Below are 51951 nucleotides of genomic sequence, written 5' to 3' on the forward strand. Positions count from 1 at the left end.
ATGTCCCGGCGCATGTGCTTCATCCGTCCCGGATTCTCAATCTTTCCTGTAGCGAGCTGAAATTTCAGATTGAAATATTCTTCCTCCAGGTCGGCGAGCTTTTCCTCGCGCTCCTTTTCGGACAGCTCCCGGATTTCCTTCATCTTCATGATAGTCGGTTCCCGCCTGTTACTTGTTCACGATGATCCGGGTGGCCACCGGAAGTTTGTGTGACGCCAGACGCAGAGCCTCTTTGGCCACGTCCTCCGCCACGCCGGACATTTCGTAAAGAATCCTTCCGGGCTTGACGACGGCGACCCAGAATTCCGGGTTGCCTTTACCTTTACCCATGCGGGTCTCGGCCGGCTTCTTGGAGATCGGCTTGTCCGGAAAAATCCGGAGCCAGATTTTACCGCCACGCTTGACGTGACGGGTCATGGCAATACGCGCCGCTTCGATCTGGCGGTTGGTGATCCAGCCGCACTCCAGAGTCTGCAGGGCATACTCGCCGAAATTGACCTTGCCGCCGCGGAACGCGGTGCCGCGCATCCGGCCTTTGTGTTTTTTGCGATACTTGACGCGCTTGGGCATCAACATGACTGTAACTCTCCCAGCTTGCTATTCGTGTTCGTCAGGACGCTGCGGCTTCGCCCTCTTCGGCGGTATCCGCCGCTCCTTCAAAAATCTCGCCCTTGTACACCCACACCTTGATACCGATGATGCCGTAAGTGGTGCGGGCCTCGGCGGTGCCGTAATCGATGTCCGCACGGAGTGTGTGCAGGGGCACGCGGCCTTCGCGGTACCATTCACTGCGCGCGATTTCCGCGCCGCCCAGGCGACCCGACACGCGGATCTTGATTCCCTTGCCGCCGAAGCGCAGGGCGCTGACCACCGCTTTCTTCATGGCGCGGCGGAAGGAAATCCGTTTCTCCAGCTGCATGGCCACGTTCTGCGCGATGAGCGAGGAGTCGAGTTCCGCCCGGCGGATTTCCTTGATGTTCAGGTTGACCTGCTTGGCCGTACCGATGATCCTCTGCAACTCTTCCTTCACCCGGTCCACTTCCAGCCCCTTCTTACCGATGATGATGCCGGGGCGGGCGGTGTGGATATTGATGCGGATGCGGCTTGCCGAACGCTCGATTTCCAGATTCGAAATGCCCGCGTGCGACAGGTTTTTCCGTAAATGCTTGCGGATCTTGATGTCTTCCTGCAGAAGATCGGCGTAATCTTTTTTTGCGTACCAGTTCGATTTCCAGGGCTTGTTGATGCCCAGGCGAAACCCGTAGGGATGTACCTTCTGACCCATGTGTCGGTTACTCCTTTTCGTCCAGCACAAGCGTGATGTGGCTGGTGCGTTTGCGAATGAGGGTCGTCATCCCCCGCGCCCGCGGAAGCTGGCGTTTCATGGTTACACCTTCGTCCACCGTGACCTTGCGAACATACAGATCGTCCACGTCCAGCACCTTGTGGTTTTCCTCGGCATTGGCCAACGCCGACTTCAAAAGTTTCTGAAACAGACCCGCCGCCTTCTTCCGCGTGAAGACAAGGACGTTCATTGCGTCGTTCACGTTCTTGCCGCGGATCATGTCGGCGATCAAGCGCGCTTTGCGCGGGGCCGTGCGGGCGTGTTTCAATTGGGCTCTGACACTCATTTCCGTTGCTCTCGATTAAATTACTTGGGCGGCGCCGCTTTTTTGGTTTTGCCGCTGTGGGCCTTGAAGGTGCGGGTCGGGGAAAACTCCCCCAGCTTGTGCCCCACCATGTTTTCCGTGACGAACACGGGAATGAACTTCTTGCCGTTGTGCACCGCCAGGGTGTGCCCGACGAAATCCGGCAGAATGGTGGACCGGCGCGACCAGGTCTTGACGACCTTCTTCTCGTTCTTCCGGTTCATCAGCTCCACCTTGTCCGCCAGATGCTGATCGACAAACGGCCCTTTTTTCAGTGATCGCGCCATAGCGCTCCTGCCTTCTAAAGTTGATTATTTCTTGCGCCGACTCAGTATGTACCGAGAGGACGGTTTCTTTTTCTTGCGCGTTTTGTACCCCTTCGCCGGCATGCCGTAAGGACTGCACGGATGGCGTCCGCCGGAGGAGCGGCCTTCACCGCCGCCCATTGGATGGTCGACCGGGTTCATGGCCACTGCGCGCGGACGCGGGCGGCGCCCCATCCAGCGTGTTCGCCCTGCTTTGCCGAGCGACACGTTTTCGTGCTCTGCGTTGCCGACGGAACCCACTGTGGCGCGGCATTTCACCGAAACCAGCCGCACCTCGCCGGACTTGAGCTTGATGTTGGCATAGTCGCCTTCCTTCGCCATCAACTGCGCGTAGGTTCCGGCACTGCGCGCAATCTGACCCCCTTTGCCCGGCCTGAGTTCGATGTTGTGGATCGTCGTGCCTACGGGAATGTCTTCGAGGTGCAGGCAGTTGCCGACGCGCACCTCGGCGTCCCGGCCGGACATCACCGTGGCACCGTCCTTCAATTCCGAAGGCGCCAGAATGTACCGCTTTTCTCCGTCCGTGTACACGAGAAGCGCGATGTTCGCCGAACGGTTGGGATCGTATTCGATACCGGCCACCTTCGCTTCGATCCCGTCCTTGTTTCGCCGGAAATCGATTTTGCGGTACAGCTTGCGGTGTCCGCCGCCACGCCGACGGGCGGTGACGCGACCGTTGTTGTTGCGGCCGCCCTTGCGGGAAATCGACACCAGCAGGCTTTTCTCCGGTGTGGATTTGGTCACTTCACCGAAATCCGAAATCGTCTGAAATCGAACACCGGCGGAAGTCGGGTTGAGTTTTCTTACTGGCATGGCCGCTTACGCTCCTTCAAAAAAGTCTATCTTGTCGCCGTCCTTCAACGTGACGATGGCTTTTTTGCTCGCCTTGGTAAACCCGACGTTGCGGCCGAACCGTTTCTGCCTGGGTTTCACGTTGAGGGTATTCACATCCAGCACGGTGACGTTGAAGATTTTCTCCACGGCCTGCTTGATCTGAAGCTTGTTGGCATCGCGCTTCACCTGAAACATCACCCGGTTGCCGTCCTCCAGCATCATGGTGCTCTTTTCAGTGATGAGCGGCTTCTCTAAAATTCGATAAAGGTCGGTGGACATCAGCTGAGTCGCTCCTCTAATTTCTTGAGAGAGTCGGGGGTGCACACGATCTTCTGATGCACCAGCAGGTCGAACACATTGACGCCTTCCACCGACAGCACATTGACCTGCGGCAGGTTGCGAACGGCAAGCTCCAGGTTCGGGTTTTTCTCGGCGACCAGGAACAACGTTTTCTCCGGCAAACCGAGCTTGGCGAGCAGGGCCAAAGCCTGCTTGGTTTTGGGCTCTTCCAGGTTCAGTGATTCGACCACTTGAATATTATTGCTTTGCAATCTTTCGGCGAGAACGGAGCGGATGGCGAGCTTGCGGGACTTCTTGGAAAGCTTGTGTGTGTAGGCACGCGGACGGGGACCGAACACCGTCATACCCCCGCGCCAAATAGTGGAGCGGGTGCTGCCATGACGGGCGCGCCCAGTTCCTTTCTGCCGCCAGGGCTTTTTACCGCCGCCGCTGATATCGCCGCGATTTTCGATGGTCGAGGCGGTGCCGCTCCGCTTGGCCGCCAGCTGCATGACAACGTACTGTTGCACCAGATGCTCGCGGACGGGGCCTTCAAACACCTCGGGCGACAGCGTGGCCGTTCCGACCTTCTTGTTTTCTGTGTTGACGATTTCGAGTTCCGCCATGTTTCGCTCTTTCGCTTCTTTCGCTCTAAATTATTTCCTGCCGCCAGCCTTGGCTTCGGTGATGCGCACCAGCCGGCCGTTGGCGCCCGGCACCGAGCCGCGCACCAGGATCAGGTTGTTGCCCGCATCCACGCGGACGACTTTCAAATTCTTCGCATGCACGGTTTTACCGCCCATGCGCCCGGCCATCTTCTGGCCTTTCAGCGTGCGCCCGGGATAGGTGTGCATGCCGATGGAACCGCCGCCGCGAAACGACTCATGAGTGCCGCGGGATGCCGGTTGGCCGCGGAAGTTGTACCGCCGGACCACACCGGAGAACCCTCGCCCCTTGGAGACGCCGACCACATCCACCAGCTCACCCTCGGCGAATGCATCCACCTTGAGTTGCTGGCCCATGGCGTCGTCCGCCAATTCCAGGTTTCGGAATTCCCGAAGGATCCGTGCGGGCTCCGCCTTGATCTTGCCGTAATACCCGGCCAGCGGCTTGTTGGTGTGCTTCGGCTTGCGCTGGCCATAGGCCACCACCACAGCGTCGTACCCGTTTTTATCCTGAGTCCGCTTGTCCACGGGCACACACCGCTCCACCTGGATGACAGTGACGGGAACACAATCGCCGTTTTCCAGATAGACCTGGGTCATTCCCAATTTTTTACCGAGCAAACCTTTCATCGATCCCGACCGTTCTTACAGTTTGATTTCAATATCCACGCCGCCGCTGAGGTCCAGCTTCATGAGCGCGTCGACGGTTTGCGGAGTGGGCTCGAGGATTTCCAGGATGCGCTTATGCGTCCGGATCTCGAACTGCTCCCGCGATTTTTTGTCCACATGCGGCGACCGCAGCACGGTCCACCGGTTCTTCTTGGTCGGTAGCGGGATGGGGCCGACCACCCGGGCGCCGGTGCGCTTGGTGGTCTCCACGATTTCCCCGACCGACCAGTCGAGCAATTTGTGGTCGTAAGCCTTCAGCTTGATTTTTATTTTCTGATCGCTCATTAGTCCATGATCTCGCTGACGATGCCCGCGCCCACAGTCCGGCCACCTTCACGAATGGCGAACCGCAATTCCTTGGCCATCGCCACGGGGGTGATCAATTCCACCTCGAAGGTGACATTGTCGCCCGGCATGACCATCTCCACGCCCTGCGGCAGGGTGACCACGCCGGTCACGTCCGTGGTGCGGAAATAAAACTGCGGCCGGTAGCCGTTGAAGAACGGAGTGTGACGCCCACCCTCTTCCTTGGTCAGGATGTACACCTCTGCCTTGAACTTCGCGTGCGGGGTGATGGAACCGGGTTTCGCCAGAACCTGTCCGCGCTCGATGTCGTCGCGCTTGGTGCCACGGAGCAGACAGCCGACATTGTCGCCCGCCTGACCGTCGTCCAGCAGCTTGCGGAACATCTCGACACCGGTGACGGTGGTCTTGGTGGTCGGGCGGAATCCGACGATCTCGACTTCCTCACCCACCTTGATGACACCCGTCTCGATCCTGCCGGTGGCCACGGTACCGCGACCGGAGATGCTGAAGATGTCCTCGATCGGCATCAGGAACGGCTTGTCGATCGGGCGTTCCGGAACCGGAATGTCCGCATCGCAGGCAGCCATCAGGTCCCAGATGCACTTCGTCTTTTCTTCGTCTTCGGCGTTCTCCAGAGCCTGCAGAGCGCTGCCGCGAATGACGGTGATGTCGTCGCCGGGAAACTCGTACTTGTTGAGCAGTTCGCGTACTTCCAGCTCAACCAGGTCCAGGAGCTCCGGATCGTCAACCATGTCGCATTTGTTCATGAACACAACGATGCGCGGCACGCCGACCTGGCGGGCAAGCAGGATGTGCTCGCGGGTCTGCGGCATGGGGCCGTCGGTGGCGCTCAGCACGAGGATCGCGCCGTCCATCTGCGCCGCACCGGTGATCATGTTTTTGACGTAGTCGGCATGGCCCGGGCAGTCCACGTGAGCGTAGTGACGGTTTTCCGTCTGGTACTCAACGTGCGCGATGGCGATGGTGATGCCGCGTTCTTTCTCTTCAGGGGCCTTGTCGATCTGGTCGAACGCAATGCTTTGCGCCATCCCCTTTTTTGCCAAAACTTCGGTGATGGCCGCTGTGAGCGTGGTTTTACCATGGTCAACATGACCGATGGTTCCGATGTTCACGTGGGGTTTGTCTCTCACAAATTTTTCTTTTGCCATACCGATTCACTCCATTAATGATGAAATCATTGTTCCGGTTTTTTATTCGTTTTATTTATACGGTCACTTCACTTGAGGTTCCGGTGGACTTGGCGATCAATTCCTCGGCAATCGCATTCGGAACCACGTCATATTTCAAAAATTCCATTGAGTAGTTGGCGCGACCCTGGGTGTTCGACCGAAGATCGGTGGAATACCCGAACATGCCCGCCAACGGCACTTCGCACCGCACCACTTTCGCTCCGGCACGGTCACCCAGTTCTTTGACCTTGCCGCGCTTCGAGTTGAGGTGGCCGATGACATCACCCATGAATTCCTCGGGGGTGACCACCTCCACGTCCATGATGGGCTCGAGCAGCACCGGCGTGGCCTTCTTCGCCGCATCCCGAAACGCAATGGACGCACAAATCTTGAATGCCATCTCGGAAGAGTCCACATCATGATACGAACCGTCGTTCAGGGTGACGCGAACGTCCACCATCGGGAACCCGCACAGGACGCCGCGGTCCATGGCCTCCGAAACACCCTTTTGAACTGCGGGAATGTATTCCTTCGGAATGGCGCCGCCGACGATCTTGTTGACGAATTCAAACCCTTCACCCGCCTTGCGCGGTTCGAGAGTGATTTCAACATGACCATACTGACCCCGGCCGCCGGTCTGCTTGACGTACTTGTAACTGTGGTCCGTTTTCCTGGTGATGGTTTCGCGATACGCCACCTGCGGCTTGGACACACTGACGTCGAGGTTGAACTCGCGCTTCATGCGGTCCACGAGGATCTCCAGATGCAACTCGCCCATTCCGGAAATAATGGTCTGGGAAGTTTCCGGATCCACCTTCACTTCGAATGTGGGGTCTTCCTGCTGAAGCTTGATGAGACAGTCGGAAAGTTTTTCCTGTTCCTGCTTGGTTTTCGGCTCAATCGCAACAGAGATGACGGGCTGCGGAAAGGAAATGGACTCGAGGATAACGGGGCTCTCTTCGCGACACAGAGTGTCACCGGTAAAAGTCTTTTTGAAGCCGATCGCCGCGGCAATGTCCCCGGCGCCGACCACATCCACCTCTTCACGCTTGTTGGCGTGCATGCGGAGCAGGCGTCCCACGCGCTCCTTCTGATTCTTGGTCGAGTTGTACACGTACGTACCGCTCTTGATATGACCGGAATAAACGCGGAAGTAGGCCAGCTGGCCGACAAACGGATCGGTCATGATCTTGAATGCCAGCGCGGACAGCGACTTGCTCTCGTCCACCGGACACGTCACTTCCTCCTGCGTGTTCGGGTTGACGCCGACGACCGCCGCCACCTGGTCCGGAGACGGCAGGTAATGAACCACCGCGTCGAGCAACTGCTGCACACCCTTGTTCTTGAACGCGGCCCCGCAGAAAATCGGCGTGAACGCCAGGGCCAGCACACCTTTGCGGAGAGCCGCGCGGATTTCCTCCTCGCTCACATCCTCCCCGCCCAGGTATTTTTCCATCAGCGCCTCATCCACATCGGCCAGGGCTTCCAGCATGTGGTCGCGGTACTCCTTCGCCTGGTCCAGCAGGTCCTCCGGAATCTCCTGAGTGTCGTACGCCTCACCCTTCTTGTACTTGTCGGAATACACGTTGGCTTTCATCGTGACCAGATCAATGAGCCCCACAAAATCGGCTTCCGACCCGATCGGCAACTGCACGGGAACCGGGTTCGCGTTCAGGCGCTCTTTCATCTGCTGCACGCAGCCGAGGAAATCCGCGCCGGCGCGGTCCATCTTGTTGACAAACCCAATGCGCGGAACCTTGTACTTGGTGGCCTGGCGCCACACCGTCTCGGATTGCGGCTCAACGCCGCCAACGGCGCAGAACACACCCACAGCCCCGTCCAGCACACGGAGCGACCGCTCGACTTCGGCGGTGAAATCGACGTGGCCCGGCGTGTCGATGATATTGATCTGGTGATCCAGCCAGAAACACGTGGTGGCGGCGGAGGTGATGGTGATGCCGCGCTCCTGTTCCTGCTGCATCCAGTCCATGGTCGCACTGCCCTCATGAACCTCACCGATCTTGTGACTCTTGCCGGTGTAATAAAGGATTCGCTCGGTCGTCGTGGTCTTGCCCGCGTCGATGTGGGCGATGATGCCGATATTCCGGATTTGACTGATTTTGGGCTTCTTACTCATAACACCTTATATGCTGCTTGAGAACCGCATTACCAGCGGTAGTGGGCGAACGCCTTATTGGCTTCTGCCATACGATGAACATCTTCCTTCTTGCGAACCGCACCGCCGGTGCTGTTGTAGGCATCGACCAGCTCGTCGGTCAGCCTGTCAGACATGGAACGGCCCGCACGGCTGCGCGCATTGCTGATGATCCAGCGGATGCTGAGCGCGGTGCGCCGGTTGGCGTTGACTTCCACCGGCACCTGATAGGTGGCGCCACCGACACGCCGGGACCGGACTTCGAGAAGCGGCGCAGCGTTGTCCACCGCCTTCTTGAACACCCTGATGGGCTCTTCGTCCTTCACCCGCTCACCGATGTTGTCCAGAGCGGAATAGAACATACGTTCCGCCACGCTCTTCTTGCCCCGCTTGAGGAGGCTGTTGACAAACCGGGCAACCAGAATGTCGTTGTATTTGGGGTCCGGCAGGATCTCCCGTTTTTCCGCTTCGCGTCTTCTTGCCATGGTTGCGTATAATTCTTATTAGGTTTTCTTCGGTTTCTTGGCACCGTACTTGGAACGGCTCTGCATGCGGTTGGCCACGCCCAGTGTATCCAGACTGCCCCGCACAACATGGTAACGAACACCCGGCAGATCCTTAACGCGGCCGCCGCGAATCAAAACGATCGAGTGTTCCTGGAGATTGTGCCCGACACCCGGAATGTAGCTCGTTACCTCCATTCCGTTGGTCAGCCGGACGCGCGCCACTTTTCGTAATGCCGAATTGGGCTTCTTCGGAGTGGAGGTGTACACACGCACACACACGCCCCGTTTCTGCGGGCACGACTTCAGCGCCGGCGATGCCGTTTTCTCTACCGGCTTACGCCGGCCTCTTTTGACCAATTGATTAATGGTCGGCACAATAAAGTTCTCCTGATAGAGGGACCAACACCTTAACAAAACCCAGTTGACCCATCCTCAACTAATTGAATTTGTTGGAATGTTCAGAGTATGTCTGTAGTAGGCCGAAAAGCTTGGATTTTATCACTCCCATGCGGGGAGTCAAGGGAATTTTCCGGTATTTTTTCCTACTCTACCGCAGCCGGGGTTTCTTCCTCTTCTACCGGCTTCACTTCCTCGGTTTCCTCGAATTCCGGCTCCTCGATGCGGATGCCGCTGTAGGCGCGGCAGCCGGTTCCGGCCGGAATCAGCCTACCCATGATCACATTTTCTTTCAGTCCAAACAGGCGGTCTTCCTTGCCGCTGACCGCCACTTCCGTCAGCACCCGCGTGGTCTCCTGGAAGGAGGCCGCGGAGATGAAACTCTCGGTGCTGAGCGACGATTTCGTGATTCCCAGAAGAACCGGCTGGCCCTGCGCGGGCTTGCCTTTTTCCTTTATGGTCTCCTGGTTTTTCTCGTTGAATACCTTGCGGGTCACCTGTTCGCCAATCAGCAGGTCGGTGTCCCCGGGCTCTTCCACCTGAAGGTGGCGGAGCATCTGGCGGACGATGACTTCGATATGCTTGTCGTTGATGGCGACACCCTGCAGGCGGTACACCTCCTGCACCTCGTTGACGAGGTATTTCTGCAACTCGTTTTCACCGAGGATGCGCAGGATGTCATGCGGGTTGGCGGCGCCATCCATGAGCGGCTCGCCGGCCTGCACTTCGTCGCCTTCGTGCACGTTGATGTGCTTGCCGCGCGGAATGAGGTACTCGCGCTCTTCACCACTGTCGTTGACGATGACCACCTTCCGCATGCCTTTCACGAACCCGCCGAACTTAACGGTACCGCTGATTTCCGAGATGGTCGCCTGCTCGTGCGGCTTGCGCGCCTCGAACAGTTCCGCAACACGCGGCAGACCGCCGGTGATGTCCTTCGTCTTCGCCGTCTCGCGAGGAATCTTGACGATGACATCACCCGCATTCACGCGGTCGCCCTCGTTGACATTGATGTGCGCACCCGCGGGCAGAATGTAGCGGCGGATGGTTTCACCCTTGTCGTCCTTGATCGAAATGCGCGGCTGCCGCTTCTCGTCGCGGTGGCTGATGATGACCTTGGTGGAAAGACCCGTGATTTCGTCGAAGTCCTCTTTCATGGTGATGCCTTCCACCACGTCGCCGAAGGCGATGGTGCCCTCGACCTCAGTGAGGATCGAGTTGGTGTACGGGTCCCACTCGACCAGCGTCTGGTTCTCGTGGACTTCCTGCCCGTCGTGCACCTTGAGTTTCGCCGCATAGACGACGGAGTATTTTTCCTTTTCCCGGCCGTTTTCGTCCTGCACCACCAGGCTGCCGTTGCGGTTCATGACGATGATCTCGCCGCGCTGGTTCTTGATCGTGCGCAGGCCCTGGTACTTGATGATGCCGCCCTTCTTCGTGCTGAGCGTCGTCTGCTCGACCACGCGGCTCGCGGTGCCGCCGATGTGGAACGTCCGCATGGTGAGCTGGGTACCCGGTTCACCGATGGACTGCGCGGCGATGACGCCGACCGGCTCGCCGATCTCCACCCAGCCGTTAGTGGCCAGGTTGCGCCCGTAGCACTTCACGCACAGTCCCTGCTTCGATTCGCAGGTCAGGTTCGAGCGGATTCGGATGCCTTCAATCCCGGCGTTCTCAATGGCCTCGACGACTTTCTCATCGACCATCTCATTCGCCTTGACCAGCACGTCGCCGGTGAACGGATCGAGCACGTCTTCCAGGCACGTACGGCCGAGGATGCGCTCACCCAAAGGCTGGATGATCTCACCCGCCTCAACCAGCGACGACAACTTAATGCCGCGCAGGGTGCCGCAGTCTTCTTCCATGATGATGATGTCCTGGGCCACATCGACAAGGCGCCGGGTCAGGTAACCGGAGTTTGCCGTCTTGAGCGCGGTGTCGGCCAGACCCTTGCGCGCACCGTGGGTGGAGATGAAGTACTGGATCACCGACAGCCCTTCGCGGAAGTTCGCGGTGATGGGCGTCTCGATGATCTCACCCGAGGGCTTGGCCATCAGGCCGCGCATGCCGGCCAGCTGCCGCAACTGCTGCGAGCTGCCGCGCGCTCCGGAGTCGGCCATGATGAAGATCGAGTTGAAGTCCTTGGCCTCCACGCCCTTGACGATGTTTTCGTCTTCGACTTCCAGTTCGCGGAACATCTCTTCCGAGACGCGCTCGGTGACGTGCGCCCAGATGTCAATGACCTTGTTATAGCGTTCGCCGTTGGTGATGAGGCCGTCGCGGTACTGGTTGTAAACGCGGAGCACTTCATCGCCGGCCTTGTTGACCAGCGTTTCCTTCGCTTTCGGAATCCGCATGTATTCTGTCGAAATAGACAGGCCCGCCTCGGTCGCGTAATGAAACCCGAGGGTCTTGACCGCATCCAGCAGAGCAACGGTTTTTTCCCGGCCCACGATCTGGAACGACGTGGAAATCAGGTTGGACAGGGTTTTCTTGTTCATCTCCTGGTTGACCAGCTTGAACGGCAGCTCTTCCGGCAATACCTCATACAGGAGAACGCGGCCGGTGGTGGTGACTTCCAGGTTGCCGTCCACCTCGACCATCATCTTCGCCTGCAGGTGCAGTTCTCCGTGATCGTACGCCGCGCGCACTTCGCGCAGGTTGGAGAACACGCGTCCCTCGCCGGGCACGCTCCCGCGGATCTTGGTCATGTAGTAGCAGCCGAGAACGATATCCTGACTGGGCACGGCGATGGGCTTGCCGTTGGCCGGAGACAAGACGTTGTTGGGCGCCATCATGAGGAGTTTCGCCTCGACCTGCGCTTCCATCGAAAGCGGAACGTGCACCGCCATCTGGTCGCCGTCGAAGTCGGCGTTGAACGCGGTGCACACCAGCGGATGGATGCGGATCGCCTTGCCCTCGATCAACACCGGCTCGAATGCCTGGATGCCGAGACGATGCAAAGTCGGCGCGCGGTTCAGGAGAACCGGATGTTTCTGGATGACTTCTTCCAATACTTCCCACACCTCGGCGCGCTCCTGCTCGACCATCTTCTTCGCGGTCTTGATGGTGGCGGCATAACCTTTCTGCTCGAGCCGGTTGAAGATGAACGGCTTGAACAACTCGAGCGCCATCTTCTTCGGCAGCCCGCACTGGTGCAGCTTGAGTTCGGGACCGACCACGATGACCGAACGACCGGAGTAATCGACGCGCTTGCCAAGCAGGTTCTGGCGGAAGCGGCCCTGTTTGCCTTTCAGCATGTCGCTCAGCGATTTGAGCGGACGCTTGTTGGTGCCGCGAAGCGTCCGGCCACGGCGGCCGTTGTCGAACAGCGCCGACACCGCTTCCTGCAGCATGCGTTTTTCGTTGCGGATGATGATCTGCGGCGCCTTGAGTTCCATCAACCGCTTGAGGCGGTTGTTGCGGTTGATGACGCGGCGGTACAGGTCATTGAGATCGGACGTGGCGAAGCGGCCACCGTCGAGCGGCACCAGCGGGCGCAGCTCCGGCGGGATGACCGGCACCACGCTCAGGATCATCCACTCCGGGCGGTTACCGGATTTGCGGAAAGCCTCGATGATCTTGAGGCGCTTGGCGATCTTGCGTTTGTTGAGCACCGAGGTGGTCTTCGCCAGGTTTTCCTTCAACTGCTCGGCGGTGGCGTCGAGGTCGATGTTCTTCAGCATCTCGTACACCGCCTCGGATCCGACCATCACCTTCAGTCCGTGCGGGTACTCGATTTCCGCCTCGCGGTATTCTTTTTCATCCAGAAGCTGGCCGGGCTTGAAATCCGATTCGCCGGGATCGACCACCACATAGTTTTCAAAATAAATAATGCGCTCGAGTTCCTTGAGCGTGAGATCCAGCACGTGGCCGATGCGGCTCGGCAGTCCCTTGAAGAACCAGATGTGGGCGACGGGGCTGGCCAGTTCGATGTGCCCCAGGCGCTCGCGGCGGACCTTGGACAGGATGACTTCCACCCCACACTTTTCGCACACCACCCCTTTGTGCTTCATGCGCTTGTACTTGCCGCAGTTGCACTCCCAATCCTTCACCGGGCCGAAGATCTTGGCGCAGAACAGGCCGTCCCGCTCCGGCTTGAAGGTCCGGTAATTGATGGTTTCCGGCTTTTTGACTTCCCCGTACGACCAGGACCGGATTTTTTCCGGAGAGGCCAGCCGCACCCGGATGGCGTCAAACATGATCGGATTCTTGGGTTTTTCAAAAATGTTCAGGGTATCCACAAGCGTGGTCTCCTAAATGAAAGTTTATTTAAAAATTCTTTTCCGGACAGGAAGCCGTTCCTGTCGCCCCGGCGGCCGCTACTTGCTGGCGGTTTCCATCAGTTCCACATCAATGGCCAGGCTCTGCAGTTCCTTGACCAGGACGTTGAACGATTCCGGAAGGCTGGGCGTGAGATTCGTGTCGCCCTTGACGATGGCTTCGTACATCCGCTTGCGGCCCTCGACGTCGTCGGATTTGACCGTGAGCATCTCCTGCAGGGTGTAGGCGCCGCCGTAAGCTTCGAGCGCCCAGACCTCCATCTCACCCAGCCGCTGACCGCCGAACTGCGCCTTTCCGCCCAGCGGCTGCTGGGTGACGAGCGAGTAGGGTCCGGTGGACCGGGCGTGGATCTTGTCGTCTACAAGGTGATGCAGTTTGAGCATGTAGATGTACCCCACCATGACCTTCTGGTGAAACGGCTGGCCGGTGCGCCCGTCGAACAGGCTGACTTCGCCGGTGGGCGAACAGCCGGAATCGACGAGCATTCTGCGCACATCGTCTTCCTTTGCGCCGTCGAAGACGGGCGTCGCGACGTGCTTGCCGCTGGCCTTGGCCGCCATGCCGAGGTTGGTTTCGAAAATCTGGCCGACGTTCATACGAGATGGCACGCCGAGCGGATTGAGTATGAGCTCGATCGGAGTTCCATCATCCATATAAGGCATGTCCTCTTCCGGAACGATCTTGGAGACGACACCTTTGTTGCCGTGACGGCCGGCCATTTTGTCGCCCACCTGAAGCTTGCGTTTCATGGCAACGAACACCTTCACCAGCTTGATGACGCCGGGTGCCAGGTCGTCGCCTTTCTTCAGTTTGGCGATCTTGTCATTCATCATGGTCTTGAGGATGTGGATCTGGTCCTTGCTGGCATCCTCGATCTGCTGCAACTCGTTCGGGTCCACGTCCTTGACCGGAATCTTCACCATATCCCGCGTGGGCATTTTGGCGAGGTCTTCCTCGGTCAGGTCCTGACCCTTCTTAAAAACCTTCTTGCCAATGGTGGTGGCCTTGGTCACCTGCTTGCCCACCAGCATGGACAGGAGTTTCTTTTCGCTTTCGTTCTTGACGATCTCGATCTCGTCGCTGAAGTCCTTTTCGATCCGGGAGACCTCCTCTTCCTCGATCGACAGCGTGCGGGAATCCTTGTCGACTCCCTTGCGCGAGAACACCTTGACGTCGATGACGATACCCTGGATGCCCGGCGGCACGCGCAGGGACGTGTCACGCACGTCGCCCGCCTTTTCGCCGAAGATCGCTTTGAGCAGTTTTTCTTCGGGGCTCAGCTGCGTCTCGCCTTTGGGGGTGATCTTGCCCACGAGGATGTCGTTGGGCGCCACCGAGGCACCGATGCGGATGATGCCGCTGTCGTCCAGGTTCCGAAGCGCTTCCTCGCCGACGTTCGAGATGTCGCGTGTGATGTCTTCCTTGCCCTGCTTGGTGTCGCGGGCCTCCACCTCGAACTCCTCGATGTGGACGGACGTGAAGACGTCCTCCTTCACCACCTTCTCGCTGATGACGATGGCGTCCTCGAAGTTGTAACCTTCCCACGGCATGAACGCGACCAGCACGTTGCGGCCGAGCGCCAGCTCTCCGCGGTCCGTCGACGGTCCATCGGCGATGACCTGACCCTTCCTCACCTTTTCGCCGGTACCGACAAGCGGGCGCTGATTGATGCAGGTGTTCTGGTTGGAGCGCTGGTACTTGGACAGGGTGTAGATGTCCACACTGGAATCCAGCATGCCTTTCCTTTTCTGACGGCCGGAAGTCCGCACCACAATGCGCGACGCATCGGCACTGATGACCTCACCGTCGTTCTCCGCCACCACCACGGCGCCGGAATCGCGGGCCACCACCTCTTCCATACCGGTGCCCACGAGAGGCGCCTCGGTCTCCAGAAGCGGCACGGCCTGGCGCTGCATGTTGGAACCCATGAGGGCGCGGTTGGCGTCGTCGTTTTCCAGAAACGGAATCAACGACGCGGCGACGCTGATCAACTGCTTGGGCGAAACGTCCATCAGGTTGATTTTTTCGCGCGGCGACAGAATGAAGTCGCCACCCTGACGCGCATCGACGATTTCATTGACGAAGCGGTTCTTGTCGTCGAGCTGGGCGTTGGCCTGCGCAATGACATACTCGTCTTCAACCATCGCGTTGTGAAACTCGACCGAGTCGCCAACCTTGCCTTCGGTCACGCGCCGGTAAGGCGTTTCGACAAACCCGTAGTCGTTCACCCGCGCGTAGGTGCTGAGCGACGCAATGAGACCGATGTTCGGTCCCTCAGGGGTCTCGATGGGACAGATCCGCCCGTAATGGGTCGGATGCACGTCCCGCACTTCGAATCCCGCGCGCTCGCGCGTCAGACCGCCGGGCCCCAATGCGCTGAGGCGCCGCTTGTGCGTGACCTCGCTGAGGGGATTGGTCTGGTCCATGAACTGGGACAACTGGCTGCTTCCGTAAAATTCCTTGATCGCCGCGGTGACCGGCTTCGAATTGATCAGGTCGTGCGGCATGGAAACATCCAGATCCTGAATGGACATGCGCTCGATGATGGCGCGCTCCATGCGCACCAGGCCGACGCGGAACTGGTTTTCCAGGGACTCACCCACCGCGCGCACGCGGCGGTTGCCCAGATGGTCGATGTCGTCCACCACACCCACACCGTTTCGCAGGTCCACCATGTAGCGGATGACCGCAATGAGGTCCTCGCGGGTGAGCAGGCGGTGCTCCAACGGCACATCCAGACCGAACTTCTGGTTCATCTTGATCCGGCCGACCACGGACAGGTTGTACCGCTTCGGGTTGAAGAACAGGTTGTAGAAAAGCGTTTTTGCGATCTCGGTCGTCGGCGGGTCGCCGGGACGCAGACGTTTGTAGATTTCGCGGATGGCCTCGTCCGAATCCGCGATCTTCGCCTGGGCCAGGGTGTCGCGTATGGTGGTATCCGGGTTTTCCTCGTCGATGGACAGCACCGAAAATTCACTGATGTTGTGCTTGGCCAGTACCGCGAGCGTCTCCGGGGTGATCTCCGTGTTGGACTCGATCAGGACCTCGCCGGTCTCCTTGTCAATGATGTCCTGCGCGAGATATCCACCGGCCAGCGTTTCCTTGTCGATCTCAACGCGCTGGGATTTACTCATGCGGCGCAACTTTTTGATCTGCTGCGGAGCCACCTTCTTGCCGGACTTCACAAGAACATCATCCGTCTTGGAGTCGATGACGTCTTCAAGCACCTTGATGCCGCACATCAGCCCCTTGCTGCCCATGAAGTAGCGGTCGTCCTTGACCAGCCGCGATACCTTTTCGACATTGTAAAAGGAAGCGAGGATCTCTTCCTGGCTCATGCCAAAGGCGCTCAGGAGGACCGTGGCCGGAAGTTTGCGCCGGCGGTCGATCTTGACATGCAGGATGTCCTTGATGTCGAACTCGAAGTCGAGCCAGGAGCCGCGGTCCGGAATGACCCGCGCGCTGTAAAGGATCTTTCCGCTGACGTGACTGCGTCCCTTGTCGTGCGCGAAGAACGCGCCCGGGGAGCGGTGCATCTGACTGACGATGACACGCTCGACGCCGTTGATCATGAATGTGCCGGTGGGGCCCATGACGGGCATCTCACCGAGAAAAATCTTCTGCTCCTTCACTTCCTTGACGGAATTGATCGTGACTTCGGGAACCTTGAATTTCTGCAGGGCCTCAATGATGGTGGCGTCAATTTCGGTACGGGCGGGAATGAGCGGCTTGTTCGTCTCCGGGTTTTTCACCTCTTCGACGATGTATTTGCCGGGCAGCTCCTTCAGGATGCGTGCGTTGACCTCGATCTTCTCGCGCTGAAACAGGACCATGCGGACCATGATCTTGATCGGGTCGGAGTAGGTGAGGCCCTTCTGGCGGCATTCCGCGAGCTTGAACTTTTCCTTGTAATTGACTTCCTGGCCGCAGGCGTCGCACACCACACCCAGGCCGCCGAGTTCCTTGTACTCGCCGCAGGCACACTCCCACACGCCGACTTCATAGCCCACATAATCGATACGGGCGTTGATGTTCAGGTCGGAGATGGGGAACACATCCTGAAACACTTCCTCCAGACCCTGGACCTTGCGTTCCGACGGGGCGGTTTCCGTCTGCAGGAAGTACTCAAAGGACTTCTTTTGAATTCCAATCAGGTTGGGAATCTCGATGACCGCAGGGATCCGGGAGAAGTCCAACCTTTCACGAACAGTGCTTTGGGTTCGATCGGTGGTTTTGATAGACATAGATTTAATCCAGTCCCCTGTTAAAGATTAATGGCCATACTCCCCCTCTCATCAAAAGAAGGCAAAAGGCATTACTTAATCTCAACAGTTCCACCGGCTTCTTCGATCTTCTTTTTGATCTCCTCAGCTTCTTCTTTCTTCACAGCTTCCTTAATGGCCTTGGGAGCCGCTTCCACCAGGTCCTTCGCATCCTTCAGACCCAGACCCGTGATGCCGCGAACTTCCTTGATCACCTGAATCTTCTTGTCACCCGCCGCTGTGAGAACGACGTCAAACTCCGTTTTCTCTTCCGCCGCGGCACCGGCATCGCCGCCCGCACCAGCCGGCATCGCCATCATGGCCGGGGCTGCCGCCGTGACACCGTACTTTTCTTCCAATTCCTTGACGAATTCCGACATCTCCAAAACCGTCATGTTGTCGATGAAGGAAACGACGTCCTCTTTCGTGACTGCCATTGCAATCTCCTTTCTGGGATGAAACGCTTATTCAAATAATTTTCGAAAAAATTTCGTTCGTCTTTTTTGTTCCGCTTGCAAGTCAGCCCTGCTGGGCCTTCTTCTCGCGGATGGCATCCAGGGTTCCCACCAGGCTGCGCTGCAGACTGGCGAATACGCCGACAAAGTTGCGCGTCGGGCCCTGCATGACCGAAAGCATTTGCGAAATCAACACTTCCTTGGACGGCAGGTCTGCCAAAGCCTTCACCTGTTCCGGCGTCACCGCCTGCCCGTCCACCACCCCGCAGACCACCTGCGGATTTTTTTCTGCGCCCGACTTGGCAAAGTCGGAAAGCGCCTTGGCCGGAGCCACCACGTCATCGAAGCTGACAATGATGGACATCGGCCCTTCCCACGAGGTATCCAGCACCTCGAAGGGCGTGTTCTTCGCCGCAATGCGGGCGAGGGTGTTCTTGATGACCTTGAATTCCAGCGACCGCTCACGCATGTGCGACCGAAGCTGGGTCATCTGCTCTGCCGACAGGCCCTGGTAATTTGCCAGCACCGCTGACTTGGCCTTGGCGAACACTCCGTTCAACCGTTCTATTTCTTTTGCTTTCACTGGTGTCGGCACGACGCGCTCCCTTTCCTTTTACTCAAACCGCCCGCTTCAATTCCTCAACTGCAGTTCCGTGATTACGATCCGTCCCCACCCGTTCAGGTACCGGTGTAAGCAACCTTCACTCCCGGCCCCATGGTGGTGGACAACGACACGCCGCGGATGTACACGCCCTTTGCCGTAGAGGGCTTCATCTTGACCAGCGTGCCCATGAACTCCTTGAAATTCTCCGCAAGGTCTTCCACCGAAAAACTGGCCTTGCCCACCGATGCGTGCACGATGCCCGCCTTGTCCACGCGGAAATCCACCTTGCCCGCCTGAATCTGCCGGATGGCGTCCGCCACGTCGAAGGTGACGGTGCCGGTCTTCGGGTTGGGCATGAGGCCCCTCGGGCCCAGCACCTTGCCGAGCTTGCCCACGGTGCCCATCATGTCCGGCGTGGCCACGACGCGGTCAAACTCAAACCAACCGTCCTGAATCTTCTTCACCAGGTCGTCCCCGCCGACGAACTCCGCGCCCGCTTCCCTGGCTTCGGTTTCCTTCTCTCCCTTGGCGAACACCAGCACGCGGAACTTCTTGCCCGTGCCCTTGGGAAGCACCACACTGCCGCGGATGTTCTGGTCCGCCTTCCGGGGATCGACGCCCAGCCTCACCGCCACGTCCAGCGACTGGTCGAATTTGGCCTCCACGCCGCCCCTGGCAAGCTGCAACGCCTCTTCCAGCGCGTAACGCTGATTGCGGTCGATCTTCTCCGCCGCCGCCCGGTATTTCTTTCCATGCCTGGCCATGCTGAATCCTTTCTCCGCTCCTAATCCGTAACCTTGATGCCCATACTTTTTGCAGACCCCTCGATGATCTTCATCGCCGCATCGGTATCGTATGCGTTGAGGTCCGCCTTTTTGATTTCGGCGATTTCCTTCACCTGCGCCCGCGTCACCGTGCCCACGTTTTCCTTGCTGGGATGCGTCGAGCCCTTGGCGATGCCCGCCGCCTGCTTGAGCAGAACCGAGGCGGGCGGCGACTTGGTGATGAAACTGAAACTGCGGTCCTCATACACCGAGATGACGACCGGAATGATCATGCCCTCCTGGCCCTGCGTGGCGGCATTGAACGCCTTACAGAAATCCATGATGTTGACGCCGTTCTGACCGAGCGCCGGTCCCACGGGCGGCGAAGGCGTTGCCTGCCCGGCGGCTATCTGCAGCTTGATCTGCGCCGCGACTTTCTTTTTCTTAGTGGCCATGTTGTTTCAACCTTTCGAATTCGTACTGCTCAGACTTTCTCGATCTGCGGAAATTCCAGCTCCACCGGCGTCGCCCGCCCGAATATGGAAACCATGACCTTCACCTTGCCCTTGTCGTGGTTCACTTCCTCTACCGTGCCGTTGAAGTTCATGAACGGGCCGTCGATAACACGCACGCCCTCGCCCTTCTCGAACTGGAATTTCGGCTTCGGTCGCTGGGACTCGCCCTTGACCTGGTCCATGATTTCCTTGACTTCCGCCTCGGACAAAGGCGTCGGCTCCGTGCCGCCCAGAAACCCGGTGACCTTCGGCGTGTTCTTGATCAGGTACCAGACGTCCTGGTCCATATCCACCGAGATCAAAACGTACCCGGGCAGGAACTTGCGCGAACTGATTTTCTTTTTGCCCTGACGCACCTCCACGACCTCTTCCGTAGGGATGACGATCTCCCCCAGCTTGTCGCGGACTCCCTGGTGCGCGAAGCGCTCTTCCAGACTCAACTTGACTTTGTTCTCGTAGCCGGAATAGGTATGGATGACATACCAGTCTTTCCCCTTGGCCACCGCGTTTTCCATGTCCACATTTTCTTCACTCATCCGGAAAGCATGCCCTCCACGATTTTGGACAGGATCGTATCCACGATCCAAAGAAACAGGCCGATGAACGCCACCACGACGAGCACGACCATGGTGCCGCCTACGGACTCCTTGCGGGAAGGCCAAGTGACCTTTTTGACTTCCGCCTTGACTCCGGACAGGAATTCTTTACTTTTTGCGAGCATGAACCACCCGATGCGTAAGCACGCAGGCCAGGAGGGATTCGAACCCCCAACCCCTAGATTTGGAGTCTAGTGCTCTAACCAATTAGAGCTACTGGCCTATCTCATTTTTCATGAAGGCCACCGAAGGAGACGCCTGCACATGACAGACTCCCGCCGGTTTCCCGGCGCAACCCCACCTGACTGCTGATGAGTTGTTATTTAGTTTCTTTGTGAGGAGTGTGCTTCCTGCAGAACCTGCAATACTTGCTGAATTCCAAACGGCCCGTGGTTTTCTTTTTGTTCTTGGTGGTGGAATAATTCCGTCGCTTACACTCACCGCACGCCAAAAGTACAATATCCCTCATCGTTCAACTATTTCCATCAGAAAGAAGAACCGGATCCGGCACCGGTTCTCATAAAGTGTCAGGTTGCTCCGGCAACGTATTTTTCACTTCTCTATATCAAAAACGGCAAGCCCACGATCGGGATTGAACCGATGACCTCTTCCTTACCAAGGAAGTGCTCCACCACTGAGCTACGTGGGCCTGATAAATCATGCCTCTGTTTTGGAGCGGGAAACGGGACTCGAACCCGCGACCCTCAGCTTGGAAGGCTGACGCTCTAGCCAACTGAGCTATTCCCGCTGGAACCGTAGTTTGAAAATGGTGGGGAGAGGAGGATTCGAACCTCCGAAGGCTGAGCCGCCAGATTTACAGTCTGGTCCCTTTGACCGCTCGGGAATCTCCCCAGCTCCTGAGGTTGAAACAACCCCGCTAAAAATAAAAAAGGGCTCTTAACTTACCGAACCCAAAAGTCTTTTATAAACAATACGTTACGCAGGTGACACGGACGCCCTTCGGCCTCCCCCGCAAACCTTCCGTCTGCGGTGTCAACAACCGGGCCATGCCAACCCACGTTATGTGCGCGAAAATATGGATTCTACTTGTTTGTTTCGATTAGTGTCAATAAAAAAGAATTAAATTCGGGCCAAATTTGAGGCTAGGAGATTTTCCGCCAAAATCCCGATTCAATTTATCATGGATTTCACAGGGGAAACAAATTTTTTTGAAGCTTTCTGGATTTTTTTTCCGTTTTTCTGACCGCTTTGCAGAATCATCAAAAACTTTCACACTTTCAATAAGTTATGATCCTTCCACCGGACCCGGGGGAGGGGCCACCGGATTTCCCTGGATCATCACCCAGTCCACCTGCCGGCCCTCATTTTCAAATGGTATATCGAACCAGTTTTCCGCCTCAGAGCCCATACGGAAGGCAATGAGGTCGGCGAAGCGGCCCGGTTCCACCGTTCCCGCCTCGCTGTGAAGCGCTTCGGCACCCCAGCGGGTGGCCATGGTCAAAATTTCGGCACGGCTCACCTCCGGCAACATTTCTTCGGCCAGCTTCAATTCACGCAGGAAATTCAACGATTCGTTGCTGGCCAGGGAATCCGTGCCCAGCCCCACCGGCACCCCGCGGTCCAGCAGCTGGCGCACCGGCATGTAACGCTCACGGCCAAACCAGCGGGTGCTTCCGGGGCAGAACACGGCCGTGACATTCCGCCGGGCCAATAAGTCCAGATCCCCTCCCACGTCGTTCAGGTGGACGCCCACCAGTCCCTCCAGCACTCCCAGTTGATCCAGGTAGGCCGCCGGCCCCAGTTCGGGAGGGCGCCACCGGGGGTTGAAAACGCCCCGCGTTTCCAGGAGATGCCGCATGGGTCCCTCACCGGTTTGCAGGAATTCACGCTCTTCCGGCACCTCCGCCACGTGACAGGAAATCGGGCAACGGTGGTTCTGCGCTATGGCTTTCAACCGGCGGAGCAATTTCGCCGAAACCGAATACGGAGCGTGCGGGGCGATCCCGAGGCGGATGCGCCCCTCCTGCGACTCGTGCTCCTCGATCAAATCCTCCACCCGGGCCGCACGGGCGACCGCGTCTTCTTCGGGAAAACCCAGGGTTTCCAGAAACAGCACCTGGCGAAACGGGAGGCGGGCCAGTTCCACCAGCAGTTCCGGGTTGGCCAGGTAATCCCCCAGCAGGGTGACGCCTGTAGACAACATGGTCAGGCTGTGCCGGTGCAGGGCTTCTACCCGGTCGCTCCAGCTGAGCGCGGTGTTGGCGGCGACCACATCCAAAATCCAGTCGGCGAACGGTGTCCGCGGCACCAGCTTGCCTTCCAGGGCGCACAGGCCTATGTGGCTGTGGGCGTTGACAAAGCCCGGCAGAAGCAGGTGACCGGTGAGATCGATGGTCGGAACGGAATCACCGGGGGAAACCGCATCGCGGATCGAATCCACCCGCCCGTCTTGAATCCACAACTCGCCCCGTTCGTAGTCGCGGCCGGTCATGGTGACCAGTTTTTCAAAGAGGATGCGGGTGCGAACGGATGCGGTCATGACCGGTTCCTTCAGTGCAGGTCGGCGGAAAGGCCCCAGCCTTCGTTTTTGGAGATGGCGTCGTTGCCGCGGCCGAGGGAATAGCGGTCCCTGCCGCCGCCGGTATCGAACAGGAACCCGAACCCGCCCTGCCCGGCCACCGGATCAAACAGACCGAATCCCTGCCCCAGGTCGCGGCAGGCGTACTCGTCATCCCCATCGGTATCCACCAGCAGGCCGATGCCATCGCCGTTGCCCGCCCCCTGCGATAACAGACTGCTGGTGAAGCGGTCATCCCCGGCACGATCGATCAACATACCCACACCGGTTTCATGACCGACCCCCTGCGACACCCCGGCATGGGACAGGTAATCGTCGTCGCCGTGACCATCCAGCAGCAACCCGGCTCCCTGACGCATCCCGGTACCCTGGGCGTAGCGTCCGGCGAGATACCGGTCGTCCCCGTTTTCATCGTGCAGGATGCCCAGCCCGTAGGTCTTCCCCGTGCCCTGGGCAAAATAATCGGCCACATAGGTGTCGTTGCCATTCTGGTCGGAGAGGATGCCGATGCCACCGGACAACTGGATCAAGCTGTCCCAGCCGTCATGCCCCAGGCCCACGCCCTGGGCCATGGAGCGGAACGCCAGAATGGGCTCGGAATAATCCGCGAACGAGCCGCCGGAAGTGTAGCGGTCCTGCCCGTCGGCATCGACCAGAAGGCCATAACCGCCGGTCGCTCCCAGGCCCTGTCCGTAAATGGCGTTGGAGAACGCATCGTCACCGCCCCCATCCGCCAGGATGCCAATTCCCAGAAACCCCGCACCCTGGCAGAACACCTGGCATTGGTACCGGTCCTGCCCACCCGTGTCCACCAGCACACCGACACCGAGGAACCCCGCGCCCTGCGAAAAGTGATCGGTCACATACCGGTCGTTGCCGCCGAGGTCTAGCAGAAACCCCGCGCCCAGAAGGCCGGCGCCCTGCCGGCTCCAACCCCGCGACAGGTACAGGTCGTCGCCATCGAGATCGATCACCACCATGTTGCGTCGCCCCACCTGACTCGCCCCGGCGGTGTTGAGGTAACGGTCGTCGCCGCCAAGATCGATAATCACATCGGCATCCTCGCTGTACACGTTGGACTGGCCGTTGCCAACCACGATGGTGATGCCCGCCGTGCGGATCGCCACCCGGTCGCGTTCCTCACGCACCACCCAGCCTTCGCGGAAGGGCTGGAAGGAAGCGCCGCCCTGCTTCCACGATTTGAGCCACTGAAGGTCCAGCACCTCGGCGATGCGTTTTCCCGCAACCAGGAGTTGGTGACGGTCCACTTTGAGAGCGATCTCGAACCACTTCAGGAACCGGTCTTCCATTTCCCGTTTTTCGACTTCCGTTCGGTCGAGCGCGTCGTCCACCAGATCCTGAAAGAGCCAGTCGCGGACACCCTCTTCAAGCATTTGGATCTCTTCCACGGTCAGTTTCGCAAGCGATTCGCGCCTCAGGATTTCGGCTTCATTCATGGCCCCCGCCAGACGGTCGATAAAATCGCCCAGGTCGGTGGGTGGGACATACGCCTTTTCCATGAGAACGGAATCGTCCGCATCGTTCTCCACACCCAGCGCCCCCAGTCCCCCCTGCACAAGGAGATCCAACCGCTGAGTTTCGGCGGAAAAGGAACGATGGACGGAACGCGTCAGCAGGTGGGCCAGCCACGGCAGGTCCATGGGCCGGTGCAGGACGTAATTCACCTCACCCAACCGGAAGGGATTCGCCTCCCCGCCCGCAAAGGCGGTGGTCAGCACGCGTTCGGAGGTTTGTTTCATGGCGCGCAGGGTTTTTTGAAATTCACCCTTCATGCCTTCGCGCTCCAGAGTCTGCAAAAAAAAGGTTTCCCTCGCCTCGGCGTGAAGCCGGTCCAGTTCCGGATGCACGGGGAGAACGGGGGGGTGCGTCGGGATGGGATCGAGCGTGAGTGCCAGGTCCATCACCCCCTCGCCACGGAGGAGTTTGAGTTCCAGGTTGCCGCCCGCTCCCACCTGGGCCACACGGTTCTTGAAATGGACGACCAGCGAGTTTTCCGTGCCAAGCTCCAACGGCTCGTTGTTGACAGCGACGATCCGGTCGGTGACCAGCAATCCCGCCTTGTCCGCCGTCGAACCGGGATAGACGCGGTGCACCTGAAGCGCCGGGGTGAAATCATCCGCACCGGGAAGGAATACCGGCTTGGTCTCGCGCGGCGCGATGCCCAGCCAGCCCGTTTCTTGGGTTTCCTGAAGCACGGTCAGCACCGGCACCTCTTGCTTGACGGTGGGCAGCCCCAGCAAGGGATACAGGGAAAACAAATCCGATCCGCCGGAAGGAGGAGGGGATTCCACCAGTGCATGCGGCCCCCTGGGTGCGGGCGGCCCCTCCGCCCACGCTGCGGTCGATGCCATTCCATAAAGCAACACCGCGCAGACAGCCCCGCACGCAAAGCCTTTAACCGCCATTCCGCCCTGTTCGTTCATCCAGTCCACGTTCACTCGAAGTTCAAAACCACGTCTGCCGGCGGTAGCGGGTGTAGGCCTCGCCGAATTTTTTCTGCATTGCGCGTTCTTCCTGCCGCGCGCGCACGATGTTGAGCGGCACCACCACAACAAAAAGATAAACCATTCCCTGCACCGATCCCACCGCCAGGAACAATCCAAAAAACGTGAGCACGATGCCCCAGTAGACCGGGTGCCGGACACGGCGGTACACACCGCGACTCACCAGCCGGTCGCCGCCGGGAAGCACCGCCAAAGACGTTCCCAACTGCGCCATCGCCACGATCCAGAACAAAAGACCCGACAGTCCCACCGTCAACCCGGCATACACCAGCGGCCGCACACCGAATCCGAAATGCTTCGGCCCCAGCCACGCAACCAACAATGCGCCAAGATACACAGACGGGATGGCGATGGTGAGCACCAGGCTTTTGACCGGAGACATTGCTTCGTCGGTTGAGCCGTCCGTTTCCCGTTCTGTATCAGGTTCCGGCACCGGCACCCCCCACGCGTTCCCCAGAATGCTCCGGCACGATCAGGCGCAACCAGTCTTCCTCCCCCTCCACCACGTCCAGCGCAACGCGGAGCACGTGCCACGGCAATACAAACGCGTGATCGAAAAACTTAACGGCATCCTTTTCCGTGGTCACAAGCCATTCGGCCCCGTTTTCGCGGGCGCGCGTCTCGATTTCTTTCAAATCCTCGTCGCGGTAGGCGTAATGATCCGGGAAGGCGAATTTTGCCACCACCTCTGCTCCCAGCGCTTCCAGCGACGCCTTGAAATCGGCGGGATTGCCAATGCCGCAGAACAGGCCCACGCGCCGTCCTTTCAATTCGGAAAGCGGCGTCACCTTGCCCGTCGGCGGATGGATGAGATCGGTCGGTCTGAGCTGCGTGGCGATGACGGGAACCTGTTTCGGGTTGTGGTCGATCAGGCCGTGGTTCACGGAAGGACGGTAGCGGGTGAGGCAAATGGCGTCGGCGCGCTCGACCTGGCTGAGCGGCTCCCGCAGTTCGCCCGCCGGGAAAATGCATCCGTTGCCGAACGGATCCTGGTGATCGCATAAAAGGATATTGAGGTCGCGGTGAAGCGGCAGGTGCTGGTAACCGTCGTCGAGGATCAGCACGTCCGCGCCCAGCTGGTCGATGGCGAAGCGTCCGCTGGCATACCGGCTCTTGGCGGTGAGCACGGGCACCCCTTCCAGCCGACGCGCCATCATCACCGGCTCGTCCCCCGCTTCGGCGGGCGACATCAACACGTCCCTGCCGTCGGAGACCACGTTGACCGCCAGCGGCGACTCGCCGCCGTAACCCCGGCTCAACACCGCCGGACGGTAACCGTGGCGTTTCAGGGTCTCGGCGATGCACACCACCGTCGGTGTTTTACCGGTGCCGCCCAGGGTCAGGTTGCCGACGCTGATCACGCGTTTTTCCAGTTTGCGCGTGGGCAGGATCTTCATGCGGTAACAGGCCACCCGAAGTTTCTGCACCAGGCCGTAAAACACCGACACGCTTCTTAAAAGGAGGTAGAGCGGCACGTGGTAGAAGCGGCGGCCGGGCGAGATGACCTGGTAGAACAAGGACTCAATGCTCATTTTTGTTTTCGGAATTCCCCGGCGTGTCCCCAAAACGCCTGTATCTGGTTTATAATCAAAGCCATGATCGTGATCTATCATCTTATCACAGGGCTCATGTTTGTGGCGGTTTCGCCTTTCGTCCTGGTGCGGATGGCGTTCAACGCCGAATTCCGCGATGAAATGCGTGAGCGCTGGACCAACTGGAAATCCCTGCCCGCCTGCAAGGACACACTGTGGGTGCACGCGTCTTCGGTAGGCGAGGTGCGGGTGGCGCGGGTGTTGATTCGCGGCCTTCTGCAACGCTTTCCGCATCACCAGGTGGTGCTCTCCACGTTCACACCCACGGGCTACCGGCAGGCGCTGGAGTTCGATCTCTGCCCGGTGTTCCGCCTGCCGCCGGATCTGTTCTGGCTCACCGCCGGGGTGCTCGACCGCCTGCAACCGGCCCTGCTGGTGCTGATCGAAGCCGAGTTCTGGCCGGGGCTCCTGCACCAGTGCGCGGCGCGCGAGGTACCGGTCCTGCTGGTCAACGGCCGCATGTCGCGCAAGTCCGCAAGGCGTTACCGGCAGATCGCCCCGTTGTTCCGCTGGATGGTCGCAGGCATACAGCGCTTCGCCATGCGCTCCCAGGAAGACACGGAGCGCCTGCTCGGCCTGGGCATCCCCGAGGCGCGGGTGGACACGACCGGCAACATGAAATTCGACGCCCTGCCGGATAGCAAGGCGGATGACACGACAACGGAAGACCGTGCCCTCATCGTGTTCGGCTCGACGCGACCCGGCGACGAGCCGCCCATCCTCGACGTCATCACCCGCATCATGCAGGAAGTGACCGACGCACCGAGGCGGTTTGTCCTCGCGCCGCGGCATCCCCAGCGCTGTGACGAAGTGGAGGCGATGCTCCTCAATCGCGGCCTGGCCTACAAGCGGTTCAGCGAACTGGACGGGCAGCCGGACGACGACACCACCATCGTGCTGGTCGATGAGATCGGCCACCTCAACGACTTTTACCGGCAGAGCCGGCTGGCCTTTGTCGGCGGCGGGTTCACGCCGGAGTTCGGCGGGCAAAATATCCTCGAACCCGCCCTGCACGGCGTGCCGGTGGTGTTCGGTCCGCACATGGACAACTTCAAAGAAGAAGCGCGCCTGCTGGTGGAGTCCGGCGGCGGCATCCAGCTGGAGGGCGAAGTGGAGCTTTACCCCGTACTGCGCAATCTGCTGGAACAACCGGAAGACATCGAACTGCGCGGCCGGCTGGCTCGCGAGACCGTCGAAAAAAACCGCGGCGCGCTGGACGCGAACCTGCGCATCCTCGAACAACTGCTCGCGCCCAAAACCGAGTGACCGGACTCCTTATGCCCCTTCTCTATCACACCCTGTCGACTCTCGCCGCCGTCCTCGTCCTGCCGCTGTTTTTTTTCTACTGCATCATCAACGGCAAAAAAACGCGCGGGCTGGGTCACCACTTCGGTTACGTGCCGAGCGTGAAACGCGAGGAAGGACGGCCGCTCGTCTGGGTGCAGGCGCTGTCATTCGGCGAAGTCAACGCCGCCGCGCCGGTGTTGCGCCGCCTGCACGAGGACCGGCCGGACCTCGACATCGTCGTGTCCGTCACCACCGACTCCGGTTACGACGGCGCGTGCCGCCAGATTCCGTTCGCGCGCACGATCTTTTTTCATCCCCTCGACTGCTGGCCGTTTCTCAATCTGGCGCTGGCACGCATCCGCCCCGACCTCTACGTGCTCACCGACACCGGCTTCTGGCCGGGCATGATCTACCTGCTGAAAGCGCGCGGCATCCCGCAGGTGCTGTTCAACGGACGGTTGTCGGAGAAATCGCTCAAGTGCTACGGCTTCGTCAAACCGTGGGTGCGGGGACTGCTCAACCGCTTCGACCTCATCTGCATGCAGAGCGAAGCGGGGCGGCAGGCGATGGTGAGCCTCGGCGCCAAACCGGAGATTCTGCGCGTGGTGGGCGACACCAAGTACGACGGACTGAAACCCGTCGGCGAACCGGAAGGCTTCCGCCTGCGCGAAGCATTGCGCATCCCGGCCAGCCACCCGGTGTGGGTGGCGGGGAGCACGCATCCGGGCGAAGAGGCCATCGTGCTCGACGCCTACGAACAACTGCGCGTGCGCTTCCCCAAGCTGACGCTGGTGCTCGCGCCGCGCCGACTGGAACGGGTGGGCGAGGTGATGGGACTGATCGAGGCGCGCGGACTCAACGCCGTCCGCAAAAGCGAATTGAAGCCGGACGACTCCCACGGCCGCGACGTCATCGTGCTCGACACCATGGGCGAGCTGGCGAAACTGTACGCCGTGGCCGACGTGACATTCGTCGGACGCAGCCTCATCGCGCCGGGCGGCGGGCACAGCCTCATCGAACCGGCGGCCCAGGGCAAAGTCGTTCTGCACGGACCCCACGTCGAAAACGTTCAGCACTCGGCGGACGAACTGGGGACGCTCGGCATCGCCATCGAAGTCGCCGACGCCGACGTCATGGCCAAACGCATCACCGAACTGTTCGAGGAAGACACCCTGCACGCGCGGTTGACGGAGAAAGCGGTGACGCTGGTGAAAGAAAAAAAAGGCGCCTCCCGCGAGATGGCGGGCCTGATCTTAAGAGCGTTGGATGGGGCGGAATGAAATACGCGTTCTGTTCTACTCTTCGTGCGAAGGAGTGGGGACGCTTACGGCAGTCGATTGCTTTGCCGTGTATTTGCTGACCAGCCAGACAGCCAGCGTCGCCAGGGTGAAGGCGGGGATCATCTCGTACAGCACGTCCTTCATGCCGCTGTGGTACCAGACGACGGTGGTGATAAAGCCCGTCACCATGCCGGCGATCGCGCCCTCGCGTGTCACCCCTTTCCAGTAAAGCGAAAACAAAATCACCGGGCCGAAGCTCGATCCCAGCGCCGACCACGCCAGCAGCACGAACCAGAAAATCACGCGCGTCTCCATCAGCGAAATCAGCATCGCGCCGATGCCCAGTGCCAGCACGGTGTAGCGGCTGATGCGCACGATCTGCTGATGACTGAGGTTGGGGTTGATCATCTTCGAGTACACGTCGTGCGCCACGGATGAAGTGGCGACGATGATGAGCGCCGAAACGGTGGACATGATGGCGGCCATCACCCCGGTCAGCACCACGGCGGTGAGGCCCGTCGGCAACAGGTCGGTGGCGGCGCGCGGGAACAGGTGTTCGGGATCGTCCAGCGTCGGGTACAGCGCGTTGCCGCAGATGCCCAAAAGGATCGCCGAGCCGTAAACGAGGAAGCCCCAGCCCAGGGCAATCCACACGCCGGTCTCGATCACTTTCCTGTTCTTCGCCGCCATGTAACGGTTCAACACCTGCGGCTGGCCGGGGTAGCCGAGGCCGATTCCCAACAGACCGATCATCGAGCCGAAAAACACCGCCGTGGGTTTGCCGCCCATCCATTGCAGGGTTTCCGGCGAGGCGGCGTTCACCTGTTCGGCGACGCCGGAGAATCCGCCAAGGTGCACGAACCCGACGACCGCCAGCACCACCAGGCCCGCCACCATGATGAGTCCCTGCACGAAGTCGGTCCACGCCACGGCGAGAAAGCCGCCCATCATGGTATAGACGATGATGATCGCGCCGCCGACGGGAATGCTCACGTAGTGCGGGATGCCGAAGATGGCGTCGAAGGTTTTGCCGATGCCGGTGAACTGCGCCGCCACGTACGCCATCATGCTGAAGAAGATGATGCCCACCGACAGCATGCGCAGCACGCGGGTCTTGTCGTGAAAGTGGTATTCGAAATAATCGGGGAGGGTGATGGCGCCGGTGTCGAGCGAGTGCTGGCGCAGGCGCTCGGCGAGGAAAAACCAGTTGAGGGCGTACCCGAGCAGACAGCCGGGCAGGAACCACAGCGCGGCGAGGCCGTCCTTGTACGCCAGGCCCACCGTGCCCAGCACCGCCCACGCGCTCTCCGACGAGGCGGTGGAGGACACCGCCGTCACCCACGCTTTCAGTGAGCGGTCACCCAGGAAGTAATGCGACGCGGAGGTCTGGTAGCGCGAGGTCACCCAGCCGATGGCGAGCATCAGCAGGACGTACAGGCAGAAGACGACGATGATGGCCCCGGACAGTTCCGTCATGCCCTCCATTGTAAAGCGTCTCCGGCGGAAATTCCATTTGGCCGTGCTGCGGATTCCGCGCGCACCCTCCACCCCTCCGATGAATACGGATAAAAACGCAGACGGGAGATCGATCGGTCCCCCCTTGCAAAGGAGGTTTGGGGGCTTCTTCTCCTGTAATCCCGAACACAGTGAGGGATCTCGATGCTTTTTCCAGTCTCATCCAAAAGTCACCTTTCGCTTGCGCTCAAGGTGACAAACCGAAACGGTATAAGCCCCCCAGCCCCCTTCGGAGAAGGGGGAGTCCATCCACTTGTGTTCTTATCCGTGTTCATCTGTGTGTATCTGTGGTTAATTATGTTATTCGCTCCTGGCCGGGTCCGGGTGGAAACGGCGGGCGGTTTTGGTTACTATACGGGTTTCTGATTCGATCCACCTTTTTCTCCACGAGGACCCATCCCGACCATGCAGGAATACGATCACAAAGCCATTGAAGCGCGCTGGCAGGAGCACTGGGAAAAGAACCGGTCGTTCTCCGTCACCGAGGACCCGTCGAAAGAAAAGTACTACCTCCTCGAGATGTTCCCCTACCCCTCCGGGCGCATCCACATGGGCCACGTGCGCAACTACACCATCGGCGACGCCCTCGCCCGCTTCAAGATGATGAAGGGCTACAACGTCCTGCACCCCATCGGCTGGGACTCCTTCGGCATGCCCGCGGAAAACGCCGCCATCCAGCACAAGTCGCACCCCGCCAAATGGACGCTCGAGAACATCGACACCATGCGCACGCAGCTGAAACGGCTGGGCCTCAGTTACGACTGGACCCGCGAAGTGGCGACGTGCAAACCGGATTACTACAAATGGAACCAGTGGTGCTTCCTGAAATTCCACGAACGCGGCCTGGTGTACCGCAAGAACTCGACCGTCAACTGGTGCGAGTCCTGCCAGACGGTGCTCGCCAACGAGCAGGTCATCGACGACCGGTGCTGGCGTTGCGACAACGTGGTCATCAAAAAGGAACAGGAAGGCTGGTTCTTCAAAATCACCGAATACGCCGACCGCCTGCTGGAGGGATGCAGGGAGCTGGAAGGCGGCTGGCCGGAACAGGTGCTGGCGATGCAGACCAACTGGATCGGCAAGAGCTACGGCGCGGAGGTGGACTTTGCGGTGAAAGGCACAAAGGAGACCATCCGCATTTTCACCACGCGGCCGGACACGCTGTGGGGCGCGACGTTCATGGTGCTGGCGCCCGAACACCCGCTCACCAAAAAACTGTCGCGCGGCACGGAACAGGAACAGGCAGTCGATGACTTCATCAAGAAGGTGCAGAGCCAGGACACCATCGCCCGCACCGCCGAGGGCGGCGACAAGCTGGGCGTGTTCACCGGCGCGTACGCCATGAACCCGGTGAACGGCGAGTCCATCCCGGTGTGGTCGGCCAACTTCGTGCTCATGGATTACGGCACCGGCGCGATCATGTCCGTCCCGGCGCACGACCAGCGCGACTTCGAGTTCGCCAGAAAATACGACCTCAACATCCGCGTCGTCATCGAACCGCCCGAGGGCACCCGCGACCCGGCGCACCTGAAAGAAGCGTTCACGGAAGAGGGACCGATGATCCAGTCCGGCGGCTTCGACGGCCTCGTCGGCGAAGAAGCGCGGCTCAAGGTATGCGACTACCTGAAGACCAAGAGCATCGGCGAGCGCACCATCAATTACCGACTGCGCGACTGGGGCGTGTCGCGGCAACGCTACTGGGGCACGCCGGTACCGATGGTGTTCTGCGACGCCTGCGGCACGGTGCCGGTGCCGTACGATCAGCTCCCCGTCGAGTTGCCACTCGATGCGCAACTGGGCGAACGCGGCCAGTCGCCGCTCAAAACGCTCGACAGCTTCATCAACACCACGTGCCCGAAGTGCAACGGCCCGGCAAAACGCGAGACCGACACGCTCGACACCTTCATCTGCTCGTCTTGGTACTTCGACCGATACACTTCGCCGCACACCGACGACGCGCCGTTTAAAAAGAAGGCAGTCGATTACTGGATGCCCGTCGATCAATACATCGGCGGCATCGAGCACGCCATCCTGCATCTCCTGTACTCGCGGTTCTTCCATCACGTGTTCCGCGACCTGGGGCTGGTGCAGTCGAACGAACCGTTCTCGCACCTGCTCACGCAGGGCATGGTCATCAAGGACGGCGCGAAGATGTCGAAGTCGAAAGGCAACGTGGTCGATCCCGACCGCATCATCGAGCGTTACGGGGCGGACACGGCCAGGCTGTTCATCCTGTTCGCCGCGCCGCCGGTGAAAGACCTGGAATGGAGCGACCAGGGCGTCGAGGGCTGTTCGCGGTTTTTGAAACGCGTGTGGCGGCTGTTCGCAGAGCTTGCGGATTCCTTGCAGGACGTCGAGCCGGGCAACGGCGGTGATGCGCTTCCCGACGAGTTGAAAGAACTCCGGCGGCAGACGCACGTGACCATCAAGCGCGTGACGGACGACGTTGAAAAACGCATGCAGTTCAACACGGCGATCGCGGCGACGATGGAATTCGTCAATCACCTTTATACATTCAAGGACGGGTGGAACGCGCAAAAGGCCACGGCCGAACACAAAGCCGTCCTCAGGCAGGCGATGGAATCGCTCGTCCTGCTCATCAGCCCGTTCGCGCCGCACGTCGCGGAGGAGATGGCGTCGCGGTTGAAATTTTCCAAGGCGACGCACGAATGCGCCTGGCCGGTGTTCGAGACACAATACATGCAGGCGGACGAGATGACCATCGTCGTGCAGGTGAACGGCAAGGTGCGGCAGAAGTTGTCGGTGCCGTCGGAGATTGCCGACGACGACCTCAAGCAGCAGTGCCTCGGCGACGAACGCGTCCGCGAATGGCTGAACGGCAAGGAACCGAGGAAGGTGATCGTCGTCCCCAAAAAACTGGTGAACATTGTTGTCTAGAGCTCCGATCATGACCTTGCGCACTGCTTTCAGCTTACTCTTTCTTATCCTGCTTCCCGCCTGCGGGTACCAGCTGGCAGGCACGGGTGCGTCGCAACTGCCGCCGCACCTGAAAACCATCGCCATACCCGTGTTCGACAACGTGTCGCAGGAACCGGTCATCAACCGCAACCTCACCGAACGCGTGCGCCAGTCGTTCCTGCGCGACGGCCGCCTGCGACTGGTGAAGAGCGCCGCGAACGCCGACCTTCTTCTGACCGGCAAGCTGACGGCATACTCCATCCGTGCCGTGGCTTTCGATGACCGCGACGTGGTCACCGAGTACTGGGTGTACATCGACATCGACGTGGTGGTGAAGGACCAGGTGAAAAACCGCACGCACCTCAAGCAGACGCTCAAGACGCGCTGGGACTACCGCCCGAGCATCAACGTCATCGACGCCGAGGCCTCCCGCCAGGCGGCGTTCCTGCAGGCGTACCGTCTTCTCGGCAACCGGCTGGTGAGCCTCATCATCGACCAGTTCTAAAGGAGCTCGCGCCGTGACCGCACTGGAACTCATCCGCGCTTTGAACGGCGGCACGCGGTATCCGGTTTACTTTCTTTACGGCGAAGAGGATTTCTTCTCGCGCGAATTGCTGCGCCTGCTCACCGACCAGCTCATCACCCCGGACAACCGCGACTTCAACCTCGAAACCTTCGAAGGCAAGACGAGTCATCCCAACGACTGGATCGAGGCGGCGAAAACGTTTTCCTTCCTGGGCGGCGACAAGCTGATCATCGTGCGCAATTTGGATGAAGCGTCCTTCACCGACGCCGACATCCAGGCGTTGATCGACTACACGAAAAACCCCGCGCCTGACGCGTGCCTCGCGCTGACCGCACGCAAGGCCGACCGCAAACGCAAGCTGTACAAACACCTCGCGGGCTTGCCGGGGGCGGGCGATTGCTCGGCGCCGAAAGAAGGCGAGCTGACGATGTGGATCAAGAACCGCGCCAAGAGCCTGGGCTACGCGCTGGAAACCGACGCGGCGCAGACATTGCTTTCACGCATCGGACCGAAGCCGGGCATCCTGGCACAGGAGCTGGACAAAGTGATCACCTTCGCCGGAGGCAACAAGACGCTTACGCAGTCAGCGGTGGCGGAGGTGGTGGGCGCGATCAAGCTGGAGTCGGTGTTCGACCTGACCGACGCGTTGAAAGAAAAAAACGCCGACCGCGCGTTGCGTCTTCTGCGCAACCAGCTGGCGCACGGCGAGGAACCGGTGAAGGTGCTGGGTATGATCGCGTGGCAGTTCCGCTTGATCTGGGAAGTGAAGCACCACCAGCAACAACGCGTGCCGCGCCAGCAGATCGCGAAGGCGATGGGACAGAAACCGTTTCTGGTCGATCAGGCGCTCCGCTTCACCGGCAACTTCACGGAGCGGCAACTGCGCAATGGGTTTCAAAGCCTGTCGGAGGCGGACATCGAACTCAAGTCCACCGGCAAGGCGCCGGAAGGCATCCTCGAATCACTGGTCCTCAAACTCTGCGCCAAGACGGAGTGATGCACTCGACCGGGCGGACCCGGAGTTATAGACGGGAAGGAAATAATAAAGAGGGTGGCGGGCCGTCAACCGATCCGCCTGGGCGAGCCGGGAGGCTCAACCGGAAGCGGACAGTTTGTTGACCTGCCGGGCAAGGCCGGAGATTTTGCGCGAGGCGGCGCGTTTGTGCAGGACGCCTTTGCTGGCGACGCTGGAAATGGTTTTGGTCGCGCTGTGCAGGGCTTTCTCGGCGGCGTCTTTGTCCTTCTTGGCGACCGCTTCCAGCACTCTCTTGGTTTCATTCTTCACGCGCGTGCGGTTGGCGGTGTTGCTTGCGTTGCGTTTGATGTTCTGACGGTTCCGCTTGAGTGCGGATTTGTGGTTAGCCAACGAAACTCTCCTTGATAAAACAAATACCTGGAACGGGTTTTCGGGAAAATGAAAGAAAGTATCTTACCCCATCCGGCCCGGCTTGAGAAGGGGAAAATCGACCGAAAACGCTCATTCCGCGCCGATGGCCTTCAGCCCCGCCCGGGCGCAGGTTTCGTCGAACTGGTCCCCCGGCGCGCCCCCAACGCCAATGCCGCCAACCAGTTGCCCGTCCAATTTGATGGGCAGGCCGCCGCCTAAAATCAGGATCTTGTCGTTCATGTCCCTTAAAGCCTGGATGCGCGGCACTTTGACCAGCAGTTCGGCCAGTTCCATGGTCGGACGGCCCAGGCTGGCAGAGGTGTAGGCTTTCTTGAAACTGCTGTCGGGGGTGTGCGCCCCGGCCCCGTCATGACGCAGCAGTGCCTTCACGTTGCCGCCGCGGTCCACCACGGCGACGCTCACCCGATAATTGTTTTTGGAACACTCGTCCAGGGTCGCCAGTCCGGCCTTGATGGCCAACTCCAGCGGCAGGGCCTTGATCTCCGGCAGGGCATTCGCCTTGGCGGTTCCCGGCAGGGCGCCATTCAACAGCAACGCCGTCATTCCCATCGCCCAAAAGATTCCAGCCCGTCGTCCCATCCTTCACCGCCTTTCCGCTGTCAGCCAAAAAAAATGAGGATGTCCACAAAAAGGCCCTTCCCGCAGGGACATCCCAAAACCGCGGGAAGAGCGCACGCCTGTTACTCCATAAATTATCGCGACCGGCGCCGCGCAATCAACCGGAATTTGAACGTCAGCCTCGCTTCCTCCCCGCGTCGCGGGGTGGTACAATGCCCGTCCTGACTTCATTTTGAGGAGTCCCCGTGCGCAAATACATTCTACTGACTCTCCTGTTCTGCCTGGTTCCCCTGCGGGCGTGGGCCCTGGAAGTGACCCCCTACCTCAACCTGTTCCCCGTAAACCCCGCTTTCGTGATGGGGTCCAAGCTGAAAAACCCGGGCACCGGAGCCACCATTGCCGAACCGGATTACAACGTCAGCCTGGGTTTCTTCGGTGCGCTGGGCCTGATGTTCAACGAAAGGTTTCTTCTGGAAGTCGAGGTCGGCACCACCACCCTGGAGATCGGTTCCTTGTCCGGCGCGCAGGGAGAAGAGGGCGACCAGTTGAAGATCGACAACCTCCTCATCAACGCCTACTACCGGAGCCGGGGCTGGGAACACGAAACGGGCTTGTTCACCTACCACTATTATTTCGGCGGCGGCGCCGGGCAGGCGAAGCAGGACCTGTTCCTTGCCAACGTCACCCGCGGAAGCGACCAGTCGATGGCCTGGCAGGCGGTGCTGGGGCTGGAGCTCGCTCCCACCCACATGCGGCAGGGGGTCAACGGTTCGCTTTTGTTCCAGTACAAATTCCTGTCCATTGCCGACGGCCAGCTGGGCGCGGTGGAAGCGGGCCACAACGCGCATTTTCTCTCTATCGGCATCCGCTTTTACTGACCCCTCTGCGAGAGGAGGACGAGGATCCGCAGACATGATTCAAGAAACAATCCATTTCCTCAGGTCTGGCCTGGAGAGCCGGCATTTCTCCATGCGGAAAAGGCCTCTGTTTCTATATAATGAATAGATATTATTTCGACGGAGTGCTTCGCCATGCCCGTATCGCCGGAAACCGAAAAAATCCGAATCGGGGTGAGCAGTTGCCTTTTGGGCGACCCCGTCCGCTGGAACGGCGACCACAAACGCGACCGTTACCTGACGGAGATACTGGCCGCTTTTTTTGAATGGGTGCCGACCTGCCCGGAGGTGGACGCGGGCATGGGCACACCGCGCGAAACCGTGCGCCTGCACGGCACCCCGGAGTCGCCGCGCATGGTGGGAACGAAGACGGGCACCGACTGGACCGCCGCCATGCGCCGCCTGTCGAAGATGCGGTCCCACGAACTGGCGAAGATGGACCTGTGCGGTTACATCTTCAAATCGAAATCACCCAGTTGCGGCCTGAGCCGCATCAAGGTATACACCGACACGCCCACCGTCCACCACAACGGACGCGGCCTGTTCGCCGAAGCGTTCGTGAATACCTGTTCGCGCGTTCCTGTGGAAGAGGAAGGTCGCCTGCACGATCCTAAAATCCGCGAAAACTTCATCGTCCGCGTCTTCGCCTACCACCGCCTGCAAAATTTGCTGGGCGAACGCTTCTCCCGCGGCGCCCTGGTGAAATTTCATACCGAGCACAAGTTTCTTTTGCTGGCGCACAGCCGCAAACATTACAACGCATTGGGAAAGCTGGTGGCCGAGGCCAAACAGCATTCGCCTGCGGAGTTGAAATCCCAATACGCCGACACCTTCATGGACGCGCTGGCGGCGAAATCGACGATCAAAAAAAACGTGGATGTCCTGCAACACATGCTGGGGTTTTTCAAAAAGGCGTTGTCGAGTGAAGAAAAACAGGACATTTTGGAAACCATTGAGGATTACCGGCAGGGCCTCGTGCCGCTGGTGGTCCCGGTGACCCTGGTGCGTCATCATGTTCGCACGCACAAGGTAGAGTACCTGCAGAACCAGGTGTACCTGAACCCGCATCCGAAAGAACTGATGATCCGCAACCACATCTAGTGCGTTGGCCGTATGGATACAAACCGTTTTCCGCTTCACCGGAAATTCAATCCTTGAAGGAGTTTTTTTATGGCTGCATTGTTCCGCACCGTTCTGGCTTTTGCCTCAGCATTCGCATTTTTTGTAGCGCCCGCTTTGGCTGAGGAGTCCATCGAGAAGGAAGGCGTCTTCATCCATACGCTGCAGGAATTTCCGGATTGCCGGGCGGATACATTGAAGCTCAAATACCACATCAAAGAAGAAAACGGACAGCCGCACGTTTCCGCCGCCTTTCAGTGGCAGGCCGACAAGGAAAGCGCCCCCGACTGCATGCCGAAAGACGCCAAAATCGCCCTGCAACTGTTCAGCAGGTCGAGTCACGTCAAGAACATCAACTTCCAGCCGGAGATTTTGAAATCGGGTCAAGGTTACGGAAAACCGGATGTCAGCGTACGCAAGTGGGACAAGTTTTTATGTGGATGGGGCCGGGAAGATGTGAACGACTGCTATTCCGAAGAGGAAGCTAAAAAGTTTTTGAATTCGGGCTACAAGATCGTGGGTTTCTATGTCTGGCGGTGACGGGTTTTCGCTCCGCAGTCATTTTGAATTTTAATCGTTGCACCACCACGAAATTGGAATAGGGGGCTGTGGCGCAGTTGGGAGCGCGCTTGAATCGCACTCAAGAGGTCGGGGGTTCGAATCCCCCCAGCTCCACTTTTGTTTAAAGGCCTGCAAGCGGGCCTTGTTCCTTTCCAAAACCAGGGGGCTTGCCGCACCGGCAGGCCGCGTAAAAAAGGGGGATACCATCCATGACCGATCCGGTTCGGCCTGACAGAATCATGCAGATGGGACTTGGCTTCTGGAGCTCGAAAGTTTTACTGAGCGCGGTGGAGCTGGGCGTCTTCACGCTTCTTGGAAAAGATTCTTATTCACTCGAAACCCTGAGCGAAAAAACCGGCCTCCACTCCCGCTCCGCCCACGATTTTTTCGATACGCTGGTGGCGCTGGGCCTGCTCCACAAAGCCGACGGCTGTTATTCCAACACGGCGGAGACGGTGCAGTATCTGGACCGGTCCAGTCCGTATTACATCGGCGGGTTCCTGGAGATGGCCAACAGCCGCCTGTACCGGTTCTGGGGCGACCTGACCTTGGGACTGAAAACCGGCCTGCCGCAGAACGAAATCAAACACGGGGAACCCGGCCTGTTTGAAGCGGTTTACGGCGATCCCGCCAAGCTGAAAGAATTCCTCCGCGCCATGACGGGGCTCAGCATGGGCGCGAATGTCAACGTCGCCGCCAAATTCCCCTTTGAAAAGTACAAGACCTTCATCGATGTGGGCGGTGCGCAGGGTGGCCTGCCGGTGCAGGTGGCGTTGAAACATCCGCACATCACCGGAGGCAATTTCGATCTCCCCGTCGTGCAACCGGTTTTCGACGAGTACGTGGCGTCCTTTCAGTTATCCGACCGCTTGCAATTTTTCCCCGGCAACTTTTTTGAAGACGACCTGCCGATGGCCGACGTCCTTTCCATGGGTCATATCCTGCACGACTGGGATTTGAACGAAAAACACACGCTGATCCGCAAAGCGTACGATGCGTTGCCTGAGGGCGGCGCGTTGATCGTTGTCGAATCGATCATCGATGACGAACGGCGGGAGAATGCGTTCGGCCTGCTGATGAGCCTCAACATGCTGATCGAAACCCCGGGCGGGTTCGATTTCACAGGAGCGGATTGCTGTGGGTGGATGGAACAGGCGGGCTTTCAAAAAACCGAGGTGGTGCACCTCGCCGGGCCCGATTCCATGGTCATCGGGTTCAAATAGTTTAAAAATTCGACATTCCTCGCGCTCCGGTTTGAATCAAACCATTCTGTTTTTGATTCAGGTCGTTTTGTCACCTTTTTCGTTATTAACGTGAGGGATCATGACTGAACCGAAACCTGAAACCGGTTTGGGAGTTTTTGAAAATATCAAGCACGACCTTCCGGCGAGCGTCGTGGTGTTTTTCGTCTCCTTTCCTTTGTGCCTGGGTATTGCGCTGGCATCGGGTGCGTCCCTGTACTCAGGCATCATCGCAGCCATCGTCGGCGGCATGGTGGTGCCGCTGTTCAGCGGATCGGCCCTCGGGGTGAGTGGACCGGCGGCGGGCCTCACTGTCATTGTCTTCACCTCCATCGAAAGAGTCGGGTTCCCGGCGTTCCAGGTTGCGGTCGTTCTGGCCGGCCTGTTTCAGGTTGTGCTGTACCTCGCGCGCACCGGATTCATCGCCTACTTTTTCCCTTCCTCCGTCATCAAGGGAATGCTTTCGGGCATCGGCATTCTCATCCTGGTGAAACAGATTCCCCACGCGGTCGGTTACGAAGTGGATAAAGCGATCGGTATTTTTCAGGACAAAGGTTATGTGACCTATGCCGCCTTTCGAAGCCTGTTCAATCATTTGTCGGCGGGAGTCATCATCATCTGGGCGGTGTCGATGGCTCTGCTATTGCTTTGGGAGCGGCCTTTTTTCAAATCGCGCCCTGTCTTCCACTGGGTGCAGGGTCCGCTGGCGGTGGTGATCCTCGGCGCTGTGGTCGCCCGGTGCTACGAGATGTTCTTTCCTTCACTCGTACTTCCTGCAAAATATTTTGTCAATATTCCGGTTCACACCGAGCTGGCTCAATTTTTCGGCCAGTTTTCCTTTCCCGACTGGAGCCACCTGCACAACCCGGATGTTTACCAGATCGCCTTGACCCTGGGGCTGGTCGCCAGCATCGAGACCCTGCTCTGCCTGGACGCGACGGACAAACTGGATCCGTTCAAGCGGATCAGTCCCGCCAACCAGGAACTGAAAGCGCAGGGCATCGGCAATATGTGCTCGGGATTGATAGGAGGACTGCCCATCACGCAGGTCATCGTGCGCAGTTCCGCCAACATTCAATCCGGCGGCCGCACCCGGCTTTCCGCATTTTTGCACGGGGTTTTCATCCTGCTGGCGGCGATGACCCTGCCCGCCTACCTGAACATGATTCCGTTCGCCAGCCTCTCCGCCATCCTGATGGTGGTGGGATACAAACTGGCCAAGCCGATCCTCTTCAAAGAAATCATCAACCTCGGCTGGTACCAGTCGATCCCCTTCTTCGTCACCCTGCTCACCATTCTCATGAGCAATCTGCTCAACGGGATCATACTGGGGTTGACCGTCTCCATGCTGTTCGTCCTCTGGGAGAATTACAAGTTTTCGCATTACTACCGCCAGGAAAAAGAAGACGGCCGCATCGTATTCAAGTTGTCCGCGAACGTTTCTTTTTTGAACAAGGCCAACATCCTGGAAGCGTTGAACGCCTTGCCGAAGGGCTCCCGCGTCCTCATTGACGCCAGCGAAACGGAGTACATCGATTACGATGTGATGGAGATCATTGAAAACTTCAAAGCCAACTCTCAGGGAAACGGAGTGGAGGTGGAAACCCTCGGCCTGACCCGTGACAAAACGTACTGATTCCGGCTTGCTTTCCATTCCACTGTTCCCGGTCAAACCTTTGCCAGGAGTGTGAAAAAAAAGACCGGGCATTGCTGCCCGATCCTTTTTCAGCATTCATTAAGGACGAACCGTATCCTGGTCCCACTTCCCGCCTGGCTTGAACATCCCTGTCACTTTTTCTGAAACACGGGATAGCCGAAGGTGTAGATCCATTTGTCGGCGTCGGCGGCATGGGCCGGCGCCATATCCCGCGCCGGCAGGTGGCATCCCATGCAATCCTTCTTGTAGTCGGTGGACACGGTTTTCGCCGGGTTGTCGGCCATGAACAGGGACCATGCCCAGCCGTCGCCCCACAGTTTCGAATCCTGGAAGCGGCCTTCCGTATCCCGCACCAGCACGAACCAGCCCTTCAAATCCGTGGCGTGGCTCACCGCCGGTCCGGTGGTCATCTCCATCGTTTGGGTGCCCAGCAACTCCTTCACCAGAACCGCGCCGTCGGGAAACTTCCCATGCTCGCGGTAGTAAGCAAGGGTTTCCGGTTGCGTGTACACAACATGGTATTCCTTCGCGCCGGGCCCGCCTTCGGTATTGGCGTGGGACCAGGTGCCAAGCACCGGCCAGCTGGTGTAACCCTCCGGAACGCGCAGGTCACCGGTTTTCATATCGACATTCGGGGCAAAGGGCTTGCTGCCCGCACCCAGCAACACGCCCACCGCACCGAGGGCCAGCAGGAACAGGAACGCACGAATCACAACTTTCGTTTTCATCATTGAACACTCACTATCAGGGTTTATCGAAACGGGTAAACACGGTGGCCTTCGGCTGCCGGGCCGGTTTCTGCCGTCCAGCCGCACTTGCCGCCACACCTGCGCTTTGTAGGGGCTGAAAGCGGTTCCTTACACGATTTGAAAAATTTTTCGACCCGCTGCCAGATTTTTAAAAAATTCCTGTTGACTAAACCGACTGGTTGGTCTAATATTCATGGCATGGAATTCAGCAAGACCCAGGAAAAGCTGTTGCGCGCCGCGCTGCCCCTCATTCTGTCCCGGGGCTATCCGGCCACCACCGTCGATTCCATCTGTGAAAAGGCAAAGGTGAGCAAGGGCAGCTTCTACCATGCGTTCGGATCCAAGGAGGAAATGGGGCTTTCCCTTTTGAACTGGTACCACCAGGGTGGGGGACACAACATTTTCGAAGGTGCGTTCAACGACCTGGAAGATCCCGAGGACCGCATGTTCGGTTTCCTGGACCATGTGGAAAAACTGTCGAAGGAATTCTGGGGCAACGGCTGTCTGCTGGCCAGCCTCGGGCTGGAACTGGCCGACACCAGCCCGAAGATCCGCGCGGAAGTGGCCCAGATTTTCAAAAAGCTCGGCCAGCGACTGGAAACCATTTTTGAACCGGCCGCCAACGGGTCTCCTAAAAACGGGCATCCCTCGGCGAAACATCTGGCCGAACAGTTTCTGGTGATGCTGGAAGGTTCCATCGTGCTGGCCCGGGCGAACAAGAACTGGAGTGTGGTGAACCGGGGATTCCAGAGTTTCCGCAGTCACCTGGAAAGCCTGACGGGATAAAAAAATTTTGGCAAAAAATAAACCGACTGGTTGGTTTAATGGGAGGAAAGGGTTCAATCCTAAAACAATGAACGTTCTCTTGGGGAGGAGACAAACATGACAACGCAACACGCAACGATAGACGAAAACAAACTTCATGAATTCATGGGAAAGATGGTGGGTGATCTCGGCGCCGCCGCGACCAGCGTGCTGGTGATCCTCGGACAGGAACTGGGACTCTACCGCGCGCTGGCCGGGCACGGTCCTTTGACCGCTTCTGAGCTGGCACGGAAAACCGGCACCGCGACACGGTACGTGCAGGAATGGGCGGCCAACCAGGCGGCATCGGGTTACATCGAGTACGATGCGGACACCGAATGCTTTTACCAGACGCCGGAGCAGGCCGCGGTGTTCTCCGACGACGACAGTCCGTTTTTCATGGGCGGCGGATTCTACTCCATCGCCTCGTTGTTCTCCGACCAGCCGAAGCTGGTCGACATGTTCCGCACCGGCCAGGGGGTTTCGTGGGGTGACCACGACTCCTGCCTGTTCTGCGGCACCGCGAAGTTCTTCAAGCCGACGTACAAGGCCAACCTGCTGTCGTCCTGGATCCCGGCGCTCGACGGAGTGCAGGCCAAACTGGAACGGGGCGCGAAGGTGGCGGACGTCGGCTGCGGCTACGGTCATTCCACCCTGATGATGGCGGAAGCGTTTCCCAATAGTCAGTTTTTCGGGTTCGATTTCCACGCACCTTCGATCGAACACGCCCGGCACCTGGCAAAAGAAAAGGGACTCGGCAACGTGACCTTTGATGTCGCCAGGGCCAAGGACTTTCCAGGAGAAAATTACGACCTGGTCACCTTCTTCGACTGCCTGCACGACATGGGCGACCCGCAGGGTGCGTGCCAGTATGTTCGCGGCAAGCTCGACAGGGACGGCACGTTGATGATTGTCGAGCCCATCGCGCAGGACACGCTGAAAGAAAACCTGAATCCGGTCGGACGCGTGTACTACGCGTTCTCCACCACGGTGTGCACGCCGTCGTCCCTGAGCCAGGAAGTGGGACTGGCCCTCGGCGCGCAGGCTGGGGAAAAACGCCTGCGCGAGGTGGTGACCGGCGGCGGGTTCTCCCGGTGCCGCCGCGCCACCGAAACGCCGTTCAACATGATCCTCGAAGCGCGTCCCTGAAAACCGTTGGTCCCCGCAACAAAAAAGCCCGGCCTCATCGCCGGGCTTTTTCCTTTTATCAATCGAAACACACCAGGTCCTGCGCTCTTCGCGTTCCGTCAGATCATGTATTCCTGCGCGAAGCCCTGTTTCACCAGATCTTCGTTGAGCGACTTGCCATCGACAAAAATCTCGCACAGCCAGCGGCCGTATTTTTCCCGCTTGTCGGAGTACACCTTCACCTCCACCCAGCTGCCCACCGGAATTTGTTTTTTCACAAAATCGGACGCCGCCTTGCCGCGTTTGTACTCCGCGCTGCTGCGCTTGACCCCATACACCTCCGGCGTGTCCACACCGAGCAGGCGGAAGCGTTCGCGGAACGTCACCTTGAAACCGACATCCACATCCAGCTCAATCGTATCCCCATCGACCACGCGCTTCACCCGCGCCCAGTACTGGTACGGCTCCACCACACGGGGCTTGTTCTCCGCCGTCAGTTCCCGCTTCATCTTGTTCATGACCTGTTTCGGTTTGGTAGAAGGCATGTTTTGGCACCGCCATTTTTGTGTTTGAAATGAGAGACGCCCTTTTAAAGAACAGGGAGACGCCGCGCGAAAGTGCATTTCCAGGAGATGAAGAAACCGCCCATGGTGGCAAAAGATATATGCTTAAACCGAAACTTGCAAACAGAAATATTAAGGTGTGCCAATTTACGCTGAAAAAAAACAAAAGGGTTCCGGTTTCGCGGAACCCCTTTGCCAAAGTTGCTTTGTTTTAAAACCCCCCTTATTTGCGGTAACGCGAAAATACGAAATCGTGACCTTCTTCCGCGGTGTGGCAGGCATAACAACCGGTCCCGCCGTCGGTGACGATGCGCTTGGTCTGGCTGTCGCCGGCGAAGGCCTCGAAGCCCCAGCCGCCGGTTTTGCCGAACGCGGCCCCGTCCTTCTGCATCACGCCGATCAGTTTGCGGCCTTCCTCCTGCAGGGTTTTGCCGGCTTCCCTGTAATTGAGGAGGTCGAACACCAGCACCGATCCATCCGGGAAGGCACCGGTTTCAAATCCTTTCACCGCTTTCGGGTTGGCATACACATGGTGTATACCCTGAAAGGGGTTCTCCAGCGGGTGACCGGGCTGGATCACCATCGACTTCACATGCGTCCAGTCGCGGTACCCATCCGGGTAATCCACTTTGTCTCCGCCCGCCTGCATCGGCGAAGCCATAAATAGCATTGCGCCTGCGAGCAGGCCTGCAAACAACCGGTTCATCGTCTCGTCTCCTTAGTCAAAATGGGAATGAAATCATGCATCGCTTTTTAGTATCGACTCAAAACTATATTAAAGATACCCGGAACGAATTATTTTGTCAATTTCTATTCCCTTGGCTACAATGCATTCATGAGCGCGTCTCTACTACACGACTATATAGAACGGATTTCGCACCTCATCCGTTCCGAAACCCGCATCGCTGGAACCGACTTCGACCTGCAACCCATTCAGCTCGACGTTCTCCACTACCTCACGCGATCCAACCGGTATTCAAACACGCCGCAAAGCGTGACCGATTACTTCGGCCTGACCAAGGGCACGGTGTCGCAGACCATCAAGGCGCTGGAGAACAAGGGACTGCTTTTAAAAACGCCGGACAAGAAGGACGGCAGGAAGGTGCACCTCAGCGTCACCCGCACCGGCAGGAAACTGCTGGACAAGGCCATGCCCGCGCGGGTGGTGGCGGGCGCGTGGGGAGAACTTGCGGAGGATGACCGCGACCGGCTTCTCGCCGACCTCAGTCAACTGCTCTCAAAAATGCAGGACGCCAACGGCATGAACGCCTTCGGCGTGTGCCGCACCTGCCGTTTCAACACGCAGATCAGCGACACCAAATTCTTCTGCGAACTCACGCAGGAACCGCTTTCGGCCACCGACGTCACCCTGCTCTGCCGCGAGCACACCGTCCCCGCAGAGGAAGCCGAACCCGTCGAACGGTAAGTCCTTCCATCCCGGGCCGGACGGCGGACGGGAACCCACCAACTGCAAAGAATCATGAATTTGTACAAAGCGTGGAAACCGTTTGAAAACATCCCGGCGCCCCTGTACCTGGAGTCAATGGTGAAAGACGGCGACGGCCTGCGGCTGGTGCTTTACGATGGATCGGTGGAGGGACGGCGGTTGCGCATCCACTTCCAAGAGGTTCTGGCGTTTCGCAATGCGAACGAGAAGTGCCTGCTGAAAACCTGGGAGGAGAACGAAAGCTGGGAGGGTCACTCCAGTCTACTGACCGTCGAGGACTCGGAGTTGGTGGAGTGGTTGCACGAACAGAGCTTCGGCATGTTTGCGGATCGCGCCATCACGCATTACGCCATCTACACCCCCCACGACTGCCTCGATGTTCTTTCCTTCCATACTCCTGATGTGCAATGTAGATATTGAGAGGGCTGATGAACCACTTAATGGTTTATTAAACTCATTTTTTAAGAATCTAAAACTATTTTATAGCCAATAAATTTGTCACTCCTTTTAAATTCAAACCGCTCAAATATTTGCACATGAACTCGCTCTTGTAAGTACTCCCTCTTTTTCTCTTCATCCCCAATTTCATTTAACCATTCTAATGGGCTTGAAATAAACTCTTCCATTTTTTCCTCATTTTCAGAGAAATCCTGAATATCCCAGAAAAACCCTTGTATCTGGGATTCCTTATTATCTCCCTGTGCAAGGGGCGACAATTGAATGATTTTTCCCAACGACTTTTTATTAAGTATCAATAAAAAACTTCCTATACTGCGATGATGGGCTTCAAAAACCGGGATTTTATTATTTGCAATATAATACCACCCTATAAAGCCATTAACTTTGAGTTCCTTAACAGACTCATCCCATTTTGGTTGAAACCCATCTCTTTGATCAAAGAATCGCCAAATAGAAATTTTGGAAGCCAAAATAAAAATCTCATCATAATTACCAGCATCTTTAAGTTTCGCATCAAACTCATCCTCCAAAATTTCTTGGCACCCTTCGATAATTTTTTCTAAAAGAACAAAATTTTCAAATGAAGCTATATCTCTGCCCCAGTTACCTCCAAAATTGCCAAAATGGACATGCCATTCATCAAACAACGCCGCTTTATCCTCAACAATATTAATTCCAATTCTCGCCATGCCATTAACTGGTCGCTCTGGCTGATTATCTATTAATTGGTAATATTGAAAGATAGATCGAATAATGGCTGCCTGGGAAAATGCCGATAAAAAAGCAGCCCTAAATTCATCGACCTTGGTTTTTGAAATCGGCTTACTTCTTTTATTTTCTGCATCTTTCTTTTCCTGCTCTTCTTTCACCCTACAAAGCAATCCTTTAAAGGATTCGACCTTACCTATAGCTTCTTGCGAAAGAATACTATTCCATTTTCCCGGATTTAATCCTATATCATCTAAAATATTTACAAGAGACCGGCTTCCTCCAGCCAAATATGCAAGCTCTCTATTTAGTGGCAATTTGATCCTTTGAATTTCGTCCTGTTTTTTTGTCGAAAGCAAGGAAAGGCCCTTAATTGCATAAAATGTTTCCAGCTTTCTTGGCATTTGCACGGAATACACTTCCCCCTCTGATCCCCTTTCCCACCAACCCCAATTCCAAAAATCTATAGTTTCAAAAGAATGACATTTTGAAAAAATATTAGTCAATTCCACTATGTCATCAGAAACGGCCACTGCCAACAAATCATAATATTCCTTCAAATTATTTTTTCCAGACAAGGTCTCACTTAGAAGCCAACTAGACAATCCAAAAAACATTTGCTTTCTTCTTGAATCAAATTCTTTAAGCAAAAGTCGCCCTTCTAATTTTCCCTTCAGCACTCTTCTTTCTTCAGAAGATTCTTCTAAAGCCTCAATCTTCGATTCAAGGTCCTCAATTTCATAGACATCCTCACTTAAAGAAAAGCGATCAAATAATTTAAGTGCCGCACTTTTAAAATTTTTTATACCTTCAAAATCGTTTCTCTCTATTGCCGTTTTATGTAGATTCTGAAAAACTTTGAGCAAGAAAATCCCATAACCCTTAACCTCTTCCAATCCATTGCTTTTTAAAAACCCTTTTTGAATTTTTGGCTCAACATAAAAGTAGGAAATATCTTGCAAATATCGCCAAGATCTATCTTTTAATAAATTCCTAATACCCTCATTCTTCTCGCTTAAAGCGGATGCATAAAGCATTTCTGAAAAGACTACAAATTCTTGAAATAAATAATGATCATCTTTTTTATTTGATCTGATCGCAATTGCCATAGGCAAATAGACAATTTTTTGTATGATCTCCCTGTCCTCACTCTTGATTGATTTTTCAATAAGGTCTCTTACGTCATTCCTGAGCCACTGCACTTGCTCCCATCCACCAAGCAAGGAACTTCTTTCTATTAAAGCTTGACTAGAAGTAAACCCGCCCCCAAACCTTGAGACATTTTCTAAAAACTCGTCTGCTAATTTTTTATAGAGCTCGGCCAACTCCTGTATTTTTCTCAATTGTCTTTGGTTAATTGCTGAAATAAATTGATCCTTAATACCCAAAAGCTCATAGCTAATTTCTTCGTTAAAATTATCTGACGGTCTAATAATAAACGCCCGCTCTACCAAAGGTTGGATTCTTTCTAACTTCTTTTGTTCCTTAACAAGCCTCTTATCAAGACAAATAAGAATTTTATTTTCCTCATTCACAACATCATGAAAATGTTTCAAAAGGTATCGCGCATCATTTTTTGGTAAGCATGCAGTTTCAATCTCTTCCGCCTCACCTTCCTCACCAACGTTAATCCCAGGCTTTTCCGTCCCACTGAATGAGTAATTATTTTCTCTTCCTTCGCTATCAATAAAATCAGCAATTTGCCTCAAGGCGTTTAAGTCCACATCAAAAATCACTCCTACTTTCTCAGTAGTTAAACAAAAATAATTGTCTGTTTCAGTTGCAAACAAAGGATTAAATTTTAATTTAATATCATTATCATTTAGCCTTGATAGCAAAATATTATTTCCAATTCGTTCGTCAATAGCTAGATCAATGCTTTGCCGAAGCCTTTGGGTTAATACTTGGGATTTTTTCTGGGCAAACTTATATTTGTTTAACAAAATAGAAATTATTTTGTATAAAGAAACAATAGCGAACACACCAATTATCAAAACAAGAATTCCAACAAAAACATTTATCTCCCCCCAAATGAAACTAAAAAATACTAATATCTCGCCAACAGCCAATGGAAATAGATAACTCTCTTTTAACAGAACACGGGCCTTTTCAGTATCCTCGCTACGCAAACTCTCGGCGACAAAAATCACTAGAGCAAAAATAATTGTTCCTATCCCGGCGTGAATAGCAATCCAATTTTGCTCATTTTCACCTCTAATCAAATCTTCTGGAATATTCAAAAAACAAAAATTTCGCAAACTGTAAAAAATTAATACCCCTCCGAAGTAGATCAGCAATATAAACAAAATTACCGCTAACAAAGATTTCCAAGAGGGGATATAAATTTCAGACAACGTGTCCCTCAGAGTTTCCCCAAAGCGGAAGCTTTTGAGTTTTCTTCGCTCTTCTTTGATAAGCTTGGTTAATCTTTGGCTTTTGAAATTTTTGAATAGCATCATTGAAATTCTTTTCAGATCGGCAATAGAAAAATATGGTATATCGAAAACTTTAATTTCTAAAATATTTATTTTACTGATTAGCTCTACAAACATTTTTCTTATGCCCAACCAACTTTTTTTCATTCTCGTGGCGTCAATGATATTGAACTTTTTCGTGCTGGGGATTTCCATCAACCGGCCGAACTCGTTCTGGCCGGTGTCCATGTCCGCCGTCTCCATCGCGCTCCAGGGCACGGCACTGAGGCTCATCGCTATCAGCTCCATTTCCTGATCGGACGCCCGTACCGCCCACCCTTTCCGGTCTGGCCTCCCCGGCCTGCCGACGCCGATCCTGCGCCGCCCCCTCCTTCCCAACCCGTTGAAATTGCTGATCACGTTCCCCGCCCCGCTTCCTTCCGCGCCGCCCCAATTTCGTTTGAAAGCCTGCCTTGCGGGACCTATGTTTAAAGTATGAACGATTGCGTGTCGCCGGGCTTCGCGGAGTGATGGCATTCCGCCGGGGTCCCGCGCCGCTTTCGACTCCAAGACTTAACTACAGGTGAGATATCGCCATGAAAACCAAACGAGTGGGTTTCATATTGATGGCGGTCTGTCTGCTGTTGGGCTGGACCGTTGGCACCGCCAGCGCCGCCCCGCCCACCGGGGAGATGACGACCGAGGAATGGATCCTGACGCCGGGCACCGCTGCGAGTTGCCCGCATGATTTTATTCTGGAAAACGCGGACACGGAAGCCGTGGAACTGCAACTCATGCTGGGCAACGAGCCCTTCATGCAGGACCGCATCGAACCGAAAGATGCGAAGGCCTACGGCCTGCACCACCACCTTTCCGAAGCGATGACAGAGGGCAAGGAAGTGGACAAGGACGACTGGGCCACGGTGCTCCACACCGGTGAACAGGGATCGCTCAGGATGTACTGCATGCAGTGACGGGCAGTGCCCTGCATAAAAAAGCCCGGCCTCCGGTTATCCGGGGGCCGGGTTTTTATTCTGGCAAATAGAATAGTTCGGACCGCGTCATCCGCCGGCGGTGCCGTCCACGGTCTCCGGCACGGTCCACGAAAAGAACCGTCCGGTCATCACCGCATCGAACCAGTGCTGCCACGCTTCGCCGCTTTTCACCGGGGCGAGCGACAGGGCTTCGTCGGTGAGGCGTTCCTTTTTATACAGCGTCACGATCTCGATGTCGCCGCGAAAGCGTTGCAGGGTGGCGCGGGCACGTTTGCCCTCCTCCAGCAGTTCGATGCGCACCGTTCCCTCGCCGTCTTCGCTGTCGAACACATAAGCGTTGGTGCGGCGGATGTCGCGCGCCCCGGCGGAGAACAACACGGGCCGGATGAACTGCGCCTGCTGACCTTTCACCTGCGTGGTGTGCACCACCACCGCGTACATCGTTTCCTCTCCCTGCCACAACCACACCTGGGTGAGGGTGACGTGCGCCCGGCCACGTTCGGTCAGTTTGCTGTACGTTCCCAGGTACCGCAACGCGCCCGCCTGCGTTTCCGCGTGTTGAAGCGGCGGGGGTTCCTTGAGGAATACCAGGTCCGGCGGCGCGCC

At 57.5% G+C, this 51951-nt stretch carries 51 protein-coding genes and 5 tRNA genes (1 of these 56 only partly in view); 17 read left to right on the forward strand and 39 right to left on the reverse strand.

What is annotated here, in order from left to right:
• From rpmC to lpxK, 31 genes are all read right to left on the reverse strand, one after another.
• On the reverse strand, positions 1 to 149 hold the 5' portion of the coding sequence (rpmC, locus tag ACTRXA_RS12300; protein ID WP_005007678.1) for a 50S ribosomal protein L29. The gene continues 85 nt to the left of window position 1, outside the view; the window shows 149 of its 234 coding nt (coding positions 1-149); it begins with the start codon at positions 147 to 149; its stop codon lies off the left edge, out of view.
• Between the two features lie 19 nt (positions 150 to 168).
• On the reverse strand, positions 169 to 576 hold the full coding sequence (rplP, locus tag ACTRXA_RS12305; protein WP_005007677.1) for a 50S ribosomal protein L16: 408 nt from the start codon (positions 574 to 576) through the stop codon (positions 169 to 171).
• Positions 577 to 610: 34 nt separating this feature from the next.
• Positions 611 to 1285: a 30S ribosomal protein S3 gene (gene rpsC / locus ACTRXA_RS12310; RefSeq protein ID WP_442427482.1), complete on the reverse strand. Its 675-nt coding sequence runs from the start codon at positions 1283 to 1285 to the stop codon at positions 611 to 613.
• A gap of 7 nt (positions 1286 to 1292) precedes the next feature.
• Complete coding sequence (gene rplV / locus ACTRXA_RS12315; RefSeq protein WP_005007675.1) at positions 1293 to 1631, reverse strand: 50S ribosomal protein L22; 339 nt, start codon at positions 1629 to 1631, stop codon at positions 1293 to 1295.
• A 20-nt stretch (positions 1632 to 1651) separates the two neighbouring features.
• Entirely contained in the window at positions 1652 to 1936 is a 285-nt protein-coding gene (rpsS, locus tag ACTRXA_RS12320; protein WP_005007674.1) for a 30S ribosomal protein S19, read from the reverse strand.
• A 24-nt stretch (positions 1937 to 1960) separates the two neighbouring features.
• Positions 1961 to 2788 carry a 50S ribosomal protein L2 gene (gene rplB / locus ACTRXA_RS12325; protein WP_442427483.1) on the reverse strand — a complete coding sequence of 276 codons (828 nt, stop codon included), beginning with the start codon at positions 2786 to 2788 and terminating at the stop codon, positions 1961 to 1963.
• 6 nt (positions 2789 to 2794) lie between these two features.
• Positions 2795 to 3088 (reverse strand): 50S ribosomal protein L23, encoded by a 294-nt coding sequence (rplW, locus tag ACTRXA_RS12330; RefSeq protein WP_442427484.1) that lies wholly within the window; start codon positions 3086 to 3088, stop codon positions 2795 to 2797.
• Complete coding sequence (gene rplD, locus ACTRXA_RS12335) at positions 3088 to 3714, reverse strand: 50S ribosomal protein L4 (RefSeq protein ID WP_442427485.1); 627 nt, start codon at positions 3712 to 3714, stop codon at positions 3088 to 3090. Before rplD ends, rplW begins: the two co-directional genes overlap by 1 nt.
• 30 nt (positions 3715 to 3744) lie before the next feature.
• On the reverse strand, positions 3745 to 4383 hold the full coding sequence (gene rplC, locus ACTRXA_RS12340) for a 50S ribosomal protein L3 (protein WP_442427486.1): 639 nt from the start codon (positions 4381 to 4383) through the stop codon (positions 3745 to 3747).
• A gap of 15 nt (positions 4384 to 4398) precedes the next feature.
• The gene (gene rpsJ, locus ACTRXA_RS12345) at positions 4399 to 4707 is read right to left on the reverse strand and encodes a 30S ribosomal protein S10 (RefSeq protein WP_005007668.1); all 309 of its coding nucleotides are present in this window, start codon (positions 4705 to 4707) and stop codon (positions 4399 to 4401) included.
• Positions 4707 to 5897 carry an elongation factor Tu gene (tuf, locus tag ACTRXA_RS12350; protein WP_442427487.1) on the reverse strand — a complete coding sequence of 397 codons (1191 nt, stop codon included), beginning with the start codon at positions 5895 to 5897 and terminating at the stop codon, positions 4707 to 4709. The genes rpsJ and tuf overlap by 1 nt, the downstream gene beginning before the upstream one ends.
• Before the next feature lie 55 nt (positions 5898 to 5952).
• Positions 5953 to 8055: an elongation factor G gene (gene fusA / locus ACTRXA_RS12355; protein WP_442427488.1), complete on the reverse strand. Its 2103-nt coding sequence runs from the start codon at positions 8053 to 8055 to the stop codon at positions 5953 to 5955.
• A gap of 29 nt (positions 8056 to 8084) precedes the next feature.
• Positions 8085 to 8558 (reverse strand): 30S ribosomal protein S7, encoded by a 474-nt coding sequence (rpsG, locus tag ACTRXA_RS12360; RefSeq protein WP_442427489.1) that lies wholly within the window; start codon positions 8556 to 8558, stop codon positions 8085 to 8087.
• Between the two features lie 18 nt (positions 8559 to 8576).
• Positions 8577 to 8954: a 30S ribosomal protein S12 gene (rpsL, locus tag ACTRXA_RS12365; RefSeq protein WP_005007664.1), complete on the reverse strand. Its 378-nt coding sequence runs from the start codon at positions 8952 to 8954 to the stop codon at positions 8577 to 8579.
• A 167-nt stretch (positions 8955 to 9121) separates the two neighbouring features.
• The gene (gene rpoC, locus ACTRXA_RS12370) at positions 9122 to 13177 is read right to left on the reverse strand and encodes a DNA-directed RNA polymerase subunit beta' (RefSeq protein WP_442427522.1); all 4056 of its coding nucleotides are present in this window, start codon (positions 13175 to 13177) and stop codon (positions 9122 to 9124) included.
• Positions 13178 to 13297: 120 nt separating this feature from the next.
• The gene (gene rpoB, locus ACTRXA_RS12375; protein WP_442427490.1) at positions 13298 to 17503 is read right to left on the reverse strand and encodes a DNA-directed RNA polymerase subunit beta; all 4206 of its coding nucleotides are present in this window, start codon (positions 17501 to 17503) and stop codon (positions 13298 to 13300) included.
• A 71-nt stretch (positions 17504 to 17574) separates the two neighbouring features.
• Complete coding sequence (rplL, locus tag ACTRXA_RS12380; protein WP_442427491.1) at positions 17575 to 17958, reverse strand: 50S ribosomal protein L7/L12; 384 nt, start codon at positions 17956 to 17958, stop codon at positions 17575 to 17577.
• An 82-nt stretch (positions 17959 to 18040) separates the two neighbouring features.
• Positions 18041 to 18571 (reverse strand): 50S ribosomal protein L10, encoded by a 531-nt coding sequence (gene rplJ, locus ACTRXA_RS12385; protein ID WP_442427492.1) that lies wholly within the window; start codon positions 18569 to 18571, stop codon positions 18041 to 18043.
• Between the two features lie 83 nt (positions 18572 to 18654).
• Complete coding sequence (gene rplA / locus ACTRXA_RS12390) at positions 18655 to 19344, reverse strand: 50S ribosomal protein L1 (protein WP_442427493.1); 690 nt, start codon at positions 19342 to 19344, stop codon at positions 18655 to 18657.
• 20 nt (positions 19345 to 19364) lie between these two features.
• Entirely contained in the window at positions 19365 to 19799 is a 435-nt protein-coding gene (rplK, locus tag ACTRXA_RS12395) for a 50S ribosomal protein L11 (protein WP_005007657.1), read from the reverse strand.
• A gap of 29 nt (positions 19800 to 19828) precedes the next feature.
• The gene (gene nusG / locus ACTRXA_RS12400) at positions 19829 to 20395 is read right to left on the reverse strand and encodes a transcription termination/antitermination protein NusG (RefSeq protein ID WP_005007656.1); all 567 of its coding nucleotides are present in this window, start codon (positions 20393 to 20395) and stop codon (positions 19829 to 19831) included.
• Positions 20392 to 20580: a preprotein translocase subunit SecE gene (secE, locus tag ACTRXA_RS12405; RefSeq protein ID WP_005007655.1), complete on the reverse strand. Its 189-nt coding sequence runs from the start codon at positions 20578 to 20580 to the stop codon at positions 20392 to 20394. The genes nusG and secE overlap by 4 nt, the downstream gene beginning before the upstream one ends.
• A 23-nt stretch (positions 20581 to 20603) precedes the next feature.
• Positions 20604 to 20678, reverse strand: a tRNA-Trp gene (locus ACTRXA_RS12410).
• A 96-nt stretch (positions 20679 to 20774) separates the two neighbouring features.
• The gene (gene rpmG, locus ACTRXA_RS12415) at positions 20775 to 20924 is read right to left on the reverse strand and encodes a 50S ribosomal protein L33 (RefSeq protein WP_084603965.1); all 150 of its coding nucleotides are present in this window, start codon (positions 20922 to 20924) and stop codon (positions 20775 to 20777) included.
• A 108-nt stretch (positions 20925 to 21032) separates the two neighbouring features.
• Positions 21033 to 21104, reverse strand: a tRNA-Thr gene (locus ACTRXA_RS12420).
• A gap of 22 nt (positions 21105 to 21126) precedes the next feature.
• Positions 21127 to 21203 (reverse strand) — tRNA-Gly (locus tag ACTRXA_RS12425).
• A gap of 19 nt (positions 21204 to 21222) precedes the next feature.
• Positions 21223 to 21307 (reverse strand) — tRNA-Tyr (locus ACTRXA_RS12430).
• A gap of 394 nt (positions 21308 to 21701) precedes the next feature.
• Complete coding sequence (locus tag ACTRXA_RS12435; protein ID WP_442427494.1) at positions 21702 to 22955, reverse strand: amidohydrolase family protein; 1254 nt, start codon at positions 22953 to 22955, stop codon at positions 21702 to 21704.
• A gap of 11 nt (positions 22956 to 22966) precedes the next feature.
• Positions 22967 to 25453, reverse strand: coding sequence for a hypothetical protein (locus ACTRXA_RS12440; protein WP_442427495.1), 2487 nt, complete (start codon positions 25451 to 25453; stop codon positions 22967 to 22969).
• 7 nt (positions 25454 to 25460) lie between these two features.
• Positions 25461 to 25901, reverse strand: a complete 441-nt coding sequence (locus ACTRXA_RS12445; RefSeq protein ID WP_442427496.1) for a methyltransferase family protein — start codon at positions 25899 to 25901, stop codon at positions 25461 to 25463.
• Positions 25902 to 25938: 37 nt separating this feature from the next.
• The gene (gene lpxK, locus ACTRXA_RS12450) at positions 25939 to 27051 is read right to left on the reverse strand and encodes a tetraacyldisaccharide 4'-kinase (protein WP_442427497.1); all 1113 of its coding nucleotides are present in this window, start codon (positions 27049 to 27051) and stop codon (positions 25939 to 25941) included.
• A 63-nt stretch (positions 27052 to 27114) separates the two neighbouring features.
• Here lpxK and ACTRXA_RS12455 point away from each other — a divergent pair, with 63 nt between their 5' ends.
• The gene (locus ACTRXA_RS12455) at positions 27115 to 28377 is read left to right on the forward strand and encodes a 3-deoxy-D-manno-octulosonic acid transferase (RefSeq protein ID WP_442427498.1); all 1263 of its coding nucleotides are present in this window, start codon (positions 27115 to 27117) and stop codon (positions 28375 to 28377) included.
• 11 nt (positions 28378 to 28388) lie between these two features.
• Positions 28389 to 29678, forward strand: coding sequence for a 3-deoxy-D-manno-octulosonic acid transferase (locus ACTRXA_RS12460; protein ID WP_442427499.1), 1290 nt, complete (start codon positions 28389 to 28391; stop codon positions 29676 to 29678).
• Positions 29679 to 29693: 15 nt separating this feature from the next.
• Here ACTRXA_RS12460 and ACTRXA_RS12465 read toward each other — a convergent pair whose 3' ends face one another.
• Positions 29694 to 31154, reverse strand: coding sequence for a sodium/proline symporter (locus ACTRXA_RS12465; protein ID WP_442427500.1), 1461 nt, complete (start codon positions 31152 to 31154; stop codon positions 29694 to 29696).
• A 444-nt stretch (positions 31155 to 31598) separates the two neighbouring features.
• On the opposite strand from ACTRXA_RS12465, the gene leuS reads away from it, so the two are divergent.
• Genes leuS through holA form a run of 3 tightly spaced genes read left to right on the forward strand, consistent with a single transcriptional unit; the run spans position 31599 to position 35635 of the window.
• Positions 31599 to 34091, forward strand: coding sequence for a leucine--tRNA ligase (leuS, locus tag ACTRXA_RS12470; RefSeq protein WP_442427501.1), 2493 nt, complete (start codon positions 31599 to 31601; stop codon positions 34089 to 34091).
• Positions 34092 to 34101: 10 nt separating this feature from the next.
• Positions 34102 to 34617: an LPS assembly lipoprotein LptE gene (lptE, locus tag ACTRXA_RS12475; protein WP_442427502.1), complete on the forward strand. Its 516-nt coding sequence runs from the start codon at positions 34102 to 34104 to the stop codon at positions 34615 to 34617.
• Positions 34618 to 34630: 13 nt separating this feature from the next.
• Positions 34631 to 35635 carry a DNA polymerase III subunit delta gene (gene holA / locus ACTRXA_RS12480; RefSeq protein ID WP_442427503.1) on the forward strand — a complete coding sequence of 335 codons (1005 nt, stop codon included), beginning with the start codon at positions 34631 to 34633 and terminating at the stop codon, positions 35633 to 35635.
• 96 nt (positions 35636 to 35731) lie between these two features.
• Here holA and rpsT read toward each other — a convergent pair whose 3' ends face one another.
• Positions 35732 to 36004: a 30S ribosomal protein S20 gene (rpsT, locus tag ACTRXA_RS12485; protein WP_442427504.1), complete on the reverse strand. Its 273-nt coding sequence runs from the start codon at positions 36002 to 36004 to the stop codon at positions 35732 to 35734.
• Positions 36005 to 36115: 111 nt separating this feature from the next.
• A complete protein-coding gene (locus tag ACTRXA_RS12490; protein WP_442427523.1) occupies positions 36116 to 36595 on the reverse strand; it encodes a GlcG/HbpS family heme-binding protein in 480 nt (159 codons plus the stop codon).
• Positions 36596 to 36849: 254 nt separating this feature from the next.
• Between ACTRXA_RS12490 and ACTRXA_RS12495 the strand changes: the two genes are divergently transcribed.
• The 6 genes from ACTRXA_RS12495 (at position 36850) to ACTRXA_RS12520 (ending at position 42057) form a co-directional block, all read left to right on the forward strand.
• Entirely contained in the window at positions 36850 to 37482 is a 633-nt protein-coding gene (locus tag ACTRXA_RS12495) for a hypothetical protein (RefSeq protein WP_442427505.1), read from the forward strand.
• 153 nt (positions 37483 to 37635) lie between these two features.
• Positions 37636 to 38601, forward strand: a complete 966-nt coding sequence (locus tag ACTRXA_RS12500; protein ID WP_442427506.1) for a YbgA family protein — start codon at positions 37636 to 37638, stop codon at positions 38599 to 38601.
• A gap of 69 nt (positions 38602 to 38670) precedes the next feature.
• Complete coding sequence (locus ACTRXA_RS12505) at positions 38671 to 39159, forward strand: hypothetical protein (RefSeq protein ID WP_442427507.1); 489 nt, start codon at positions 38671 to 38673, stop codon at positions 39157 to 39159.
• Positions 39160 to 39221: 62 nt separating this feature from the next.
• Positions 39222 to 39294, forward strand: a tRNA-Ala gene (locus ACTRXA_RS12510).
• Between the two features lie 95 nt (positions 39295 to 39389).
• Positions 39390 to 40403 (forward strand): methyltransferase, encoded by a 1014-nt coding sequence (locus tag ACTRXA_RS12515; RefSeq protein WP_442427508.1) that lies wholly within the window; start codon positions 39390 to 39392, stop codon positions 40401 to 40403.
• 100 nt (positions 40404 to 40503) lie between these two features.
• Positions 40504 to 42057, forward strand: coding sequence for a SulP family inorganic anion transporter (locus ACTRXA_RS12520; RefSeq protein WP_442427509.1), 1554 nt, complete (start codon positions 40504 to 40506; stop codon positions 42055 to 42057).
• A gap of 152 nt (positions 42058 to 42209) precedes the next feature.
• Here the strand turns inward: ACTRXA_RS12520 and ACTRXA_RS12525 are convergent, their stop codons facing one another.
• A complete protein-coding gene (locus tag ACTRXA_RS12525) occupies positions 42210 to 42809 on the reverse strand; it encodes a cytochrome P460 family protein (RefSeq protein WP_442427510.1) in 600 nt (199 codons plus the stop codon).
• Between the two features lie 216 nt (positions 42810 to 43025).
• Between ACTRXA_RS12525 and ACTRXA_RS12530 the strand changes: the two genes are divergently transcribed.
• Complete coding sequence (locus ACTRXA_RS12530) at positions 43026 to 43613, forward strand: TetR/AcrR family transcriptional regulator (RefSeq protein WP_442427511.1); 588 nt, start codon at positions 43026 to 43028, stop codon at positions 43611 to 43613.
• A gap of 96 nt (positions 43614 to 43709) precedes the next feature.
• Positions 43710 to 44780: a methyltransferase domain-containing protein gene (locus ACTRXA_RS12535; protein ID WP_442427512.1), complete on the forward strand. Its 1071-nt coding sequence runs from the start codon at positions 43710 to 43712 to the stop codon at positions 44778 to 44780.
• A gap of 98 nt (positions 44781 to 44878) precedes the next feature.
• On the opposite strand, the gene ACTRXA_RS12540 is transcribed toward ACTRXA_RS12535, so the two are convergent.
• Positions 44879 to 45304, reverse strand: a complete 426-nt coding sequence (locus ACTRXA_RS12540) for a thermonuclease family protein (protein WP_442427513.1) — start codon at positions 45302 to 45304, stop codon at positions 44879 to 44881.
• 241 nt (positions 45305 to 45545) lie between these two features.
• Positions 45546 to 46028: a cytochrome P460 family protein gene (locus tag ACTRXA_RS12545; protein WP_442427514.1), complete on the reverse strand. Its 483-nt coding sequence runs from the start codon at positions 46026 to 46028 to the stop codon at positions 45546 to 45548.
• A gap of 129 nt (positions 46029 to 46157) precedes the next feature.
• On the opposite strand from ACTRXA_RS12545, the gene ACTRXA_RS12550 reads away from it, so the two are divergent.
• Both ACTRXA_RS12550 and ACTRXA_RS12555 read left to right on the forward strand, forming a co-directional pair.
• Complete coding sequence (locus ACTRXA_RS12550) at positions 46158 to 46748, forward strand: MarR family winged helix-turn-helix transcriptional regulator (RefSeq protein WP_442427515.1); 591 nt, start codon at positions 46158 to 46160, stop codon at positions 46746 to 46748.
• Positions 46749 to 46802: 54 nt separating this feature from the next.
• The gene (locus tag ACTRXA_RS12555) at positions 46803 to 47189 is read left to right on the forward strand and encodes a hypothetical protein (protein ID WP_442427516.1); all 387 of its coding nucleotides are present in this window, start codon (positions 46803 to 46805) and stop codon (positions 47187 to 47189) included.
• 41 nt (positions 47190 to 47230) lie between these two features.
• Here ACTRXA_RS12555 and ACTRXA_RS12560 read toward each other — a convergent pair whose 3' ends face one another.
• Positions 47231 to 50518, reverse strand: coding sequence for a hypothetical protein (locus tag ACTRXA_RS12560; RefSeq protein WP_442427517.1), 3288 nt, complete (start codon positions 50516 to 50518; stop codon positions 47231 to 47233).
• Between the two features lie 13 nt (positions 50519 to 50531).
• On the opposite strand from ACTRXA_RS12560, the gene ACTRXA_RS12565 reads away from it, so the two are divergent.
• Positions 50532 to 50666 carry a hypothetical protein gene (locus tag ACTRXA_RS12565; RefSeq protein ID WP_442427518.1) on the forward strand — a complete coding sequence of 45 codons (135 nt, stop codon included), beginning with the start codon at positions 50532 to 50534 and terminating at the stop codon, positions 50664 to 50666.
• Between the two features lie 280 nt (positions 50667 to 50946).
• Positions 50947 to 51324 carry a hypothetical protein gene (locus ACTRXA_RS12570; RefSeq protein ID WP_442427519.1) on the forward strand — a complete coding sequence of 126 codons (378 nt, stop codon included), beginning with the start codon at positions 50947 to 50949 and terminating at the stop codon, positions 51322 to 51324.
• 87 nt (positions 51325 to 51411) lie between these two features.
• Here the strand turns inward: ACTRXA_RS12570 and ACTRXA_RS12575 are convergent.
• The coding region (locus ACTRXA_RS12575) for a hypothetical protein (protein WP_442427520.1) at positions 51412 to 51951 on the reverse strand (540 nt) is incomplete at its 5' end.

This window comes from Nitrospina sp. P1_D6, assembly GCF_052156615.1.
Taxonomy (GTDB): domain Bacteria; phylum Nitrospinota; class Nitrospinia; order Nitrospinales; family Nitrospinaceae; genus Nitrospina.

Coding starts and splice junctions, on each gene's coding strand:
- ACTRXA_RS12515 (WP_442427508.1), top strand. CDS start 39,390: ATGACCGATCCGGTTCGGCCTGACAGAATCATGCAGATGGGACTTGGC.
- ACTRXA_RS12490 (WP_442427523.1), bottom strand. CDS start 36,595: ATGGGAATGACGGCGTTGCTGTTGAATGGCGCCCTGCCGGGAACCGCC.
- nusG (WP_005007656.1), bottom strand. CDS start 20,395: ATGAGTGAAGAAAATGTGGACATGGAAAACGCGGTGGCCAAGGGGAAA.
- rpoC (WP_442427522.1), bottom strand. CDS start 13,177: ATGTTTGACGCCATCCGGGTGCGGCTGGCCTCTCCGGAAAAAATCCGG.
- ACTRXA_RS12445 (WP_442427496.1), bottom strand. CDS start 25,901: ATGTCTCCGGTCAAAAGCCTGGTGCTCACCATCGCCATCCCGTCTGTG.
- tuf (WP_442427487.1), bottom strand. CDS start 5,897: ATGGCAAAAGAAAAATTTGTGAGAGACAAACCCCACGTGAACATCGGA.
- ACTRXA_RS12505 (WP_442427507.1), top strand. CDS start 38,671: ATGGCTGCATTGTTCCGCACCGTTCTGGCTTTTGCCTCAGCATTCGCA.
- ACTRXA_RS12545 (WP_442427514.1), bottom strand. CDS start 46,028: ATGAACCGGTTGTTTGCAGGCCTGCTCGCAGGCGCAATGCTATTTATG.
- ACTRXA_RS12525 (WP_442427510.1), bottom strand. CDS start 42,809: ATGATGAAAACGAAAGTTGTGATTCGTGCGTTCCTGTTCCTGCTGGCC.
- lpxK (WP_442427497.1), bottom strand. CDS start 27,051: ATGAGCATTGAGTCCTTGTTCTACCAGGTCATCTCGCCCGGCCGCCGC.
- rplD (WP_442427485.1), bottom strand. CDS start 3,714: ATGGCGGAACTCGAAATCGTCAACACAGAAAACAAGAAGGTCGGAACG.
- fusA (WP_442427488.1), bottom strand. CDS start 8,055: ATGAGTAAGAAGCCCAAAATCAGTCAAATCCGGAATATCGGCATCATC.
- rpsG (WP_442427489.1), bottom strand. CDS start 8,558: ATGGCAAGAAGACGCGAAGCGGAAAAACGGGAGATCCTGCCGGACCCC.
- ACTRXA_RS12560 (WP_442427517.1), bottom strand. CDS start 50,518: ATGAAAAAAAGTTGGTTGGGCATAAGAAAAATGTTTGTAGAGCTAATC.
- ACTRXA_RS12540 (WP_442427513.1), bottom strand. CDS start 45,304: ATGCCTTCTACCAAACCGAAACAGGTCATGAACAAGATGAAGCGGGAA.
- ACTRXA_RS12550 (WP_442427515.1), top strand. CDS start 46,158: ATGAGCGCGTCTCTACTACACGACTATATAGAACGGATTTCGCACCTC.
- rplB (WP_442427483.1), bottom strand. CDS start 2,788: ATGCCAGTAAGAAAACTCAACCCGACTTCCGCCGGTGTTCGATTTCAG.
- ACTRXA_RS12570 (WP_442427519.1), top strand. CDS start 50,947: ATGAAAACCAAACGAGTGGGTTTCATATTGATGGCGGTCTGTCTGCTG.
- rpoB (WP_442427490.1), bottom strand. CDS start 17,503: ATGTCTATCAAAACCACCGATCGAACCCAAAGCACTGTTCGTGAAAGG.
- rplL (WP_442427491.1), bottom strand. CDS start 17,958: ATGGCAGTCACGAAAGAGGACGTCGTTTCCTTCATCGACAACATGACG.
- rpsJ (WP_005007668.1), bottom strand. CDS start 4,707: ATGAGCGATCAGAAAATAAAAATCAAGCTGAAGGCTTACGACCACAAA.
- rplA (WP_442427493.1), bottom strand. CDS start 19,344: ATGGCCAGGCATGGAAAGAAATACCGGGCGGCGGCGGAGAAGATCGAC.
- rplV (WP_005007675.1), bottom strand. CDS start 1,631: ATGAGTGTCAGAGCCCAATTGAAACACGCCCGCACGGCCCCGCGCAAA.
- ACTRXA_RS12530 (WP_442427511.1), top strand. CDS start 43,026: ATGGAATTCAGCAAGACCCAGGAAAAGCTGTTGCGCGCCGCGCTGCCC.
- rplP (WP_005007677.1), bottom strand. CDS start 576: ATGTTGATGCCCAAGCGCGTCAAGTATCGCAAAAAACACAAAGGCCGG.
- ACTRXA_RS12455 (WP_442427498.1), top strand. CDS start 27,115: ATGATCGTGATCTATCATCTTATCACAGGGCTCATGTTTGTGGCGGTT.
- rpmG (WP_084603965.1), bottom strand. CDS start 20,924: ATGAGGGATATTGTACTTTTGGCGTGCGGTGAGTGTAAGCGACGGAAT.
- rplW (WP_442427484.1), bottom strand. CDS start 3,088: ATGTCCACCGACCTTTATCGAATTTTAGAGAAGCCGCTCATCACTGAA.
- ACTRXA_RS12565 (WP_442427518.1), top strand. CDS start 50,532: ATGATATTGAACTTTTTCGTGCTGGGGATTTCCATCAACCGGCCGAAC.
- ACTRXA_RS12555 (WP_442427516.1), top strand. CDS start 46,803: ATGAATTTGTACAAAGCGTGGAAACCGTTTGAAAACATCCCGGCGCCC.
- ACTRXA_RS12535 (WP_442427512.1), top strand. CDS start 43,710: ATGACAACGCAACACGCAACGATAGACGAAAACAAACTTCATGAATTC.
- rplK (WP_005007657.1), bottom strand. CDS start 19,799: ATGGCCACTAAGAAAAAGAAAGTCGCGGCGCAGATCAAGCTGCAGATA.
- rpsC (WP_442427482.1), bottom strand. CDS start 1,285: ATGGGTCAGAAGGTACATCCCTACGGGTTTCGCCTGGGCATCAACAAG.
- ACTRXA_RS12435 (WP_442427494.1), bottom strand. CDS start 22,955: ATGACCGCATCCGTTCGCACCCGCATCCTCTTTGAAAAACTGGTCACC.
- ACTRXA_RS12465 (WP_442427500.1), bottom strand. CDS start 31,154: ATGACGGAACTGTCCGGGGCCATCATCGTCGTCTTCTGCCTGTACGTC.
- ACTRXA_RS12520 (WP_442427509.1), top strand. CDS start 40,504: ATGACTGAACCGAAACCTGAAACCGGTTTGGGAGTTTTTGAAAATATC.
- leuS (WP_442427501.1), top strand. CDS start 31,599: ATGCAGGAATACGATCACAAAGCCATTGAAGCGCGCTGGCAGGAGCAC.
- secE (WP_005007655.1), bottom strand. CDS start 20,580: ATGCTCGCAAAAAGTAAAGAATTCCTGTCCGGAGTCAAGGCGGAAGTC.
- ACTRXA_RS12460 (WP_442427499.1), top strand. CDS start 28,389: ATGCCCCTTCTCTATCACACCCTGTCGACTCTCGCCGCCGTCCTCGTC.
- ACTRXA_RS12500 (WP_442427506.1), top strand. CDS start 37,636: ATGCCCGTATCGCCGGAAACCGAAAAAATCCGAATCGGGGTGAGCAGT.
- rpsS (WP_005007674.1), bottom strand. CDS start 1,936: ATGGCGCGATCACTGAAAAAAGGGCCGTTTGTCGATCAGCATCTGGCG.
- rplC (WP_442427486.1), bottom strand. CDS start 4,383: ATGAAAGGTTTGCTCGGTAAAAAATTGGGAATGACCCAGGTCTATCTG.
- lptE (WP_442427502.1), top strand. CDS start 34,102: ATGACCTTGCGCACTGCTTTCAGCTTACTCTTTCTTATCCTGCTTCCC.